Here is a 56,208-nt window from a genome sequence, read left to right as displayed (position 1 = left end):
CATAAAGTCAGGTGGCTCGTTATCCGGGGTGACGGATAGGGATCGGTGAGCCAACGCATTGCGATCGTCGTGTCGGGCAGCGAGGGAAGCAGACGGCACGTGGATGCGTCGGTGGGTTTATGCGCATAAAGCGTGTGATGGTCGAGTGAGGTACGCCGCGGATTCATCGTTCGCCAGCGCGCCGAGACCTCGGCATCGACGCGATCACTGCGCAGATAGGCTGCCTCGTCAGTGCATCGCTTCGTAGCAGATTCGAGGAGGTCGGCACGTGATCCGTCGTCCCTCGTGACCCATCGCCCCCGGTTTATGCGCATAAACGTAGCGTCCCGACAGCCTGTTGTGCTGAGACATCCGGGTTCGATGGCGCACCTCGAAGCTGCGTACATGGCCAGGGTGTGCAGCTCATAGCCGATGCTCGTGAATGCCAGACCGTCCCTCCACGCGATTGACCGCCTCGATCTCTGCCGAGTTTATGCGCACAAACTCACCGGCCCCGTGCCCAAACAGCCCACCTCCGCCGACAGGGCAGAGCACGCCGAGATCGCAGCAACCCGCTGCGCGTGCCGACGATGCACCTCGTGATGGCCCAACGATCGAGTGGCGCATCGACGTCTCCAGGCATCAGCAACGCGATTCGATCGCGCCACCGACCACCGCCGGTTCGTTTATGCGCATAAACCGATAGCCCGAATGGCTAACGCGTAGTTGCCGAACGACAATTTCATTGAAATATAAATATCGTCCTGTAGAATTCCAACGACCAAAATAGGAGTGAAAATTGGCCGCGGAAATCATTGCAGTCACTCAACAAAAAGGTGGCGTCGGCAAAAGCACGATTGCCATGCACCTCGGTGCCGCGTTCCATGAAAAAGGGAAGCGCGTCCTCGTCATCGACGCAGACCGTCAAAACACGCTGGTTCACTGGTCGAGCGCATCCGGTGACAGCGAAAACGGCATTCCGTTTCCGGTCGTCAACCTTGCCGAAGCCGACGGCCAGATCCATCGCGAGATCAAGAAGTTCATCAACGACTACGACATCATCGTCGTGGACTGCCCGCCGTCGATCACCGAGAAGGTATCCGGCGTCGTCCTGCTGGCCGCATCGATTGCCGTGATCCCGACTTCGTCGTCGCCGGCCGATTACTGGTCGAGCGTCGGGCTGGTCAAGCTGATCCAGCAGGCGCAGGTCATGAACGAAGACCTCCGCGCCGTCTTCCTGCTGAACAAGACCGAAGAGAAGCGCATGCTGACCCGCGAGCTCAAGCGCGCGCTCGAGGAGCTCGGTTTCCCGTTGCTGAAAACGCAGATCCCGACCCGGGAAGCGTACAAGCAGGCGATGGCGCTCGGTCAGACCGTCCTGCAGATGAACGATCGCGGCGGCAAGCTGGCCGCCACCGAAATTCGCGCATGTGCCGACGAAATCGTCGCCATGCTGCCCTGACTTTATGCGCACAAAGGAGTCACATGAAACCTTCCCAATTTGCAAAAGGATTCCAAGCGCGCCCGGATATCACGACGAGCGAGAAGCGCACGGCACTCGATCGGCTCAATGCGATTGACGGCATCGTCAAATCCGAGACGCCCACTCCGGCTCCGACCAAGTCCGCAAAGAAAGACATCGCGCCGCCGCCCGCTCCGGAACTCACGTTCGATCCGTCGATCGACGAATCGCCGCAATATCGCGCGTGGCGCCTCGAGAACCGCTATGCGCCGGGGCAGGTCATCGAGCTGGCGCTGAAGGCGATCAAACACAGCCCGTTCAACCCGCGGCACTTCTATCTGAAGTCGTCGATTGCCGAACTCGCGGTCAACCTCGCGAAGCAAGGACAACAGCAGGCGATCCACGTGATCCCGGATTACGACAACCCGGGCACGTATTTCGTCAGCGACGGCGGCCGCCGCGTGCGGGCGCTGAAAGAGGCGAACAAGGAATCGGTCAAGGCGATCGTGATCGACGTGCCGATCGGCATCCAGAGCTACAAGCTCGGTTACGACCTCAACGTCCAGCGCGATTCGCAGACGGTGTTCGACAACGCCGTCGTGTGGCGCCGCTTCCTCGACGACAAGCATTTCCAGAGCCAGAAGGAGCTCTCCGAGCATCTCGGCCTCGACGAGTCGACGGTGGCGGTCGCGCTGTCGATCGGCAAGTTGCCGGAAGCGATCATGCAGGAAATGGTCTCGCGTCCCGATCGCTTCGGCTCGAACATGGCGTATCAGGTCGGCCGCTATCACAATGCGCGCGGCACCGAGGCCACGCTGCGGCTGATCAACAAGATCGTGTCGGACGATCTCAGCACGCGCCAGGTATCGGACATCGTCAAGGGCCGCGTCGCGGCACAGGAAACGCCGAAGGTCGCGGGGCGTCAGCGCTACGCGCAGCGTCTCGAGATCAAGCTCGGCGGCAAGTCGGTCGGCGACCTGAAGTCGTATGGGGAAGATCGCATCGAATTGCGCCTGCGCGGGCTCCCGAAGGACAAGCGCGACGCGATCCTCGAGCAGCTCGAGCGGATGCTGTTGTCGGAGTGATGGAAACGGCCGGCGGGGCTTGGTGAGACGCCGGGCCCGCCCGATCGAACGGGCGGCCGGCGGCGGCCCGTCAGCGGGCCTGAGCGGGCGTCAGGCGGCCCGCGACTGGTTCAGCGTGAACGACAGCAGGTCGCCGTCCGTCGGCTCGCCCCAGGTCTTCTGGGCCAGCCAGTCGAAAAAGGCCGTCTCGGCCAGCTTGGAATCGAGGCCGCGCTTGCGCCAGTCGTCGCGCAGATGCGTGCCCATCGTCGGCAGCGCCTCCGATTCGAACGACTCGCGCGCCACATCGCGCTCGGCGTCGCCCTGCTCCTCGTACAGCACCTTCGCTTCCTTGCGGCGGAACGCCGCGAATTCGCTCAGCAGGCGTGCCTTCAGATCGTCCGGCTGGGCCGCCGCGACCTTCGCGGACGGCGTGCCGGCAGGCAGCGCGTCGACGGACTCGACCGGCGGCGCATAACCCTTCTTCAGCGCGTCCTTGAACAACGCCGGCGCGCTGCGCACCGGCGGCAGCGTCGTGCTGCGCATCCGCTGCTCGGTCATCTGCAGCGCGGCGCGAATGCGGTTTTCCTCGCTGTCCGCGTACAGCGTCTGCGCTTCCTTCAGCGGGATCCCGAGCTTCACCATCCGGTCGACCAGCGTGCTGTCGAACACGTTCGGGTGTTCGTCGAGCGCGAGCATCGGCTGCTTGCGCTCGGTCACGCGGAACTGGATCTCCGCGACCCGGCGCCCTTCACGGTGCTCGATCAGCTCGACGAAGATATTGGTGACTGCGTTGACTTCCGCGATCGCGGGACGCAGATAGTCGCGCTTGAAGTACTTGTACTCACGCTTCGCCTCGTCGCCGGCTTCGGTATCGGGCGTGCCCGACAGGATCGGCCGCCACCATTCCCACTGCTCGCGCATCGTCAGGTGGCTCGGGTTCGTCAGATAACGCACACAGATTTCGTACAGCGCGAGACCGGCGCTGCTGCGCAGCTGGCTCTGGAACTGCAGGCTCAGGCGCGCGTACTGGACCGGGTCGAGCAGCTTCTTCTTGATCTTCGGCGCGAACGAGAATTCGACCCACACGCGGCGGGTCGTCGGATCCTCGAGAATTTCCGCGTCGGCGATCAGCGTCGAGATCCCCCACTTGCGGCCCGGCTTCTGGCTCGACGTGCCCGTGCTCCATTCGACCTGGACCGACACCATGCGGCGCAAGTGTTCCTTCACCAGCGCGGTGTCGTTCGAATCGAAGGCGGAGTTGGCGACGATATCCGACAGCAGCGCGCGATACGTATCGCCCGAGTCGTCGGCCTGCTGCGCGACAGCCAGCAGGACGTTGAACAGCTTGCGGGTCAGGAGCGTGATCTTGCCGCTCTTCGGCTGAATTGCGATCGCCTCGACGGCCTTGCGCAATTCGGCTGAGCTGGCACTCACCACATCCACATCAGTTTTCTTGGCGCGCTTCGTCGTGGCCATGCGTCGGGTCGGAGAGGAAGTTTTCCGGAAGGATAGCGCCTGTGGTGATGTGCGTCCAGAACGACATGCTCACCATAGCCGGTGAAGCGCACATGCAAAACGGCACTCACCCCAAGCGCTCCCGAAAACGCTCACCGGTCCGGAATTGCAGCGTTCCGGACTCGTCCAGACGTGCTGCGGGATGCACCGATTCACAGAATTTCACCTGTGCGCGACACGTGCGGAACACGCTCCCGTATCGGCTCACCTTTCTATTTGTCGTAATTTTGCGACTGCCCGGCAGTGAGTTCGGCACAGGGTTGCGATTGCACCTCACTGTGCGTCCCCGATCGCCCCGCATCGGGCTGTATGCATGTACAGGCACGGCTTGCCGGGAGATCGTCATCCGCTCCGGCATCCGGAAAGACGCTTTCGAAACCGGCCTGTGCCGGTCTCCCACGCATGCTTTGCCAGCCCGGGCGCGCATTGTACAGCGCACCAATCGTATCGGGTCCCGAAAATACTCACCTTGAGCACAGCTTGTTGTTTTGGTCGGATGGCGACAAACGCCCGACACGCGTGGGATTCGCTACCAGCGCCTCCCGAAAAACCTCACCTTATTGAAAAAATGCCGCACAGCAACGGCCACGAGAACGGCTCCCGAAAAACCTCACCGTAACCGTCGCGGTATCAAAAACCCCAATGCCTTCCGATACTTATGCACAGCAGGCATTTGGCTGTGCATCGCAGAGGTCCCCCGAAAAGCCTCACCTTTCGACGGAAATCCTTCATACGACAACCGTGTGTCGCCCCCCGAAAAATCTCACCTGTGCCAAAAAGTGGCACAGCAAAAACGAGGATTCTTCCAGTCCTGGCGGGCTTTTCGGCGAATCCAGCCGTTCACAGCTCCCGAAAAGCCTCACCTTTGACCATTTTTCGAGCAAATACCGTTCCCGAAAATGCTCACCTGTGACCGGGATCTCAGCCTGTGATACATGCCCCGAAAAAGCTCACCTCAGCGGGATGGGGGCAGGAAAACCCGGATTTTCCTCCCGAAAAGTCTCACCTTTAGTGCATCACAGGCCCCTGAGAGCACTTTTGCTGTGCAAAATGGCGTTCGGTTCCCGGAAATCCTCACACCAAATTCCCGTGGAGTCCCGTGAAACCTCACCTTTCGTAAAAACTGCCCAAAAGATGGGCAGAATCGGGGCACAAAGAGGGTCCCGCAAATTCTCACCTATGTCTGCACAGGCAGAAAACTGTGCAGCCCGGCACAGCGCGGGTTCTGTGGCTGTGCGGCCCCGAAAAACCTCACCTTTGGGAAATCTCGTGTTTCACTGTGATCCCGAATCCGCTCACGACCTTTCCTGCAACGGCTCACGCAGCTCCCCGAACCCAATCACTTCAGCTCCCGCAGAAGATCACCTTGGCTCCCGTAAAACTTCACCTTGCCGGCCGGAAACCCTTGCTACGTAAGGCTGTGCCGTGGCGTTAACGTTTTTAACTAAGGGTTCAAGGGTGTTTACTTCTAATACTCTCAAGACATGGGCCGACGAGTTTTCCACAGATACCCCAAACCCTGAACACCCACAGGCAATCGGTTCCGCTGTCATGTGAAACAAATGCCGGATTTCGGGGTCTGCTGGAAAATGCTTGTACTACAAGGACTTGGCTAACTTTCTTCGCTTTGTTTCACGGAATTCCGGACCACGTTCGTCCGGATTGGCTCACAGCTCCGATTTCTGTGCACAGCGACGTAAATTCACAACGTCGACCCGAAACAGGTATCAAAGAATACGTATTTCGTTATGATTGCCACACTTCAATGTCTGTGAGCTCTGCCATGACCCTGGACGAAATGCGCCAAGTCATTCGGGACGAACTGGAATCGCTGCGTGCAAGCGGTGCGCGGCGCCAGGAATTGTCGCTGCACGCATGCAAGCGTCTGTTCTTCGATCTCGGTATCCGGCCGTCGGCCGCCAACGTCCGCGATCTCACCCAAACCGGCAGCGCCAGCGACATCCCGAAAGACATCGATCATTTCTGGGAGCGCATCCGTTCCGCGTCCAAGATCAGGCTCGACGGTGCGGCAATCCCGAAGGCCGTCGAGGAAAAAGCCGGCGCGTTGCTCGGCGCACTATATGAAGAAGCGTTGAAAGCGGCCCGCGACAGTCTCGACGGCGATCGCGAGCTGGTTCGCGCCGGCGTTGCCGACGCGGAACAACGCTTGCGTGACGCGATCGTGCGCCAGGAGACGCTCGAAGGCGCGCTCGCCCGCGGCGAAACCCGCAACGAGCAATTGCAGGCACGCGTGACCGAACTCGAGGTTCAACTCGCGTCGCAGACGACGCACGGTTCGGCAAACGAAGCGACGTTGCTCACCACAGTCGCCCGACTGGAGAAGGAGCTGACCGCGGCCGCCGGCCGTATCGACGCCGAGCAGGCGCAGAACGCCACGCTGCGCGACCGTATCGATGCGCTGCAAGCCGAATTGCAGCAACGTACCGAGCACTACGCACAGCAAATCAAGGACGCGGTGGCCGAAGCCGAACGCCGCGTGAAGCCGATGCTGGTCGAACTGGACTCGCTGCGCAGCATGGCGTCGACCTACCAGAGCGGTTTGCGCGACGTTCAGCGCAAGGAATTCGATTTCCTGCAGCAATTGAGCTCGGCCAAGGCTCGCGCCGATCGGCTCGAAGAACAGTTGCGCACCCAGGGCGATGAACTGGAACGGGCGACGCGCGACGTGAGTTCGTTGCGCGCGAGCCGTGAAATGAATCCGGAAATCGCCGTGCTGATCCGGCGCCTGGCCGATGCGGGGCAACTGGATGCGGACGCGTTTTCCGCGATCGGGACCTCACTGGATTCCGAGATCACGGTACCGACTCAGTGCCCGCATTGCGATGGCGAGCCGGAACTGTCGCATGGTGAAGAGGGTTTTGAAGTGGCGTGCCCTGAGTGCGAACACGCTTCGGGCGCGTGGCCGTCCCGATTCGAAGCCATCACTCGCTTTGCACACACCTGATCCGCGGACGGCGACACCGCACAGGCAAGACGGTCCGGCGCGCTTGAGGTGAGGTTTTTCGGGAGAGGTGGAACGGTGAGGCTGCGTCACGCAAGGCTGCTCACGGATCGCTTCGCGTGAGCAGCCGTTTCCGGATCAGTGAGTTTCGTCGCTGTCGGACGCGTCACCGTCAACCAGCCCGTCGCGCCAGTTTTTCCACGCGCGATGCAGGCGGTTCGACGAGATCGGCCGCATGAAGCCCAGCCATTTGCCGACCCGTTCGGGCGGCACGTCGTTTTCGAACAGTTCGGCCGCGTAGGTATTGCGCAGCGTCTGCGGGCTCGCGCGAGCGGTGCGTGACGACGTGAGCCCGGCCGATTCGACGATCGCGTCGATGGCGCGCAGCATCGTCGCCTTGTGCATCGGCCGCCCGGCATGCGATGCCGGGAACACGAGTTCCCCCGGAATTTCCTGGCGCTTGCGTTCGGTGAGCCATGCCTCGAGCAGTGCGATCGCGAACGAGGCCAGATGGGTTTCGCGCGCGAAATCCGGATGCGTCGCCTGGATCTGCAGCGACGTGTTGCTCGTATTGATGCAACTAATCGTAAGTGCGCGCGCTTCGCCGGTTTTAATGCCGGCGCCAAGAAATGCCGCCACGAGCGCGCGATCGCGGCGCTCCTTCCAATATGCGGAACCGGATACGCCGATTGGCGAAAACAGATACGCGAGTAACTTCGCGCGTTCGGCCGGCGTCAGGAAACCGGTCGGCTCGTTGTCGCGCGCCTTGCGCCAGCTCGCTTCGCCATCCTGAGCGATGAAGCGGGCTGGGTTGGTCGATGCGTACTCGGTGCGGCGGATGTGATCGAGCACCCGTTCGATCAGCCGCAGATAGCGCATTTTCTGGGTTTTCCGGATCGGCAACTCGCCGACGAAGTTCGCGATCGTTGCCGTATCGACCGTGGCCAGATTCTTTTGATGCGTGCGCATCCACGTGAGAAATGCGCCCCATTGGGTGCGATAGACGTCGGCCGACGAGCGGCGATAGTCCTGCATGGCCAGCCACGCGTCGAATGCGGCTTCGGGCGACACGATCCAGTCGGACGCGCCGCGATCGAACAGATCCTTTTCTTCCGGGCGTGCCGGGGTGTCGGGAGAGGCGGGAAGGGACATGTGATTTATTCCGTTAGTTGCGTATATGGTAGCCCTTTCCGCAACGTCTCGGGCAGCAAGAGGCTGGACAAGCCGCCATGCGCGGCGGCCCGGGTTGGCAGTCAGTCGCCCCACGCCTTGGACGGACGGTGAGCGCGTGCGCGAGATGCGGTGTCGTGCGACGTTGCCGCCGCTTCGTACGCGAGCACCGCGAACGAAAAGACAGCGGGCAGCGCATTCGAGCGCCCGAAGTCGATCGGATCGTCCGTTTCGGGAAACGTCATGTCCGACGGCCGTTCGAACAATTGACGCATGCCGGCCTCGTGGCGGCTGGCAAAGCCGAGATCGGCGAGCGCCTCGGCTTCGATGGCGTGCAGCAGGCGCCACGTCAGCGGCACGCGCTGGCGGATGTAGCGCCCGGCAATATGGCGGACGATCAGCTCGAGGTCGTGCGCGGCAGCCTTGAAGCTGAGCGCGGCCAAATCTTGTTCTTCTGTCATTGCAGGCTCCTGTCGACCGGGGCGGGCGCCTCGGTGCGCCAGCTCCGGCCCATGCATGGCGGAATGTCCGTATACTGTACAAATATACAGTCTTTTCCGCAACTGGCCCTTTGGCCAGCTATACGCGCCGTCAGCGGTGTATCACGATCAACAGTGCCCGCGCCTCGGCCTTGCCGGGGTTGCGGATCGCGTGCGGCTCGTCGGCCGGGTAGCGCGCGGTGTCGCCGACCTTCAGGCGCCGGCTTGCCGCGGCGGCCTCGATCTCCATCGCGCCTTGCAGCACGGTGAGGTGCTCGCGCGTGCCGGGTTCGTGTGCGTTCGATACCAGCGCGCCGCCGCCCGGCAGCGTCAGTTCGTACCACTCGAACTTGCCGGCGAGGTCGATCGGGCCCCACACGCGCAACTGGTACCGGCCGTCGTGGCCGGCGAGCGTCGGAATGTCGTGCGGGCCGTCCACGCGGATCGTCTCGGGCGCCTTCGGCTGCGAGAACAGCTCGTCGAGCGTGATGCCGAGCGCGTTCGTCAGCCGCCAGGCCACGGCGATGGTCGGATTGGCCTTGTCGCGTTCGATTTCGGAGAGCATCGATTTCGATACGCCGGCCGCGCGCGACAGGTCGTCGAGGGTCAGCTTGCGCTCGTTGCGCAGCCGCTGGATCTGCTCGCCGACACGCGGCGGCGTGACGGCCGGCGGCTGCGGTGCGGCGCTGGCAGGCGTGCGCCGCGATCCGGAGGAACTTGCCATTTGGATTCCGTTCGCTTAGAGTTGTTCGGTATCTCGAATTCTAGTTCGGAATATCGGATAAATGCGGTCAACCGAACGACCGACTATAACAGTAGCAGGCCGTTGCGCCGCCGCCACGAGCGGCGCGCCGCGGAATGCGAATCCCTGTCAGGAGCTTTGCGATGCGTGATGCTTTTCTCGCCCAGGTGCGCGGGACGCTCGACCAGATCCGCGCGGACGGTTTTTACAAGACCGAGCGCGAGATCGCGAGTCCCCAGGCGGCGGCCGTGCGGCTCGCCGGCGGCGCCGGCGTGCTCAATTTCTGCGCGAACAACTATCTGGGGCTGGCGAACGATCCGCGCCTGATCGGTGCGGCGAAGGCCGGCCTCGACCAGGACGGCTTCGGCATGGCATCGGTGCGCTTCATTTGCGGCACGCAATCCGTGCACAAGCAACTGGAAAGCGCGCTGGCCGCGTTTCTCGGCACCGAGGACAGCATCCTCTATTCGAGCTGCTTCGATGCGAACGGCGGGCTGTTCGAGACGCTGCTCGACGAGAACGATGCGGTGATCAGCGATGAACTGAACCACGCGAGCATCATCGACGGCATCCGCCTGTGCAAGGCGAAGCGCTTTCGCTACAAGAACAACGACCTGTCCGATCTCGAGGCGAAGCTCAAGGAAGCCGATGCGGCGGGCGCGCGCCACAAGCTGATCGCGACCGACGGCGTGTTCTCGATGGACGGCATCATCGCCGACCTGAAAGGCATCTGCGATCTCGCCGATCGCTACGGCGCGCTCGTGATGGTCGACGATTCGCACGCGGTCGGCTTCATCGGCGCGAACGGTCGCGGCACGCCCGAGCACTGCGGCGTCGAAGGCCGCGTCGACATCATCACGGGCACGCTCGGCAAGGCGCTCGGCGGCGCATCGGGCGGTTATGTCGCCGCGCGCCGCGAGGTCGTCGAACTGCTGCGCCAGCGCTCGCGTCCGTATCTGTTCTCGAACACGCTCACGCCGAGCATCGCCGCGGCATCGCTGAAGGTGCTGGAACTGCTCGGCAGCGACGAAGGCGCGAAGCTGCGCGAGCGCGTGCGCGAGAACGGCGCGCGTTTCCGCGAGCAGATGACCGAAGCCGGCTTCACGCTCGTGCCCGGCGCGCATCCGATCATCCCGGTGATGCTCGGCGACGCGCAGCTCGCGACGAACATGGCCGACCAGCTGCTCGGCGAAGGCGTCTACGTGATCGGCTTCTCGTTCCCCGTCGTGCCGCGCGGCCGCGCGCGCATCCGTACGCAGATGAGCGCCGCGCATACGCCCGAACAGATCGACCAGACGGTCGCCGCGTTCGTGCGCGTCGGCAAGTCGCTCGGCATCATTTGACGGAGGCGCGACCATGAAAGCACTGGCAAAGCTCGAGCGCGGCCCCGGCCTTACGCTCACCCGCGTGAAGCGTCCCGAAGTCGGCCACAACGACGTGCTGATCAAGATCCGCCGTACGGCGATCTGCGGCACCGACATCCATATCTGGAAGTGGGACGACTGGGCGCAGAAGACGATTCCCGTGCCGATGCACGTCGGTCACGAATATGTCGGCGAGATCGTCGAGATGGGGCAGGAAGTGCGCGGCTTCGCGATCGGCGATCGCGTGTCCGGCGAAGGCCACATCACGTGCGGTTTCTGCCGCAACTGTCGCGCGGGGCGCCGGCATCTGTGCCGCAACACGGTCGGCGTCGGCGTGAACCGCGAAGGCGCGTTCGCCGAGTATCTGGCGATCCCGGCGTTCAACGCGTTCAAGATTCCGCCCGAGATCTCCGATGATCTCGCGTCGATCTTCGATCCGTTCGGCAACGCGACGCACACGGCGCTGTCGTTCAACCTCGTCGGCGAAGACGTGCTGATCACCGGCGCGGGCCCGATCGGCATCATGGCCGTCGCGATCGCGAAGCACGTCGGTGCGCGCAACGTCGTCATCACCGACATCAACGACTACCGGCTGGAGCTCGCGCGCAAGATGGGCGCGACGCGCGCAGTCAACGTCGCACGCGAGTCGCTGCGCGACGTGATGACCGACCTGCACATGACCGAAGGCTTCGACGTCGGTCTCGAGATGTCGGGCGTGCCGAGCGCGTTCACGAGCATGCTCGAGGCGATGAACCACGGCGGCAAGGTTGCGCTGCTTGGCATTCCGCCCGCGCAGACGGCGATCGACTGGAACCAGGTGATCTTCAAGGGGCTCGAGATCAAGGGTATCTACGGCCGGGAGATGTTCGAGACCTGGTACAAGATGGTCGCGATGCTGCAGAGCGGCCTCGACCTGTCGCCGATCATCACGCATCGCTTTGCGGCCGACGATTACGAGAAAGGCTTCGCCGCAATGCTGTCCGGCGAAAGCGGCAAGGTGATTCTCGACTGGACGGCCTGAGTGCCGAAGGGGCAGCGCGGCTCGTTCGCCGCCTGCCCCGCTTTCGTTTGCCGCTGCGTTTTCGAAGCCGGAACGCACGCATCCGGGCTTGAGGTGAGATTTTTCGGGAGCTGTGTTTGCGTGCCGAATCGCGACGCGATCGTGCATCGGTGACCTGCAATCGCACGTTCGCTTCACCTGTCGGCGCCGGCCTGCCGCTTCCGCATCGCTTCCCCCATTACGCCATCCGGCGCCTGCTCTTCCTCTTCCGCGCACTCCCCTGCTTCGCTTGCGTGGCGAACGTTCGCTGCGCACCGTATGCGATGCCGAGCCGAGCCGTGCCGAACCGCGACGCCAACCGTGAGCCCGCGAGCCTCGTTGCAACTCACTCATGCGCGATGCGATCGGCATCGTGCGGTGCGCGGACCGCTACTTGATCCGTTCACCATTCGACCCGCGCGGGTCGAGCTGAAGGCTCAACACGACGAGCCAGCGTTTCGGGCACTGCGGCGCCACGTCGATCAGATCGCCGTGCGTGCCGGGAGCCGTGACGAACCCGTGTTGCGCCGCGAACTGATAGGCGCGTAGCGCATCCGCCTGCAGCCAGAAGCTGACGAGCGCGCAGGTCACGAAGCGGAACAGCAGCAAGGTCGCCGCTTCCGGCGCGAAGCCGGCCGCAACCAGCAGGCTCTCGAACGCGAGCGTCAGCACCTGCGCAACCGCGATCGTGATGAGCGTCAGCTTCATCACGCCGCGCAGCCGCAGCGCCGCACGCACGCGTGCTTGCTTCACGTCGAGGTGCGCGCGATCGTCGCCGCCGTCGTGCTTCGGCATCTCGTGTTTCATGAGGCCGCACCGGCTTGCCGCGCGACATCGATCTGCGTCGTGTCGCAGGCAGGCATGCGGTCGTACGTGACGCCGACGGATTTGCACAGGATCGTGCTGTCGTAGTTGTGTCCCGGGAAGCGCATCACGTCGACCGGTTGAAAGCCTTCGCGACGATAGAAATCGATGAGCCGGACCGCCGCGTACGGCGCGTCGAGCGCGAGGTGCGTCGCGCCGCGCGCGGCGGCCCGCCGCTGTGCGAACGCGAGCAGCGAACGGCCGATGCCGCGATCCTGCCAGACAGGATCGACGGCCAGTTGGCCGAGCGTCGCGACGTGCCGGCTGCGATACGGATCGCAGCGGGAATCGGGATCGTGCGAATGCATCGTCATCGTCGCAACCAGATGCGCGTTGCCGAGCGCGACGAAGCACTCGCTGGTAAGCACGCGTTCGCGCGTCGCCGATGCCGGCTGATCGACGCACGGGCAATTGAAGCCCAATGCGCCGAGCGGTGCGAACGCGCGATGCAGCAGCGCGGTCAGCGCGTCGTACGAATCGCTGCGCGGGTCGAAGCGCCGCACGACGACGCGGCCGTCGAGCCGCTTCGCATAAGCCGCATAGGCGCGCGCGGGGCGCGCGGATTCCGGTCGCTGCATGATGTCCTTTCGCCCAGACAGGGTGACCGAAGTGTAGTGAGCGTCACGTATCCGCTTCAAGAAAAAATGTCGTAAACGCGGCGGGCCTCGTCGCGCGCTCACGGCGCGGATCAGCCCTCTCGACGGCAGGGCTTTTTCACATGGGTGTTGACGATGTAGAACGATCGTTCTACCGTAAACCCATGAACACACATCACGACCCCTCCGGCGAACCAGGCGTTCGCGACCGGCTGCTCGATGCGGCCGAAGCGCTGATTTATTCGGGCGGCATCCACGCGACCGGCGTCGATGCGATCGTGAAGCGCTCCGGTGCCGCACGGAAAAGCTTTTATTCGCATTTCGAATCGAAAGAGGCACTGGTGGTGGCCGCACTCGAACGCCGCGACGAGCGCTGGATGCGCTGGTTCGTCGACGCAACCCGTGCGCGCGGCAAGACGCCGCGCGCGCAGCTGCTCGGCATGTTCGAGGTGCTGCGCGACTGGTTCGGGCAGCCCGACTTTCACGGCTGCGCGTTCCTGAACGCGTCCGGCGAGATGCCCGACGCCGACGATCCCGTGCGCGTCGTCGCGCGGGCACACAAGGCACGCCTGCTGGCGTTCGTACGCGAGCGGTTCGATGCGTATGCGGACGAAACGGGCATCGAGCGCCGCGGGCTCGCGCGCATCGCGCGTCAGTGGCTCGTGCTGATCGACGGCGCGATCGGCGTGGCGCTCGTCAGCGGCGATGCAAACGCGGCGCGCGATGCGCGCGCGACGGCCGAACTGCTGCTCGACACCGTGTCACGGTAGCCGATGCAGCGAATCCCAACCGGCCGCGGTCGTCCGCGGCCAGAACCCTGAACAGGAGCAACTCATGTCAGCTTCCCCCGAAGTCCGTCCGCCCGTTCCGCCTTTTACGCTCGAATCGGCGCGCCAGAAGGTGCGCGCCGCCGAGGATGGGTGGAATACGCGCGACCCGCAGCGCGTGTCGCTCGCTTATACGCCGCAAAGCCAATGGCGCAATCGCGCGGAATTCGTGACCGGCCGCGACGAGATCGTCGGGCTGCTGCAGCGGAAATGGACGCGCGAACTCGACTACCGGCTGATCAAGGAGCTGTGGGCGTTCGGCGGCAATCGCATCGCGGTGCGCTTTGCGTATGAATGGCATGACGACGCCGGCAACTGGTTTCGATCGTACGGCAACGAAAACTGGGAGTTCGACGAAAACGGCCTGATGGCGCATCGTTACGCGTGCATCAACGACCTGCCGATTCGCGAGGAAGATCGTCTTTATCACTGGCCGCTCGGCCGCCGTCCGGACGATCATCCGGGGCTGTCCGATCTCGGGCTGTGAGGTTCGCGTCCGGTCAACGGATCGCCGGACGCATCACCCGGGTTCGATGGTGAGGAAATTCGGGAGCTGTGTGCCAAAGGTGAGGTTTTTCGGGACGAGGTGAAATGTCGCGTCGGACTGTGTGTTTCGAACAGATCGACGTGGCATTGCACCGTGCATGCGGGACCTGTCGTGCACATCGATATCGCGTGATGCACGTGTCGACGTGCAACGGTGTGCTTCACCGCGCGGTGCATCTCACCCATCGAGCGGATTCGACGCTGTGTTGACGATCGGTGTGCGTGCACGTGCTGTGCCACTCACCGATCGAATCGATTGCGACGAGAGACAGCGCAAGCAGTGCGCGTTGCGGTGTGTCGTTGCTCACCGCTCGACTTCACCGCGCGTATCGGAACCTGCACGGGTGCGCAAACACATCGCGTGTTGCTCACCGCCGCCTGATTCGTGAAGTGGTTTTCCGGCGCGATCGCTCGCGCCGGGCCTGATCGTCAGCCCGCAATCCGCGCGGCGATCGCCTCGCCCACTTCCTGCGTCCCTGCATGGCCGCCGAGATCGCGCGTATGCGGCCCGGTGCGCAGCACGTCCTCGATCGCGGCGACGATCGCATCGTGCGCTTCGCGTTCGGGGCCCGCGCCATTGCCGAGGAAGTCGAGCATCATCGCCGCCGACCAGATCATCGCGACCGGATTCGCAATGTATTGCCCCGCGATGTCGGGCGCGGAGCCATGCACGGGTTCGAACAGCGACGGAAACGTGCGGTCGGGGTTGAGGTTCGCCGACGGCGCGATGCCGATCGTACCGGTACAGGCCGGCCCGAGATCCGACAGGATGTCGCCGAACAGGTTCGATGCGACGACGACGTCGAAGCGGTCCGGCTGCAGCACGAAGCGCGCGCACAGGATGTCGATGTGCTGCTTGTCGACGGTGATCTCCGGATAGCGTTCGGCCATCTCGGCCGCGCGCGCGTCCCACCACGGCATGCTGATCGCGATGCCGTTGCTCTTCGTCGCGACGGTGAGGCGCTTCGCGCGCCGCTGCGCGAGTTCGAACGCGAATTTCAGCACGCGCTCGGTACCGTGACGCGTGAAGATCGACTGCTGCATCACGACTTCGCGCTCGGTGCCTTCGAACATCGTGCCGCCGACCGACGAGTATTCGCCCTCGGTGTTCTCGCGCACGATCATGAAGTCGATGTCGCCCGCACGGCGGCCGGCAAGCGGCGACGGCACGCCGTCGAACAGGCGCGCGGGCCGCAGGTTGATGTACTGGTCGAACTCGCGGCGGAATTTCAGCAGCGAGCCCCACAGCGAAATGTGATCGGGCACCGTCGCGGGCCAGCCGACCGCGCCGAACAGGATCGCGTCCATGCCCGACAACTGCGCCTTCCAGTCGTCCGGCATCATCTTGCCGTGCTGCGCGTAGTAGTCGCAGCTGGCCCAGTCGATCTGCACGAAATCGAAACGAATGCCGAAACGCGCGGTCACGGCGGTGAGTGCGCGCAGGCCCTCTGGCATCACTTCACGGCCGATGCCGTCGCCGGGGATCACGGCAATTCTGTAGGTCCTGTCGGTCATGCAAAGCTCCTTGGCGGGTCGGCCGGCTGCCGGGGGAGGCAGCGGCGCGTCACGTCATTCTATTTATTTCCATCTGGATTAAAATCGCACGAAAGGTTAATCGACTTTCCACGAATCGTGAACAAATCGCCGAACCTCGACGACCTGCGCGTGTTCAGCCTGGTCGTCCGCCTGACGAGCTTCAGCGCGGCTGCCGAGCAGCTCGCGGTGTCGCCCGCCTATGTCAGCAAGCGCATCGCGTTGCTCGAGGCGCAGCTCGGCACGCGCCTGCTGCATCGCTCGACGCGCCGCGTGACGGTCACGGAAGCCGGCGAACGCGTGTTCGCGCGCGCTGAAAAGATTCTCGACGACGTCGATCATCTCGTCGAGGACGTGTCGACGACGCGCACGGTGCCGCGCGGCACGCTGCGCATGTCGAGCAGCTTCGGCTTCGGCCGGCACGTCGTCGCGCCGGCGCTGCTCGACTTCACGGTGCGCTATCCGCAACTGAACGTGCGCCTCGATCTGTTCGACCGGCTCGTCGACGTCGCGGGCGAAGGTTACGACCTCGACGTGCGCATCGGCGACGACATCTCCGATCATCTGATCGCGCGCCGCCTCGCCGCGAACTACCGCGTGCTGTGCGCAGCGCCCGACTATCTCGCAAGGCGCGGCACGCCGCGCTCGCTCGCGGATCTCGCTTCGCACGATTGCCTTGCCATCAAGGAGCGCGATCACCCGTTCGGCGTGTGGCGGCTGAACGTGCGAGGAGAAACGGCGACGGTGAAGGTCGGCGGCGCGCTGTCGACGAACCACGGCGAGGTCGCCGTGCAATGGGCGCTGGCCGGACGCGGGATCGTGTTGCGTTCGATCTGGGAAGCGGGGCCGCTGATTGAACGCGGCGCGTTGTGTCGCGTGCTGCCCGACGCAACCCAGCCCGCGAACATCTGGGCCGTTTATCCGGAACGTGTCGCGGCGTCGGCGAAAGTACGCGTATGCGTGGATTTTCTGGCGGAGACGCTGGCCGGTCTGAATGCCGCAGCGAGTGACGATACGGCCTGAGAACGGCCAAAGGTGAGCTTTTACGGGAAGTTGAACCGTGCGTGCGCGGCGGCGCGTTTTACGTCGAAACGTGAGCGGCGCGACGCCGTGCTAATCACCGTTGAACCTGCGTGATAACGGCGCCGCACGATTCGCGCGTCACAGCCGGTTGTCCTTCGCGAGCATCAGCACGCGCGCCCAGCGCTGCGCATCGCGCTTGTCCGTCATCGGCAGTTTCCATTCGCTGCGCACGGCGTCGCGCACGCGCACGACGAGATGCCAGCGGCCGCCAATCGGTGCGGCCTGGCAGCCGTCGAGCTGCGACAGCGTATAGCGGCCGTCCGCGCCGTCATGCGACATCCACAGCAGCCCCTGCGTCGCGGATACGCGCAACTCGCCCCACGCGCGGTGCACGACGTGGGTCCAGCCTTCTTCCCTCGTGTTCGGTGCGATGTCGCGGCGGCGCTTGATCCACCAGGCGACCAGCGCGATCAGGATCGCGGCGGCGAGCACGGCGGCCGCGATCGCGACCGGCTGGCCGAACTGCGCGGCGATGACGTGAAACAGGTGAACCGCGCCCCATCCAGCAGCGATGAGCGCGAACAGTGCAATGAAAATCGGCATGTCTGATTGGAGAAGAGGACGGACCGGCGCATGCATCGCGCCGATCCGTCGCGCAGCGCATTACCGGCGGCGGTGAATGTCGTGCGTCACGAAACCCGCGTCGTTGTTGGGCAGCGCGAGGCCGTCCTTCACTGCGAGCGTCTTGCGGATGTCGTCGAGACCCGCGGACCAGTGGTCGCGCATCGTCGACAGACCGAACTGATAGTCCTTGTAGTGATGCTCGTACGCCTTCTGCTGGTAGATCAGGTGCTGGATGTTGTACTTCTTGCTGCACGACATCGCATCGGCCTCGACGCACCACGGATCCGCCTTGCGCTGCGCTTCAGGCACCTGGTCGAGCACGTGGCGCAGCACGTTGCGGTAACGCTGTTCGCGCTGCAGCGTGTCGGTGACGAAACGCGTGCGGCTCGAATACTGCACGTCCTTCGTGCGTTCGGCGACGTCGGCCATCGTGCGCGGCAGCGGCCCGCGCGCGCTCCACAAATCGACCTGGAACGCGAGCGTGTCGCGGCGCGGCCGGGCGCGGAGCACTTCCATCAGCGGCGTGTTCGACACGACGCCACCGTCCCAGTAATACTCGCCGTCGATCTCGACGGGCGGGAACGCGGGCGGCAGCGCGCCGGACGCCATGAAGTGCTCGGGCGCGAGGCGGATGCGCGAGTTGTCGAAGTACACGAAGTTGCCGGTGCCGACGTTGACCGCGCCGACCGACACGCGCGTCTCGCCCGAATTGATCCGGTCGAAGTCGCACAGCTTCAGCAGCGTTGCGCGCAGCGCCGACGTGTCGTACCAGCTGATCTTTTCGGGATGGTCGGACACGCCCGGCAGCGGCGGCGGGAAGCGCGGCACGAAGAATCCCTGCTGGCCCTGCATCATCGCGCTGGCAGCCTGCGACGCGGTGAAGAACGTGCGGATCTGGTCGATGCTGTTGAACAGCGCGAATTCGAACGCGGCCGGAATCGTGGGAAAGAACGCCGGCTGGCAGATCGTTTCCCAGAATTCGCGCAGGCGCTCGACGCGATGCTCGGGCGCATTGCCGGCGATCAGCGCGGTGTTGAGCGCGCCGATCGAGATGCCCGCGATCCAGTCGAGCGGAACGTCCGCCTCGTGCAGCCCTTCGAACACGCCGGCCTGATACGCGCCGAGCGCGCCGCCGCCCTGCAGGACGAGCGCGATCGTCTCGTACGGCAGCGACCGTGCAGGGGCCGGCGCGCCGGCTTCGTGTTGCAGGTCCGCCGCGTCGACGGCCTGCTTTTCTGTTCGGGCGTGCGGCTTCATCAATTGCTCCGGGAAATCCCGCCATGGATGGCGGAGAGGAAAGGCAAGGTGCGGGAATTGCCTCCCGTCAGGGAGGCGAGGACGTTACTGCATGAACCAGCCGTGGCTGACGACGAACGACTGGCCCGTGAGCGCGGCGCTCGGGAATGCCGACAGGAACAGCACCGTCTGCGCGACGTCCTGCACCGTCGTGAACACGCCGTCGACCGTGTTGCCGAGCATCACCTTCTTGATCACTTCTTCCTCGCTGATGCCGAGCTCCTTCGCCTGCTCCGGAATCTGCTTGTCGACCAGCGGCGTGCGCACGAAGCCCGGACACACGACGTGCGAGCGCACGTTGTGCTTCGCGCCTTCCTTCGCGAGCACGCGGGCGAGGCCGAGCAGACCGTGCTTGGCCGTCACGTACGCCGACTTCAGCGGCGACGCTTCGTGCGAGTGCACCGAACCCATGTAGATCACGACGCCGCCGCGATCGTCCTTGTACATGTGCTTGAGCGCGGCCTTCGTCGTCAGGAACGCGCCGTCGACGTGGATCGCCTGCATCTTCTTCCAGTCGGCGAACGAGTAGTTCTCGATCGGGTTGACGATCTGGATGCCGGCGTTCGACACGAGGATGTCGACCGAGCCGAACGCTTCGGCCACCTTGTCGATGCCGCTGTTCACGGCTTCCTCGTTCGTCACGTCCATCGCGACGCCGATCGCCTTGCCGCCCGCCTTGATGATCTCGTCGGCGACCGCATTCGCGCCGTCCTGGTTCAGGTCGGCGATCGCGACGGCCGCGCCTGCTTTGGCGAGCTCGAGTGCGATTTCCTTGCCGATGCCGCTTGCGGCGCCCGTGACGACTGCGGTCTTGCCATTCAGGTTGCTCATTTCGAATTCCCGTGGTGAAAGGTTTGACAGGGAGAAAGGACTGCGGACGTGTTACTGAGCCAGGTAATCGTAGACGACTTCGCCAAGGCCCAGTGTCAAATCTGCGACGAGGTGCCGGGCCTCGACGATCTCGAGCACCGGCAGGTCGGCCACGGGCGCGAGCGCGTGCGGCGCCAGCTCGAGCGATGCGGGGCCCGTCCACGCGCCCTTCATCTTGATGTCCTGCAGGTAGTAGCGCACCAGTTCGCACACGCGCGCGGTGCCGTCGACGTGCGGAATGATCTTCAGCAGGAAATTGGGGCCGGCGAGACGCTTCGTCTGCTCGTCGATATCCAGTTCCTTGTGCTTGTAGCCCATCGTGCCGGTCGCGACGCGCACCTTGCCGTAGTCGAGCGTGCCGAGGAGGTGGTCGGTGTTCACGTGCAGGGTGGGCGAGGCGAGCTTCTTCGGGAAGCCCCACAGCTCGCGGCCGCCGGCGATCGGCGGGTGATCGTCGAGATACATCGCGAGCGTGTAGCCGCCCGGCTGGCCGTTGTATTCGACGGGAATTACCTGGCCGCTTTCGGTGTAGTCGCCGAAGCCGGTCGAATCGGCCATGCGAATGAATTCGTAATGCACGAGCGGCTCGGTGACCTGCAGCGGCTCGGGGACAATTTCACGGAGACGGTCCGGATCGGTGCGATACGTGATGATCAGGAACTCACGGTTGACGAAACGGTAGGGGCCCATCGGGAAGGCGGGGCTGGTCAACGGCATCGCAAACGCTTTCGATCGGACATCGCTGGTTTTCATGCGGACTCCTTGTTGTTGATCGCTTCGTGGATGAGTGCTCGTAATCGTATGCCTGTGCGTTGCCGTTGTGCGATGCCGCATTTGGAATTAATTGTTGCCGATTTCAAAGTATTTGCGGCGTAAATATTGAGATGAACGATGCAAACGGCTCGGATGGCGCCCGGCGGTCCGATCTTCGCACACGTCGATGACGTCACGATGTGAAAAAGGTGAGTCTTTACGGGATGCTGGGTGAGCCTTTTCGGGAGACGGTCGCGCGGAAATATGACAATTGTGTGAACTTGTGCTGCGGTGCAGGCTCTAAGTGCGTTCGCCGCGGCGGGTGGGCCCTGTCCCGCATGCCCGCCGAATTAAGCATCGCTTAAGCGGGCGCCCGCTAGCATCGTTCCTGTCCGACCGGGCAACCGGTCGAATCTTTACGTCCCACGCAACCGGATTCATGCAGAACCTCAATCTCACCCTCTTTTCCGCCATCAACGCCGGGGTTGCGCCGCAGCCGGGCGTGGCCCGCCTCGCCATCTTCGCCGCCGACTGGCTCGTCTATGCGCTACCCGCGATGCTGTTGCTGACCTGGATATTCGGCGCGCGCCCGACGCGGCGCCAGGCGATCGAAGCCGGTGTCGGCGTATGCGTGGCGCTCGCGCTCGCGCAGGTGATCGGGCATGTCTGGTTCTCGCCGCGTCCGTTCATGGCCGGCGTCGGCACGCAATTGATTCCGCATTCGCCGGACAGCTCGTTTCCGAGCGATCACATGACGTTCGCATGGAGCCTGGCGGTCGGCCTGATGCTCGGCGGCACGACCCGGCTCACCGGGTTCGTGATGGCCGCGATGGCCGTGGCGATTGCGTGGGGGCGCGTCTATGCGGGCGTGCACTGGCCGTTCGACATGGCGGGCGGCGTGCTGGTCGGGACGGCCGGCGCGCTGGCCGCACACCTGTACGGGCAACGCGTGACCGCGCTGCTTGAGCGGCTCGGCGATTCGGTGCATGCGGTCGTGATGGGGCGCCGGCACGCGCCGTAAGCGGAAGGAAGTCGGGCAGGAGGCCGTCAGCCAGGCGTGCCGGGCGAGCGGGCCGGTTCGGCCGCCGCGGACGGGCCGCCGCCCGCATCATGCAGTTCGGGCGTATCGGCCGGGTGCTGCGCGGCGTCGCGATCAAGGGCGCTTTCCTTCAGGATCGCGCACATCGCGACGAACAGCGCGAGTACGACCGCGGCGAGGCCACAATAACCGGCGATCTTCAGGTTGCGAAGGAAAGGCGAAGCGTGGCTTTCTTTTGTCATGACCGGGCGCTCCTGGGCGGGCTGCGGCGGCTGTCGCCTGACAGCGGCGTCGCAGACATACATATATACCAGCCGCGATGCCGATGCCAAGCCCGTCGGTGCGCCGGCGCCACGGTCGCATCACCCGTCAAGCCGTCGGGTGCCCGTAAGCCGGGTGCCCGTACCCTTCAGTCTTCCAGCGTTTCGTGTACGGCCGCCGCGCCGCGCTTCCAGTAGGCTGCCGCGCGGATGCGCGACTTGTCGACCCCGCGCTCGCCGGTCAGGTGCTGCCGGACCGCGCGCATCGACAGCGCTTCGCCGGCCGCCCACACGTAGCCGTCGCCCGACGGCGGCAGCGGCAGGTCGCGGACCGCATCCAGCAGCACGTCGCCGTCCGCCGCGTCGGCTTCGGCGCGGAAGCGCCAGATTTCATGCACGTCGGCGTGCGTATCGAACGAGATCTGCGCGGTGCGATCCGCGACTTCCAGCACGACCGCCGCGCGCGCACCGGCCGGCAATTCCTCGAGACGCCGCGCGATCGCCGGCAGCGCCGTATCGTCGCCGATCAGCAGATGCCAGTCAAAACCGGTCGGGACGACGAACGAACCGCGCGGGCCGCCGATGCCGAGCCATTGGCCGACGCGCGCCTGCGTGGCCCACTGCGACGCGGGGCCCGGATGGTTCAGCACGAATTCCAGATCGAGCTCGCACGCGGCGCGGTCGAAGCGGCGCGGCGTGAAGTCGCGCGCGACGGGCTTCGGCTCGCCTTCCGGAAACTCGGGGCCGTTCGCGCCGAGCGTCGGCATCGCGGGCCGTTCGGCGCCGGGCGGCGGGAAAAACACTTTCACGTGGTCGTCGAACGACGCGGATTCGAAATCCGCGAGATCGGGGCCGCCGAGCGTGACGCGCAGCAGATGCGGCGTCACGGTGTGCACGCGCAGCACCTGCAGCAGGCGGAACTTGAGGGTGTGGCGCACGCGGGTCACGGTGCGTTCGGATGTGTTCTGCATCAATCCGTACTCCTTATATGTTGGCGGGCGGCGCGGATGACGCGTCGGTGCCGCCTTCGATTTCGGCCGTCGCGCGGCGCATGATTGCCGCGATGCGGCGCTGTTCGTCGGGGCCGGCTGCGCTCTTGTGCAGCAGCGCCCGCTTGAGCGCGACGCGCGCTTCGACGAACTCCGGCAGCCAGCCGGCTTGCGATTCGTCTTGCGCTTCGTTGCCGGCCGATTCCCCGGCGAAAGCGCGGCGCATGAACTCCATCTTGCGCGCGAGGTGCGTGAGGCGTGCGAACAGCGTGTCGACGCGTTCGCGTTGCGCGTCGAGATGCACGCGGCCGGCGTCGGTCAGCGCATAACGCTTGCGGTTGCCTTCCGCCTGCGACGCGACGAAGCCGCCTTCCTCGAGATACGTGAGCGCCGGATACACCATGCCGGGGCTCGGGCTGTAGAAACCGTTCGAACGTGTGTCGAGCGCCTTGATCAGCTCGTAGCCATGGCTCGGTTGCTCGGCAACCAGCGCGAGCAGCAGCAGCTGGAGATCGTCGGAGCTGAACTGGCGGCCGCGCGGCATGCCGTCGTCGCCGAAATCGCCAAAGCCGCCGCGCCCGCCCCGGCCGCCGAACGGGCCGCCACCGAACGAATCGTGGCCGCGGCGGTGGCGACCGATCGCGTGCCAGAGACCGGCGAACCAGTCAGGGCCTGCATGCGCACCTTGCCCGTCGCATCGGGCATGGCCGCGGAAGTGGTTGTGTCGCATGATCGTGTCCTGTATGTCGTAAAACATATCTAAAGATATATATCGAAAGATAGGGCGTCAAGGGGATTATTTGGGGTGGGATGGAGGGGCGGCCGCGATGTAGGTTGGCAAAAAAGGTGGTCTTTTTTGCAGTGTTTGATCAAAGCTATTAATTTGTAAGGCAAATAGTTAATGTGTTTGTTCGCGGTTGTCGTGAACTTCCGCGGAAAAGGCGCGCGGCGCCTCGGGGCGGGAGATCGTCGCTGTAGCTTTGAGGATCCCGGTGATGGCCTTTCTCGGCGATGTTGTCTGAGCCATCATCGAGGGGTATTAGATTGGTGTTTTCAATGTGCTGCCAAAGGGCGCTCGACGACCGCGAGTAATTCGGACTACACATCAAAACCGGGGCAGGTATGCGCCAAGTAATGGCGCTATCTCAGATCCGCACATTGATCAACTGAGCGTAGCGGTCACTGTGTCAGTCGGTAGTTCAGAGAATCGAGGCCGGTTGCGGAAAGTCTGACGATATTTGCGGGTGCGGTAGAAGGGCGCGGTCGTTTGCATACGGCAACGAACCGCCGCCCCTGGATCAATCACATTAGAAGTCGTCGGAAGTATCGATCTCTACGTTAATCGGCACCAGAGATCTTGAGCGATCGGCTGATAAATATCCGTTTCAACGTCGACTGGCAATTCGAGTGATACCACGAGGGAATAGCCGTCGGCACGCAACGCCTAGCTCGAGCACAACGGAACGATGATAACGTTGCGGGTGCCGCAAAAAACTCAGCTTCACGACGCAATAGGGCAATCGCATCGCGCTTCATGCACACACGCAGCCGGGGCAGGCGTCTCATACCCTAAGTGACGTAGCGACTTCATCAGACGGCGAAGATCCGGCGCTGGTAGTCGAGAACCAAGCGATCGATGTCCTGATCGGCCCGCCGCGGCCGGCTTTTCGGTTCGAGCCACAGCCATCGCATCATCCGGTAGCGGGCTTCGGTGCACATCAGCCACGAGTCCCAGTCCGACCAGTGGCGTAGCAACGGGATGTTGCGAATGTCCCGCAGCCCATCGCGAACTTCGTATACATGGAAGTACTGGCCGGCACGCTGACTCAATTCGTCGAACGCATGCGCGGCCCGCGTCGGGTCGGACAGCAGAAAATCGTGGATTTCGATGATCACGTGGCTGCCCGAGAGTTGTTCCAGCAGCGTGTCGTTGAACAGGTCGAATTCCGCGCCCTCGATATCGCACAAGATCACCCGCTCGGCCGGATTGCCGCCGTGCTCCGACAGGATCGCCGGCAGGTTACGATCGGCCTGCCCGTAGACCGCGACGCGGTCCGCCAGTCCCATCTCCGCAGCTCGGTGCTCGATGGCCCGGCGACGCTGCTCGTCCATTTCAAAACACAGGCTGCGACCAAAGACGTTGTTACTGACTAGTCCGATGCCAAAATTTCCGTCAGCGGCTCCTAGATCGACCAGCACCTTTTGGGGGGACCCAAGGGCATCGAGAATTGCGCAGACAGCGATTTCGTAGGTGCCGAGCAGGAAGCCGCCGACTGTGACTTCCGCCCAGTGGCTGACGCCGATCGGAAACCCACGAAGGATGCCGTATTGGACAATCGAGCCCGTCTGCTCGCGCAGCAACTGTGTCAGATAGTGCAGACGAAGATTCGCAGCTTGAATCGAGCTTTGGCTGAAGTACTGAGAGTGGTCCATTTTTCCTGTTCTTCCCGGGTGATGAAGTACGTCGAGAAATATAGCGTCGACAAATTGTCTTCTGCGGATCAGGCAGTGAGTCTCGCGTCGATCCTATCGGAATCCAGCCACACTCGACGAACTTTGGCGAGAGGTTGATAGTGTTGGAGCGAGTGCAATGTTCATGTGGATGGACGTGTATGAGCTCCGTTCGAGGGCAGATAGTGGCAGCTCGGAACTGGCCAGTGTGCCCAGTACGCGTAGGCCTTCGTGCGTCAGTGACGAGATGTGCTCGGATTGTGCGACACCGCCCTCATGTCGAGCTGCTCCGCGAATATCTGCAACTCGCGGCCGGTAGTCATGTCACCAGTCGGATTCGGGTAAACATCGATGAGTTCATGTGGGCGCATAAGTTGTCACGTTCGGCGATTCTCGACCCTTATGCGTTGCTCTCTTGGCGGCAAAGCATGACTGACCGATTGTTTATGAAACTCTGCCGCTGGGAAATAGGCTGGGCAATATTGTGTCAGCTTCAAATGAAGCGGAGCGGTGTTCATTATCAACAAATAGCGCACAAGAAACGATTTTATCTGTGATTGGCTGACAAGTTGATTTCATTTTTACGATCTTATTTCGAGTTCCTGAAAATTTCCCAATACAATCTTTCTATTTGGAAGAAAAATTGTCAAATTTTGTCATATCTTAACTAATCCGTGGTTGCCTCAATGATCTGCAGTTACATTCTGAAACAACTGCCGATGAGTACGGCTTGCTCAATGGTTGATTTAAATAAAAGAAATTAAATTGTAAGAATTTAGTATTACGAAATATATGGATTGCGCTGTCATAAGAATCTCGCATATATCGCATGGGGGCTTTAGTGAATCCGGATATTGCTTTGCATATGCTCGGGGAGACATTCTGGACCGGGTTGCTAGTTTGCGCACCGGTACTGGGTAGCGTATTGCTGGTGGGTCTGATCGTCAGCGTTTTTCAAGTCGTTACGCAAATCCAAGACATGTCTTTGACATTCATCCCGAAACTCGTGACGGCGATCCTGGTACTCACGACGATTGGGGCATGGATGCTGCGGGAGATGGCTCAATTTTCGTCACGTCTCTGGACAAGTATTCCCAGCCTTTTTTGACCGCGGACGAAGATAATGCCGAATACCCTATCCGCTTGGGGGCTGAGTAGCGATTGGCTTGTCACAGCGACATTGCTGTCGATTCGCGTCGGCGCCGCATTCCTGTTTACGCCGTTGTTGACCGTAGTCAACGTACCGGGGCCGGTGCGCTTGTTGATTGTGATTGGGCTGGCCGTGGGGCTGACTCCCGCCACACCCGGTGCTGGTGCACTCACGTCAAACGGATCTTCGACTGCTGATGCCTTACGCGGTGACGTTGTATTCGGCTGGATTCTTTCGGAAATGGCATTTGGCGTGGCATTGGCTGTTGCCGTCCACTTGGCGTTCGCCGTCTTTTCTCTTGCGGGCCGGATACTGGACATTCAGATCGGTTTCGGCCTAGCACAGGTCTTTGATCCAAGCACCAATGCAGTCGTGCCGGTGCTGACGACGATATTCAATCAAGCTGCCGTCATCGTTTTTTTTCTCGTCGACGGCCATCACATGTTGCTGCGGGGCATCGCGTACAGCCTTCATCGATTTCCTCTCGGGGCGCCATGGCCGCTGGATGCGGCGGTGGCTCCGATTCTGGCCCAAGCAGCCGAAATGCTCGACCTCGCATTCTCGCTGGTTTCTCCGATCGTGTTTTGCATTCTGATCGTTGAGTTCGCGCTTGCGTTGTTGTCGCGCAGCGTTCCGCAGATGCACATGCTGTCGATGGGGCTGCCCGTGAAGATCCTGATCGGGCTGGCTGTACTGTCGTTCTGGATCGTGGGAAATGGGGCGGCGATGTTACGTATTTACGGAACGCTCTATCACGCATGGGACGGGTGGTTTGGCGCTGCGAGCGTTGACGGGGGCTCGCATGGCCGACGCTGAACAAAATCGCAGCGAAGCGGCGACGCCTCATAAGCTGAAGAAGGCACGCGAGCAAGGACAGGTTGCGAAAAGTCGTGACCTGCCGCTGGCGATCGTGTTGATTGCGACGATGCTGTACGCATCATCGCAGGCTTGGCCAGTCTGGCGTCAGGTGTTCACCTTTGCCCGAGGATTGATGGTCGAGGCAAGTTCCGGTGCGCTAGATCCGGCACTGCTCGTGACACTCCTGGAGCGGATGATTCACATGTGCGTGGTCGCCGCGACACCGTTCCTGGCGGTCGTGGTGATTGCCGCGATCATCGGCAACCTGCTGCAGGTCGGGCCGCTGATTGCACCGGCGACCATCGAACCGAATTTCGAGCGGTTGAATCCGGTCGAGGGATTTAGGCGCCTGTTCTCCCTTCAGTCGATTTACCAGGCACTCAGACTGCTGCTGAAGCTCGTATTGTTGGTGATCGCCGTCTATTTCGCGATCAAGAAGTTGCTGCCACAGTTTTATTTGCTGACGGGACAAGGTGCCCTGCGCCAGACGAAGACACTGCTCGACGACATTTCTTCACTTGGCCTGAAGGTCGGCGCGGTGTTTTTCCTGCTTGCTATGTTCGACTGGCTGCTGGCACGTCGGCGTTTCGCAAAGCGAATGAGAATGAGCCGCCGCGAGGTCAAGGACGAAGTGAAGCAACGCGAAGGCGATCCGCGTATCCGTGGACGCTTGCGCGAACTTCGACGCGACGTGCTGAAGCGCAGCCTTGCAGTCAGCCATACGCGCAATGCCGACGTGGTGATCACGAATCCCATCCACGTGGCTGTTGCGCTGCGTTATGTCGAAGGCGAAATGTCGGCGCCGCAATTGGTCGCGAAGGGGCGTGGACTGATGGCGGCGGTGATGCGAAGCATCGCGGCCCGTCACGGTATCCCGATCGTCCAGAATCCCCCGCTTGCCCGCGCGCTCTATCGTGAAACGGAGACCGACCAACACATTCCTCCGGCGATGTACGCAACCGTAGCCCGGATCATTGTTTGGGTTTTCGCGCGGCGACGAGCCGCGCACGAAACGGGCGTCGCGCCGGCGCCGCAGCGGAGCAGCCGATGAACGCGTTGAAGCGCATCCTCGGTCGACACGCCGATATCGTGATGGTCCTGCTTGTTCTCGGCGTGCTGGTGGTGTTGTTCGCTCCGATTCCAGCGGGCGTGCTGGATTTTCTGATCCTCACGAACGTCAGCTTTGCGCTACTGGTTTTGCTTCTGACGTTTTATATGGAGCGGCCGGTCGAGTTTTCGACGTTCCCGTCGCTGTTGCTGATAGCAACGCTGTTCCGTTTGTCGCTCAACGTGGCGGCGACCCGTCTGATTCTTTCGTCCGGAAACGCGGGCAAGGTGATATCGGCGATCGGCGCGTTTGTCGTGGGCGGCAACTATGTCATTGGGTTGATTGTCTTTCTGATCCTTATCGTCGTGCAGTACGTGGTAGTGACCAACGGTGCACAGCGTGTTTCCGAAGTTGCGGCGCGCTTCACGCTGGACAGCATGCCCGGACAGCAAATGAGCATCGACGCGGACCTGAACATGGGGTTCATCGATCAGGCGGAAGCGCAGCGGCGACGCAAAAATCTCGAGAAGGAAGCCGCCTTCTATGGCGCGATGGACGGGGCGAGCAAGTTCGTGAAGGGTGATGCGATTGCCGGCATTCTCATCATGCTGATCAACATTGTTGGTGGTCTCGTGATTGGCGTGATGCAGCAGGGCATGCAATGGGGTGATGCATTGCAGACATATACGCTACTCACGATCGGAGACGGCATCGTTACGCAGGTTCCGGCGCTGGTGATTGCCGTGGGGACTGGCATTATCGTGACGCGTTCCGCAAGTGACGCGAATTTGAGCGCTGAAGTCGCGCGACAAATCACGTCGTTTCCGAAGACGCTATTACTCGTGGCGGGTGCGTTGGGCGGGCTGATCCTGTTGCCCGGCATCCCGTCGTTTCCGGCCGCGGTGCTCGCCTGCCTCGCGTTGACCGTGGCGGTGATGCTCTATCGAGCGGCGCGCCGGCGCGACGAGTCATTGTCGCTCGAATCCGGAGACCAGCCGGGCGATGTGCGCGAGGGTCGCGGCACCGAAGCCGATCCCTATGCCCAGCTCGCCGTCGAACCGATCGAGGTTCATCTTGGCTCGTACTGGGCCGGACAGGCGGATCAGGCGGATGGCTTTCTGAACGAGCGAATCGCGGCTTTCCGCAATCAACATGCGTTCGAACTGGGACAGGTATTGCCGCCCGTGCGATTCAAGGCGAACGGCAAGCTCGCTCCTGATCGTTACGAAATCCTGGTAGACGGTGTCCCCCGCGCGAGGGGAGAGGCGCGTGTCGAGCGATTGCTTGCCATTCATCCGTCCGGCGACGTGCGATCGATCCCCGGCGAGCCGACGCGGGATCCGACATATGGTTTGCCGGCGATCTGGATCGAGGAGATGCAGCGCGAAGCCGCGCTTGCCGCGAAGTTCACGCTTGTGGACGGCGGCACGGTTCTGATTACCCACCTTTGCGAAATATTGCGTCGCGAATCCGCGACTTTGCTTACCCGGGGAGAGACCGAACGTCTGCTTTCACGCGTCCGCAGTGCGCAGCCTGGCCTTGTCGAAGAACTGGTGCCGACGGTCTTGTCGCTGAGCGATATTCAGAAAGTACTGCAGAGCTTGCTACGCGAAAAGGTGCCGATTCGAAATATCGAAGCGATCGTCGAGACTCTCGCCGATGCTGCACGCTACAGCAAGGATGTTGGTCAACTGACAGAACTGGTGCGACGCAGGCTGAGTCACGCGATTTGTCATGGATTGATCGGTGACACCAACGCACTTCATGTGTTGACACTCGATCCTGCAGTCGAGGGCGAGATCCTGAGCGGCTTTCAGGCAGTGCGCGAGGCGCCGGACGGTACACCGCAAGCGTTCGCGATCGATCCGCGCCTCTCGGAACAACTCATGACGCGTCTCGTGCAGCAGGCGGAACGCATGATGAAAGGAAACCTGCAACCGGTGCTGCTTTGCGCACCGGATCTGCGACGCCATCTTCGCGCGCTATCCGAACGCGTCGTGCCGCATTTGCGAGTGCTGTCGATGGCCGAGATTCCGCAGACCGTCGAGCTGAAATCGTGGGGAATCGTGAAGCTGTAGTGCTATAGCGGAAAAGACCTGGAAAACGTCGCAGTACCCCTTGTTTTGACAACAGGCCAAGCACGGAAATGGACGACATATTTGCAATTGGATTGATCGGCATGCAGCAGGATCTGGCCAAGGTGGATCGAGTCGCGGCGAATATCGCGAACGTATCGACACCAGGCTATCGGCGCGAAGTGCTTGGCGCGGCCCCATTTGCCGACGTCGCTCGACTGGCGGCCGGTAATGGCCAGGGATCGACACCTTCAGCGGTAGAGCCTGCATTCGAGCAGGCAAGCATGCGCGTCCTGCTCGATACGCGTCCCGGCACGCTCAAGGTGACGGGCGAACCGCTAGATGTCGCGCTCACTTCCGATGGCTTCTTCGAGGTGGAAACGGCGAACGGAATGGCTTATACGCGACAAGGAAACTTCAGCGTGGATAGCCGCGGCAGGCTCGTCACCGCTCAGGGTGATCCCGTGATGGGGCGTGGCGGGGAGATCCATCTGAACACAACGACGCCCGTGATCGATCGACAGGGCAATGTGACCGAGCCGGCGTCATCCGGTGCGTCTGCGGGGGCATCGCGTTCGCCGGTTGCGCAGTTGAAGGTCGTCACGTTTGACGATCCGCAGTCGTTGACGAAGGTCGGCGACGGTCTGTATGCCGCCGGGACCGGTTTGAAAGTGATTGCGGACGGAACGGAGGTGCGCCAGGGCGCACTCGAGAATTCGAACGTAAATGCGATGCGGGAAATGATGCAACTGATGCAAACGACTCGTCATTTCGAGTCGATGCAGAAAATCGTCCAGAACTACGACGGGTTACTGGACACCGCCATTCACAAGCTCGGCGATCTGTCGTAACGCCGTGACCGGAACAGGGGACAGCACATCATGCTAGACGCTCTTTATGTCGCGGCAACCGGCATGCAGGCACAGCAGCTCGACGTCGACACGATTGCGAACAACCTCGCGAATCTCAACACGACAGCATTCAAGAAATCGAGGATCAGCTTTACCGACCTCGTCACGCTTGAGCGCGTTCGGCAAACGCACGTGGCGGGAAGCGGGCGCGGCGGCGGCATCGACGAAACCGGGCCGCTGGCCGCCGTGCCTCGCATGGGGGCGGGGGTCGGTATCGCCAGTGTTGCCAAGCTGTTCGATGCGGGGGTGATTTCACAGACCAATTCGCAGTGGGACGTCGCGATCAACGGTGACGGCTTTCTGTCCGTGTCGATGCCGGACGGGTCGACGGCGTATACCCGGGGCGGCACGCTGATCGTCAACGGTGACGGGCTGCTTGCGACTCAAAGCGGGCAACCGCTCAAACCTGGCCTCGCCGTACCGGCGAATGCAACCGGGATGACGATCGGCAGCGATGGCAGCGTGTCGGTTACGGTTTCGGGTCAAAGCGGGCCGGTGAAACTCGGCCAATTGCAACTCGTGCGGTTCTCCAATCCGGCTGCTTTGCTTGCGCAAGGCGACGGGCTCTACAGCGAAAGCGACGGTTCGGGCGAGCCGATCTCAGGCAACGCCGGACAGGATGGTATCGGAACCATGCAGCAAGGTGCACTGGAAGGATCCAATGTGCAAATGGTCGACGAGATGGTCAACCTGATGGTCGCGCAGCGTGCCTACGAAGCGAGCGTGAAAGTCGCTCAGGCGTCCGACGAACTGCTTGGCCTAGTCAACAATCTGCGTAAGTGAATCGACATGATGCTTGACAGGGTCCGGGGGAGTCGGGAAGCGTCAAAGGTCGTGCACGGCAGTGCGCTGGCGCTCCTGGCGATGCTGTCGTTCAGTGCTTACGCGGGACTGGACGATGTTGTTCGGATCGACTTGCGCGGCGATGTCGAAGTGACTCACCGTAAGGTCGTACTGGGTGATGTAGCTGTCATTCGCGATGGCGACGATACGAGAAATCGTCGTCTTGTCGCGTTGCCAATCGGATCCGTGCCGCAGTCAGGCGTACCTGTCGTTGTGAGCCGTGCCGTACTGAGCGCGTGGATCGAGAAGCGCGTTGGTCTTCGTGCCGAACAGATCGAATGGAGCGGCGATACGTCGAGTCGTGTGCATCTTGCCATGTCACGGGTGCGAGGCGATCTGATCGGCCAGAGGGCAGAGGCCGCGCTACGTACCGAACTGGAAGAAGGCGGAATGCATTGCACGATTTCGCTCGCGCATGTACCAGCCGACGTTGACGTTCCGGCGGGCACGCTCACCATGGAAGTTCGTCAGATCGCGGCCCCGGCGATTCAGGATACGGCAGGAGACCGATTCGTTTCGAAGCATCAATCCGCCTGGGTGGATCTTCACGTGGATGGTGTTTTCGTGCGGACGGTTCCGGTGGATTTCGACGTGAGCGTTTCTGCGCCGACCTATGTTGCTGCAAGGGATCTCCGCGTCGGCCAAGTCCTCGATCCGACGCGGCCCGATCCGACACAAGTGAAGATCGAGGAACGGGAGTGGAGCGGCCGGCCGACTCCGCCCCTTCGTGTGGCGACGGCGCTTGATCAGGCACGGAAAGTCGAACCGGTCAACGCCGAGGACAGTCCGATGATGCGCGTGCGTCGCCCGGTCCAGGCGGGCCGCGTCTTGTCGAAGGCTGATGTCGAGCCGCTGCCGAAGGTGACTCGAGGCGACTATGCGACGTTGCGCGAAGTTGCCGGTCCGATCGCGCTGGAAAGCCGCGTCGAGGTGATGGAGGACGGTCAGGTGGGCGATACCGTGCGCGTCAGGCAGACCGGTGCGTCGGATACGGTCGTGGCGCGCGTGACCGGGCCGCATGCGGTAGAGGTGCATCAATGAAATTGCTCCGCCTGCCTGCTTTCGCCGTGCTCGGGATGCTGATCGCTGTCGCATCCCGGTGCGCTTCGGCCGAAAGCCTGTATCGCGAAGATACCTATCGCGCTTTAACGAGTGACCAGAAGGCCTATCGAACCGGCGACCTGCTGACAGTCAAGGTCTACGAACAATCGTCGGCCACGACGAGCACCGACACTTCGACGCAGCGGACGAACGGCCTCAATGGCTCGATTTCCATTTTGCCGAGTGGGCGGCAACTCGGCGGATCGCTTGCGCAGGGCGGCACGTTCGATGGAGGCGGTACGACCCAGCGTGCCAACAAGCTGCTCGCGACGCTTAGCGTGAACGTCAAGGACGTGCTGCCGAACGGTGATCTCGTGGTGGCGGGAGAGCAGACCCTGACCGTCAACAACGAGCAGCACAAGGTCAATCTGACGGGGCGGGTCAGACCGCAAGACATATCGAGCGACAACGTCGTCCTTTCGACGCGTCTTGCCGATGCGCATATCGATTATCTCGGTGAGGGCGATCTGTCAGATCGCCAGAAGCGCGGTTGGTGGCGCAAGGTGCTGGATTGGCTGGGGCTATGATGAATCGAGCATCGCATTTAAGCGCGGGAACGGTATGTGCAATCGTACGTGGCGCCCGCATCCTGGTTGCCGTTGCATTGGGCGTTGCACTTGCCGCGACTGCATGCGCAGCCGAAGGCACGACGCGTGTGAAGGATCTGGGCAAATTGCGTGGCTGGCGCGACAACGCGCTGGTCGGCTACGGCATCGTCACGGGCCTGGCGGGAACAGGCGATTCGCCGACGAATGCAACGACGCGGCAGGCGCTGTCGAACGTGTTTGCGCAATTCAATCTGACCGTCCCCGCGTCGCAGGTTCAGAGCCGCAACGTCGCGGTCGTGATGGTGTCGGCCGAGATGCCGCCGTTCGCGCGCGCTGGCGATGCGCTGGACGCAACGGTGTCCTCGGCCGGCGACGCCCGGAGCCTGGTCGGCGGCACACTGCTTGTCGCGCCGCTCAAGGCGGCTAACGGCCGAACGTATGCGCTGGCAGAGGGCGCGGTCGACGTCGGTGGATATCGCTACGACGCCAACGGCAACGTCGTGCAGAAAAATCACCCGACTGTCGGCTCGATTCCGAACGGCGCGAAAGTCGAAGTGGGCGTGACGGCGCAGATGGTGGCTCCCGATCAGACCATCACATTCGATCTCACCTATCCCGACTACACGACGGCGAGCCGGATCGCGGCGGCCATCAACGCGAAACTCGGTGCGGGTGTCGCGCGCGCGCGCGATGCCGAGGGCGTCGAAATCCTGGTGCCGAACGATCAACGTGATCAGCTCGTATCGTTCGTGTCGCGCATCGAGGCGGTTGGTGTCGAGCCGGACCGCCGCGCGCGAGTGGTGGTCAATGAACGCACGGGCACGGTCGTATCGGGCGGGGATGTCCGCATCTCGCCGGTGGCGATTTCGCAAGGCGATCTGAAGATCTCGATCTCCAGCTACAACAGCGTATCGCAACCGATCGGCATTTGGGGCGGCCATTCTGGTGTGCGCACGGCGCTTGTCACGAATTCGACGATCGACGTGGACGAGCAACTCGGTCCCGGCTATGTCGCGCCGAGGAGCAATACGGTTGCCGATCTCGTGCAGTCGCTGGCGCGACTCAAGACGAATACCCGCGATGTGATCTCGATTTTGCAGGCAATCAAGGCGGCAGGCGCACTGCACGCCGAGCTCGTGGTGCAGTGAACGATCAACCGGAGAACGCAGTGACGGAAGGAACGGAGGCGATTACAAGCGCAACACTGGGGTTGGCGCTGGATGCCGCGAGCCTGCGGCAGCAGGCAATTGCCGCGAACATCGCGAATGCGCAGACCGATGGATACGTCCCGCTGGGTGTCGATTTCGAGCGGCAATTGATTGACGCACGACAGACGTGGGCAAGTTCCGGCAGTGTCGATGCCGAGTCGTTGCGCGGCGTGGCGCCGCGTCTCGTGCGTGTTGCGTCGCAGGACGGCATGCAGTCTGGACTCGACATGCAGGTTGCGGCACTGGCGCAGAACGGCGTGCATTTTCAGACGTTGTTGAAAGCATTGTCGAAACACTATGCGTTGCTGGAAGAAGCGGTCAGCGACGGCAAGAAGTGATTCCTTGAGGAGATGTCCGATGGACTATCAGCAGGTATTCGCGATCAGCTCGGCCGGCATGACAGTCGAGCGTACGCGCGTGGACGTTGCGGCGCTGAACCTCGCCAACGCCAACACGATGCAGGGCGGCGGCGGTGTTCGTTATCAGCCGTTGCGGGTCGTCGCTACGAGCGTGCCAGCATCGGGGGCAACCGGTACGTTTTCAGCACGATTCGACGCCGAGATGGCACGAGCGCAAATCAACGGCATGCCGGCCTTTAGTACGCCGGTCGCGGTCATCGTGCCAGGCGAATCGTCGCCCCGTCGCGTCTACGAGCCCGACAATCCGTTCGCCAACGACAAGGGATTCATCGAGTATCCCGGCGTCAATCCGGCGCAAGAGATGGTCGGAATGATGGGGGCGATGCGCGCGTATGAGGCCAATGTCGCGGCGATGAATATGGAAAAGACGCTGGTATTGCGCACGCTCGATATCGGTGGAGGGCAATCATGACCGGCATCGATGCGATTACGGCCGCCGCGACTGCTTCCGCGTCCCAGGTATCGGTCCCCAGTATGGAGGCAGGCACTATCCAGACCGCCGGTGCGCAGCCGTCTGCATCGTTTGGCCAGTTCGTTGGCGACGGGGTGGAACAGGTGAATCAGGCGCTCCTCGCATCGCAAAGCGATTTGCAGTCCCTCGCGCTGGGGAATGCACAAAACCTCCACCAGATCATGATGCGCCTTGAGGAAACCCGCCTTTCGTTCGAGCTGATGATGCAGGTTCGTTCACGCGTGCTCGAAGCGTATCAGGATGTGATGAAGATGCAGATCTAGCCGAGGATTCGATGCGCGGATATAAAGCGGCGGCCCGGTATGGCCGTGACGTACGAGATACCGGTGGGAGTGCGACTTGATGCAGCAATGGTGGAACAAACTGGGTGAATCGGTCGGCGGCGCGGCGCGTGCTGGCCTGATGGCGGCTGTCGTTGTCGTTGCCCTGTTGATGGGCGGTAGCGCCTATTGGCTGCTGCGGCCGACACCGCAGGTTCTGTTCGGCGATCTTTCACCGCAGGATACGGCTGCGATGACGGCGGAGCTGGACAGAATGAAAGTGCCGTATACGCTCGCGGAGTCTGGCGGTGACGGCGGCACCAAAATACTCGTCGACGGGGCGGACGTTTATAAAACCCGCATCAAGCTGATGGGGAAGGATATTCCGCTTCACGGCGCAGTAGGCTTCGAGTTGTTCAACGGCAGCGACTTCGGCATGACCGAGTTTGCGCAGAAGATCAACTATCAGCGCGCATTGCAAGGCGAACTGACGCGCACCATTCTTTCGCTGGCGGAGGTGCGCGACGCGCGTGTGTTGCTCGCATTTCCCGAGCAGAGCGTGTTTCGTCAGCCGACCGGTAGCGCAAAGGCGTCGGTGACGCTGACGCTCAAGCAGGGCCGGGAACTCGGCGCCGATCAGGTGGCAGGTATCCAGCGGCTCGTTGCCGCTTCGGTTCCGGGCATCGTCGCGCAGAACGTGACGATTGTCGACCAGAGCGGGGTTGCGTTGACGAGGTCACCGGTCGATGCCGACGCAGGCTCTTCCGGATCAGCCGTGCTCGAACTGAAGAAGGACGCCGATCGCTATTTTTCCCGAAAGGTCAACGACGTACTTACCCAGGCGCTCGGCGCGGGGCGCGCGCTCGCAAGCGTCGACGTGACGCTAGATATGGAGCGCATGCAGAGCAGTCTCGACGAACCCGTGTCGCCCGTCGGCCGCACGGGCGTGCCGACGGGGGTGGTCGTGCGTGAACATGAGACGAATAGGGGGGTGCCGCTGCCTGAAAGTAATCGTGCTGGTGGAGATAGTGCGGATACTGGCGGAAGCGATCAACGCGACGTCGAATATGCGATCGGGCATCGCATCGAACAAGTTGTCAGTCAGCCAGGATCGATTCGGCGCATCCAGGTCGCGGTGGTGGTCAACTCGCCGCTTGCTGCGGATCAGATCGATCACTTGCAGAAAGTGATCGCGGCGAGCGTCGGTGCGTCCACCGAGCGCGGAGATGTCGTCGTCATTCAGACACTGGACGCATCTTTGTCACCGGCGTCTTCGGCGGGAATTGCGACACCAAGCGGACTCGAGGCCGTCCCGGTTACCAATCGCCGCGCGACGGATCCTGCGCGTGCGCCACGCGGCATGGAGAGTGCGTCGATTATCGAAGCGGTCGTTGCGGGTCTCGCGGTCGCCATTGTCGCTGCTTTGCTGTTCGGGATCGCACGTCGACGCGGAGCACGCGCCGAGCACCCCCGATATGGCAAGCCCCTGACCGATGAACAGCGCGCGGCTGCGCTTGCGCAATTGCACGACTGGTTGCGCAGCGGCGGACCGGATCTTCAGCCCGCGGGCGCGTTGCCGGGCCAAAGTAGCGTGGCGGGCAACATGCAGCAATCTCACGCGAAAGGAGATGGCGGTGCGGGAGTCCGGCATGGATGATGGCCTGCTGATCGGAGCGCTTCCTGCGGCCGGCGACGATGTCCGGAAAGCGGCGTTGTTGCTGCACACGCTGTCAGGAGTGGATCGTGACTGGATGCTCGCCAGACTTCCGGCGGAGCATCGTCGGCTGTTGCTCGATCTTGTCGAAGAGCTGCGTGAACTGGGTATCCCCCCTGCCCGTTCGCTGTTTGATGCGGTGAAAGACGATACTGCAGCCAGCCGTTCATCAGCTTCCAGACCGGCCGACGGCAGTTGGGAGGGATGGTGCGCCGAAATCGATCGGGCCAGCCCGTCCGCGGTATGGCCGATCTTGCGTGCGGAGCCGGAGCAATTGATTGCGCGTGTGCTGTCATTGCATGACTGGAGCTGGGCGACCGGAATGACGCAATGGCTTGATCCTATGCGGCGTACCACAGTACGGGTGCTGCTCGAGCGTATCAATGCGTCGGAATATGAGGACGCACAGGCGCTTAACGTGTATCTGCTGTCAAGGTTAGGCGCACGCATCCGTGCGTTGCCGGCCGAGGTTCGCCCGTCTGACCGGGTGGCCGTGGCGGGCAAACCGGTATCGCAGCGAGCGGCTTGGCAGTGGTCGATCTTCGGCCGTCATCGGGAGCCAGGTCGATGAACCGGACCAGACGTGGTGTGTTGCGGGGCGTCTCCGTTGTGCACGACGCCCATGTGCTGCTTCGACCGGGCGCAGCAACGCAGCTGCGCGGCGAGACGATGCCGACCGGAGAGGTCACGGGTCGTTCATCTCCGAATTCGTCGGATAGCGTTGGGATGCCGTACGCGCGCGAGCGGGAGGACGAACGGGCAAGCGGTATCGCGGACGGTTACCGGGAAGGATTCCAGCAGGGTCATGACGAAGGAAGAGCGACTGGTCTGCTGCAGGGGATGGAAGAAGGCCGGGCGGAAGCATTGACCCGAGCCAGGCAGGAGGCGGAGACGCGTGAACAGGTCGAACGCGTCGCACATGCCGAGCAGGTCGATCGTTTCGGGATGTGGCTGGGAGAGATCACCGCCGGCCTGACGCACCGATTGAGCGAATATGCGCGCCGGTCCGAGGACGACATGATCGTGCTATGTCATCGCGCGTTGTGCCGTGTATTCGGTGAAACCGTGGCCCATCGGGACAGTGCGGCGTTGATCGTCAGACAGGCAGTCGCGGAGTATTGCGCTGTCGATGTGGCCAGTACGCTGACAACGCTATTGACGGTGCGGGTGCATCCTGCAGACGTCGAGCACCTGGAGTCGGACGTCGAGCTGGCATTGGCGATTGAGCGCCATGGTGTGCAGCGTGTGACATGGGTCGGCGATGAACAGGTCGCCCTGGGGGGCTGCATGGTCGACGCCGATCACGGCAGGCTCGATGCGCGACTCGAAACGCAACTGACCGCGCTGACTGCATTGCTGTCGCGCAGTGTGCCTCCCGCCGCCGCGGAGGACGCATGAATCGCGATCGCATGGATCGGATCATGGAAAACGGAGAGAGCGCCGGCTCGGCCGTCGCGCGCGCGATCGCTGGGCTTCGCACCGCACCGCTCACGATGCGTATGGGTATCGTGCGAGGCATTCAGGGTCTCGCGGTTGAAGCTTCCGGGCCGCGTGTGCGGATCGGTGAGCTGTGCGCGATTGTGCCGCCCGGCGCCGCGCTGACTCCCGATGTCCGGGCGTTACTGGTCGATCAGTCCGAGGAGGCTGGCCCCAGTGTCGCCTCCCGTATGCCGATACTTGCTGAAGTCATCGGCATTCAGCCGTCGCATGTCATGTTGATGCCGTATTGCGATATACGCGCCGTGATGGTTGGCAGCACCGTTGTCGCTCTCGGAGATCGTTCGGAGATCGGTGTCGGTGACGAACTGCTGGGCCGCGTGATCGACGGTTTCGGTCTCCCGTTGGACGGCCTCCCGGCACCCGCCACGCGAGCTTCCCGTGCGGTGCAGGGAGCGCCGATCAATCCGATGGAGCGCCCTGGCATCGACACCGTGCTGGAGACTGGGGTGCGCGTGATCGACGGTCTGCTGACGATGGGTCGCGGCCAGCGCGTCGGCATCTTTGCCGGGAGCGGCGTTGGCAAGAGCACGTTGCTCGGCATGATTGCCCGTCATGTGCGTGCCGACGTCAACGTAATCGCCCTGATCGGTGAGCGAGGCCGTGAGGTGCGGGATTTTATAGAACGGCAACTGGGAGAAGAGGGCTTACGCCGGTCGGTCGTCGTGGTTGCGACGGCTGATCAGCCCGCGCTCGGCCGGATTCGAGCCGCACACGCTGCATTTGCGATTGCCGAATCGTTTCGAGACGCTGGCCGGCAGGTCGTGCTGACGGTCGATTCGATCACGCGTCTCGCGATGGCGCGCCGCGAGGTTGGGTTGTCCGCCGGTGAGCCGCCGACGGCGCGAGGCTATCCGCCGTCGGTATTCGCGGAACTGCCGCGGCTGTGCGAGCGGTGCGGAACCGCATCGTCCGGCGGGGCGATTACCGCGTTGCTGACCGTGCTGGTCGAGGGCGACGACTTCAACGAACCGATCGCGGATACCTTGCGCGCGGTACTCGACGGCCATATCGTCTTGTCCCGCGATCTCGCGAATGCAGGCCGTTATCCGGCCATCGACGTGCTCAAGAGTGCGAGCCGGCTGCTGACCGAGTTGACTGGTCCTGCCGAGCGCGAACTGATCCGTGAAGCCGTGCGCTTGCTGGAACTGCTCGAACGCAATCGCCAAATGGTGGAGCTGGGCGCCTACGAGCGGGGTACGAATCCGGTGCTCGACGCGGCGCTTGGCGTGCAGACGGAACTTGAAGGCTGGCTGCGCCAGCACGACGGAGGAGAGCCGAGACGACAGGCGCTTGATGCCTTGCGCGCGATTCTGAGGTCGCGAGATACCGATGCAACAGATTCGGACAAAAGCAGTCGCGCGTTTTCGATACGTGGCGCGGCGTCTCACGCGAGGATCGTGTCATGACTGTCGATCTCAGAGGGTTCCGATATCGACTGGAGCCTGCCCGCCGGCTGGCCGACTGGCGACTTGCGTCGACAATTACCCGCCTCGGCGAACTGCAGCGGGCCATCGACGATGTGACGCGGCGAATCGTCGATTTCGACGCTGCTTGCGAGGCACAGGCTCAGCGACTCGCAAGCTGGCTCGTGGCCGGATGTGATCCATCGGGCTATGCATCGGGCCTGCAATGGATGGCCAGACTTCATGGTGAACGGAATGCTGCCCGGGCTGCAAAGGATGAACTGCTGGAACGTCGCCGTCGTGTTCGAAACGAACTTGCGGTGCAGCAGGCGAGGGTAGATGCATTCGGTGCGCATCGGGACGCATGCGAGACGGCCTATGCGAGTGAGGAAGCATCGCGCGAGGCCGCGGAGGCCGACAAGGACTGGCTCGCGCGTGTGGCGTTGCGGGCGCAGAACGTCGCTCGAGGAAGGTCGTATGGAAAATGATCGCGTGCTGCTGTCGATTCCGCTGGGCGCCGCGCAGGCGGGAAGTGCCGGCGCGCGTCGGCAGACGTCTGCCCCGACCGGCGATCAAGCGTTGGCATGGCAACGTGAGTTGGCGCAAGCGCAGGCTGGCGGATTCGCGTCGTGGTTTTCGCCGGTCGTCCCGCCATCGCATGATGTACCGGATACCGGAACACCGGCCGATCATGCGTTGAGCATGAAATACGCCGGATCGTCAGGACACGCGCCGATTGCGGAATCCGGCCGGGATGTCCGGTCCGTGCAAGCGTCTGCGGGGCGCGTCGATCTCGACGACTACCCCGCACCTCGGCTCGACACGTCTGCGGCGTTGCCGATCACGGGAAATGTGCCGGCACCGCTTGCCCCGGTCGCCATATCAACCGCTGGTACGCCATCGACACCCTCTTCGTTGCAGACGTGGTTGACGACGTCCCTCGGGACACCCGTCGCGCATGCCGGTTCTCCGTCCGAAACGCTACGCACGGCAGTACGTGCGACACCTGACGACGATGGCGCGGAACCAGAACCACTCCAGTCATCAGAGCCGCAGCGCGGCGTGCCGAGGTCTCCGGATCCGATGCGCGTTTATGCCGAATGGAGCGAGGACGGCGTACGCGTATGGCTTGGCGCCGATACCGAGCGACTGGCGGACGTTGCCCGGGTCGCGCGCGTCTTGCGCGATCAACTCAGGCAGCAGGGAGTCCGTCTGCACGCCGTCGTCTGCAATGGCACAGAAATTCCGCTATGCGACGGAACTGCGGCAGAGGCGACCGCCGGATTTTCCCCATCGACCGATTCGTCTCGTTTTTGAACAGGAGGAGCTATGACGATCACCGCAACGAGTGGCGTGAGCAGCGCAGGCTCGAACAGCACGCTGTCCTTGCAGGACTTTCTGCAGGTCCTGATGACGCAACTCACGTATCAGGATCCGCTCAATCCGATGAACAACGAGCAGTTCATGGCGCAAATTGCTCAGTTTACGTCGCTTGAGGAGACGCAGCAGATGAACACGAGCATCCAGACGCTCGTCAGCAACCAGGCTGCACAGCAGTCGGTCGGGCTCATCGGCCATACCGTCAACTTCACCACGCAGTCCGGACCGCTGTCGGGCACGGTGCAGAGCATCGATTTGTCGGGATCGACGCCGCAACTCAGCATCAAGACGAGCACCGGAGTCGTGAGCGGCGTGAGCATCGGTCAATTGACTTCCATCCAGTGAGGTCGATGCGATGATCGATTCCATCACGATTGCCGAATCCGGGCTGCTCGGTTTCGAGGCAGGACTTCGCACCATCTCGAACAATACGGCGAACCTGAATACCCCGGGCTTCAAGGGTTCGTCGACCCAGTTCGCAGATCTGTTCTATTCGGACAGCAGTCTTGAAAGCGACGGGTCGCCGGGCGTCGGGGAATTCGGGTACGGGCTGAATACGTTGGGTACTACGCTGAACTTCAAGCCCGGACAACAGACGAGCACGGGAAATCCGCTCGACGTTGCGGAAAACGGGCAGGGCTACTTCGTGCTGAAGAACGCCGACGGCGAGCTGCACTACACGAAGGATGGCGAGTTCAAGTTCGATTCGAGCGGCACGCTCGTATCGGCGACGACGGGCGAGACGGTCATGGGCGTCGATGCCAACGGCAATCTCGTTCCCATTACGCTGACGAACCTGGGGACCAATGCGCCGAAAGCGACGACGACCGTGACGTTCAGCGGCAATCTGTCGTCGACTACCACGTCCGATACGGTTAATAACGTAACGGTGATTGATGCCGCCGGGACGACGCATACGTTGAGCGTCGCGTTGACGGCGGTAAGCGGTCAGACCGGCACGTGGAACGTGGCATTGATGGACGGAACGACACAGGTCGGTAAGGGCACGATCTCGTTCAACGGCGGCAACGTCGTGTCGGGCAGCAGCAAGGTTGCGCTGACCTACACGCCGACGGGGGGGCAATCCATGCCGTTGACCCTCGATTTCTCCAGCAACGTGACGTCGTTCGACTCGGGCACGAGTTCGACGCTGGCGTTTGCCACGCAGGACGGCTACGCGTCGAGCAGTTTGACCGGTGAGTCGTTCGATTCGACCGGAACACTCGTTCTCGCGTACGCGAACGGCCAGACGGCCAAGGGCCCTCAGCTCGCGCTGGCGCAGTTCAGCTCGCCGGATCAGGTGCAGTCGATCGGCAGCAACGAATTCGCCGCACAGGGTTCGAGCGGCTGGACGATCGGCACTGCGGGAACCGGCCAGTTCGGCACGGTGGCGGACAGCGAGGTCGAGGGCTCGAACGTCGATCTGTCGACGGAATTCAGCAACCTTGTCGTGATGCAACGCGGCTATCAGGCATGTTCGCAGGTCATATCGACAGCGAGCGACATGCTGAGCACGTTGTTCGGCATCTGGGGGAAGTAGGGTGAACGATACCGATACGCAAACGCCGGGCCGGAAAAGCGGCACCGCGCCCCATCGCGGAGAACTCGTGCCAGCCGAACGTGCACGACGCGACGCGCATCCGGTGCGGGCCCTGCGAGATGCTGCGCGCATGAGCCTTGCAACGACCGCCGACGCATTGCTGGCCTGCTGGTGTCGCGACTGGGGCGTGGCTGCGGATACGCAGCCCGTTTCCGCCCTATGTGTTCCAGCCTGGGATGCACCTTCGGATTCTGCGATGCGGGATGCCGTGTGGCGCCGGCTTGTCGTCGAAGAGTCCACCGTGTCGATCTGGTGGAGCTGGCAGGCCGGCAATTCGAGGCAGGCGGTGCCGGTGGATTCGACCGGCCCGTTCGGCGTTGTGCAGGAGCTGCTGTTCGGTGGTTGCGGTGCCGCGGGCGGTTTGGCGGCAGACACGGCGACTGCCGCATGGACCGACTGGTGTCAGCGAGTCGCACGGCAATGTGGTGCGACTCACGTCACGCAACGGGAGGTTTCCGCGTCCGATGGAGCGCAGGCGCTACCGGGATTCTTCTCAAGGCGCTGGACGGGTGCGGTGTTGCTGCGACTGACCGTCGGCGGGCAGATCCTGTGGCTCGCTCTCAACGCGACGGCTGCCGAAAGCTGGCTGCGCACTGGTGGTTTCGAAACGGCCGCCCCCGTTACTAGCGGCGCTGCACCGCTTACTACGCTGTCAGTGGCGCTCCGCGACGCGAGGGTCAATGTGCATATCGAGCTGCGGCCGGTCGAGATTGCCCTCGGCGATTTGATGACGCTCGCACCAGGCGACGTCATTCATACGCAACATGCGATCGATGTGCCACTGCAGATCCTGGTGAGCACGGTCGACGGTGCGTCGACCGTGCCGCTTTGTCACGCATATCTCGGGATGCGCGACGGGGCGCGTGCGGTCGTGCTTGCGAAGCCCGCTGGTTGAGCCGACACCGCCCTCGAGTTTTTCCGTCACCTTTTCGATTCAGATGAAACATGCTTAACCAGCCAACCAGTTTGATGAACGAACCGTCGCTTGACGTGACCGATTCGACCGATCAACCCGCTCACGCAAATCTCGTGCAACTCGTGGAATTGCCGAAAGGCGGCCACGATGGCGCGCCGTTGCCTTTCGATACCAGTAAGGGGGGCGCGACCGCCAATCCGCTGATGCAGGTCAGGGCGGCAGTGACGGTACGCGTCGGAACCGCGGAGTTGACCGTTGGCGAATTGATGAGTGCGCGCGAGGAACAGGTGCTGCGCCTCGACCAGTCGGTCGAAAGTCCAGTCGACCTGCTTGTCGGCGGCGAGGTCATTGCGCGCGGCACGCTGGTCATCATAGACGGCTGCTTCGGGGTACGTCTGACTGAATTGCCGCGCCCGCTGAAACCATGACCCAGCACGATCTTGCATCGCGTGGCCGACGAGCGGCATGCATTGTGTGGCTAGTCGCGTGGATGGTGGTCGCACCGGGAGCAAAGGCGGCCGAGTGCGCCACACCAGCCGGTGGAGCGTGGCGGCAAGACACTGATCTGCCGGACCGGTCGCACACTATCCGTGCGGCGGCCGCCGTCGTACTCACGCTCGCGGTCGGAACCGTCTGGCTCGTCTCGAGAAAACGCCGTGGCCAGACGGCAGGTTTACGCTGGGTACGCTTCGCGTCGCGCATGACCCGCGTCGGTGGCGGTGGGAATGACGGTGCGGTCGTCAGGCAGTCGTTCAGACTGGGCGGAGCGGCGACCATGCATGTGGTCGCCTGGGGTGAGCGCGAATGGTTGATCGGTTGCTCGGCGGCAGGGCTGACGGTAGTTGCCGAACAGCCCGCGCGAACAGCCGGCGGCGCGGTGCTCGCCGGGGAGGCGCAACGATGAGAGTCGTTTGCTATTCGGTTGCGCGCGAGTTGGTGTTAGCCCTGCTCGTCGTTCTGGCACTTGTCTTGATCGGTTCGCCGACTGCTCGAGCTGAATCGCAGCATGCGGGGCCCGTGGGGGCATGGAGCGTTATTGATGAAATGACCCGGCTGCCGGTCGCCGGTGCAACGAGCGCGCGCACCGGGACGCAGGCGCAGACGCCGGAAGCGACTGCCCAGCCGATTCGCATCGTGCTCGGCCTGACGATACTGGCAATCCTGCCGGCTCTGTTGATATGCACGACATCGTTTCTGCGTATCGTCATCGTGTTGTCGATGCTGCGCCATGCGCTCGGCATGCAGGAAACGCCGCCGAACAGTGCGCTGATCGGGCTGGCGCTCTTTCTGACGTTGTTCACGATGTCGCCCGTGGTGCAGGAGGTCGATCGTGCGGCGTTTCAGCCATTCATGCAGGGGACGCTGTCGATGGAGGGCGCGTACGAGAAGGGCGTGACTCCGATGCGGGCGTACATGATCCGTCAGACGCGCGAGCAGGATGTCGCACTGATGATCGAGTTGTCGAAGGCGCCGTCGCCGTCATCGATCGACGACGTGAGCAACGTGCAGCTCGTGCCCGCGTACATGCTGTCCGAACTGCGCTCGGCTTTCCAGATCGGATTCGTCATATTTTTGCCGTTCGTGCTGATCGATCTCGTCGTCGCATGCATCCTGATGGCGCTTGGCATGATGATGATGCCACCGACGACGATCAGCCTGCCATTGAAGATCCTGATGTTCGTGCTGATAGACGGGTGGAGCTTGCTGTTGAAGGCCCTCATCGGGTCGTTTCATTGAGTGCCCCAAGATGAGTTCCCGTCAATTCGCTCCTTATGGCGCAACGGCGCTCGGCAACCTGGCCGCGAGAGCAGATCGGGGTGCGTCGCAGACGCACGGTCGGAACGAGTTGGCTGTCGCGGAATTGTGGCGACAGCACGTCGAGGCGCACGACGCCAACGCACGCGAAGCGTTGATCATGATGCACCTGCCCTATGCACGAGCGGTCGCAGCGGGGCTGTACGGCAAGCATGTCAATCACGAGGCCGAGTTCGACGAATACATGCAGTGGGCAACGCTCGGCCTGATCGAAGCACTGGATCGCTACGATCCGGGGCGCGGCGCACAGTTCACGACGTACGCGTTCGTGCGGATACAAGGGGCGATTCGTGATGGCCTCGAGCACATCAGCGACCGGCAGGAGCAGTTGGGCTTGCATCGCAGGCTCATGGCTGAGCGTGCGGCAGCGGTGGAGCGGAGCGTCGCTGCTGAACTCGGACGAGGAGGAGAGGTGTTCGATCGGCTCGCCAGGGTTAGCGTTGGATTGATGCTGACTTTCTTTCTCGATGGGACCGGCATGATCCATGACGAGGACAGTGCGTTGCCGGACGCCTGCTATGGCACGCTGGCGCTGAAGCAATCGCGCAAGCAGGTAAGAGAGCTGATCAGCTACCTCACGCCGCGCGAACAGTCGGTGGTGAAACTGCATTATCTCCAGGGGCTGACCTATACCGAGATCGGAGGCGTGCTGAACATCACGCGGGGACGGATTTCGCAGTTGCACGAGCAGGCCCTGACCAGACTGAGAAGGCTGTTTGCAGGGCGTGAGGCGACCGGCGCAGATGCGCTGAAGAGTTCGGATCCCTCTCCGGGTTCGGACAATCATGAATGACTTAACGACTGAAGAGGACAGTATGCTGCTTGATGTCGATGCCGAGCGACTGGCGCGGTTGATGTCTTACCTGTCGGACGATCCTGACAATGAAGCGCTGCGACGGGACGCATTTGATCTCGCATTGTCGTGCGGCTGCCTGGAAGAGGCCGAAGAACAGATTCTCTGGGCATCAACGCGTCACCCCTCCAGCGCGCCATGGCGTCATTGTCATGCGTTGCTGGACCTTGCCCGGGGCCGGTGGGTGGAGGCAGAGATACTGTTGAGTGAATTGATCGACGAAGGACATTCGGTTCCTGCGATCGTATTCAATCTCGCTGTCGCGCAGTTTCGACAAGACAGGTTCGATGCGGCGATCGAACAGACGCAGGAGCTTCTTGATCCCGCAGGTCCGTTGTTCGGTGATGCATTGCAACTGGCACTGAGATGCATGCATCGCCTGCATCTACTGGACGACGCGATCAAGTTGCTCACTTGTGCCGAATCGGGCGATGTCGGCGCAGGGAGCCTGGGCGTCGGCAGCCTCATTGCGCTGGATCACGGTGATCTAGGGCGGGTCGAGCGGTGGGCCGGCCGCGCGCTGGCTGTCGACTCCAGCCAGCACGAGGCTCTGGTCGCGCTTGGAAGCCTGCTTGTGGCACGTCGGCAGGTCGACGGTGCGCTGCAATATCTCGGGCTGGCGGCGCAATTGCATCCCGCCGACGGCCGGACGCTCTCCGCGTTGGGAATGGCACAGCTGTTGACAGAAAATCTCGGAGAGGCGCGCGATACGTTTGGGCATGCTGCGCACCGCATGCCTGGTCACATCGGAACCTGGCACGGACTCGCGTGGGCGTGTGTACTCCAACGGGATCTGAAGGGTGCGCGCAATGCATTCGAACGGGCGCTCGCGCTGAATCGCGGCTTCGGAGAGAGCCATGGCGGGTTGGCCGTTGTCGAGGCGCTGGCGGGCGAGCGTGACGCGGCGCAAATGTCGGTGGAACGGGCGCTTCGTCTTGATCCGCAGTGCCTGTCCGCGCGTTACGCCGAAGCCGTGTTGAATGGCGATGCAAGTGACCCGGAACGCTTTGCCAGGCTGGCGCGGCGTGTGCTGGGCGCGAGACGCGACATCGAGGGGCGTGTTTTGTCGGACGTGGTACTCGTTCGCGAGCCTGGTGGTTCGTCGGCGCCGTGACGAGCTTAGGCTGAGATCGGACGGGATTTGTAGATATAACCCCCTTCGTAATCTCTTGATTGTTAACGTCCATTCATGCAATTGTCCTAAGCAGTGCTCGATATTTAACAGTGATTTACAGTCCTCAAGAAATCGAGCGATATCATCTTATTTACTACGAGATACGCACACCGGAGAACCGCCCATGAGTTCGGCACGATCACTCAACATCGGCATCACAATCGGCCTTCACCACGCGGCAGAGAGTCTTTGGGTCAACGGCATCAAGCAGAACGCCTTGTATCTAATGAAGCTCTTCCAACACTCGCCGCTCAATCATCAGGTGACTCTCGTCAACACGACGAATGTCAAGATCACGCTGGATCTTCCATGGGATATCAAGCAGTTCCCAGTATGCTCCTTCGACGACGCGAAAGACTCGCTTGATGTTCTGATCGAGCTCGGAGGGCAAATCGATTCACAGCAAACCGCGTATCTGCAGGCGCACGGCGCAAAAGTTGTGAGCTACTGCTGTGGCCCAGAATACGTACACATGATGCAAGCCATGATTTTTGGCAGAAGGCATGCGGAAACGGTATTCATCAACCAACATTACGACCAAGTGTGGATCATCCCGCAAGTTGTCGATACCAGCGCGAGCTTCTTCAGCGTATTGCGACGTCAGCCGGTTCGTGAGGTGCCGTTCGTTTGGGATCCGATGTGCGTTGAAGAGCGATCGGCTGCTCTCCCGCATCGTGGGGAGTATCGTCCAACTGGGCAATCAAAGCGGTTATCCATTATGGAACCGAATCTCGACATTACCAAGTTTTGCCTCTATCCGCTTTTGATTGCAGAATTAGGCTATCGGAAATGTGGCTCAAAGATATCCTACGTGCATGCGACAAACACAGAGCACCTTGCAAATAGCAGCCCCGAATTTATCGGCATCGCGCATCATCTGGATCTTGTGCGAGATTCAAAAATAAGCTTTGTTGGTTATTACAACACCCCTCAATTTCTTTCAGAATACACCGACGTTGTAATATCCCATCAATGGGGGCTTGCATTGAATTATTTTTATTTTGATGTTTGCTGGAGTGGTTACGCGTTGGTCCATAACGCCATCTACTGTCGTGATCTAGGTTATTTTTATAACAAAAACGACGTGGACGAAGGTTGCCGGCAACTCGAGCGAGCAATTGAATTTCACGATGAAAATTGGCAAGATTATCGAAATCGGCAACGAGAAACAATCGGACTATTTTTGTCAACGAACCCGAGGCAAATCGAAGCATACGACAAGCTGCTTATTGATCTATTTGAATGAGATGGATATTAGTATTGCAAAAATTTGACCAATCGCTGCTTAACCAGTTGGCCTCCGCGAATTTCGTCCGCCCTCATCTGTCAGGCACGCTGGAATGCATCGAGCAACGTTCCGAGGGATTTGCCGTCCGAGGCGTGCTTGAGCAACATGTCCACAGCGGTATCCACGTCCGACTGAATCGACGGCATCTGCTCGATGCCTCGGATAATCCGGTCGATCAATGTAGGGAAGTTCGCGTCGTTTCCTGCTTCTTCTCCAAGGCGGCTGATCAGGCCGTACTCGATGTAGAGGCGGAACGCCTGACGCCGCCTTTGCGGATGATCGGCATCGATTGCCTGAATGCGCTGGGCGAGGCGCATCGCGAGTCCGTCACGTTTTTGAGCCGCGCCTTTGTCGACCGGTTCTTTGCGTGAACCTGCGGCAACGGCCTTCGATTGGCCGGCCAGAACGGATTGACTTTGTATCGTCTGAAAGAGGCGGTCAAGAGGCGAGATGGGACTCATTACCTAGCGCTGTGTGTATGACGCAATTAAAAGGTGCGTCGAAGAATCCGGCTTGGCGGGCGTGTCTTCGCGCGCCGGGTCGAATTTTGTGTTCGGTTGATCAGTGGTCGTATGGTGGCTGTCGAGCTGGGAGAGCTTCGACAGCAATGCGGCCATGTCGACGTTCAGCGGGGCGTTTTCATGGTTGGCATGCAGGCCTTGCCGAATCCAGGCTTCGGCGTCGGCGCGATCGCCGTGCAGGATCGCAAGCATTGCTCGTGCGAACCACGAGAACGGATGGCGCGTCGCCAGCAGCGGCTTCCACACTGAACGCGCTGCATCCGGACGTCCGGTCGTCATGTATAGCAGACCGAACTGGAAACGCGCGATGGCGAGGTGCGGTGCGAGCGCGAGGCAGGCCGAGAATTCAGCTTCGGCCGCCGCAGAATCACCCGTTGCGGCGAAATTCGCAGCACGCAGATAATGTGGCTCGGGCGCTTCCGGACGGAGTTCGGCTGCTGCAGCCAGAAATGTCGATGCCTCCGACCATCGCGCCTCTTGGCTTGCCGCTACGGCTTGCTCGAGCAGGGCATCAAAAGTCGTGTTCATGTCGGGCGTATCTCCAGATCCGTCAAGGCTGTTGTTGGGCACGGAATCCCCAATGCTCGAGAAAGTCGGATACGACTGGCTCCCGGACGGTGATACCGTGCGCAAGCAGTATGTGCCCGTTTTTCTCGAATTGTGGGAGCAATCGATAGTCCGCGTTTCCACCTGCATGGACGCATGCATCGTCTCATGCGCTGCTGTATGTCGGGTTGAAGTACCGATCGTTCTCGGTACAGATCCAAAGCATCGGGACACGAGTCGTTTTTCCGCCTCGCATATACCTGTCTTCCAGCTGTTCGCCTTGGCCCGGTACGCCGGGATGTTTGACTGCATCACCGCCTGTACCGTCGGCAAAGTTGATTGCTGCGACTGCGTCGTCCGGATTCTCTATCGCCATGGCGATGGTGACGAAGCCGCCAACTGACTGGCTTGATCCGTCGGCGAATGCCGTCCATTGCCTGTTGGAAAGGTAAGCGCTTCGGTTGTCGGCCAATCGCGCCGTGCGACTTATACATATGTTGGACCCGTCCCGCGCATTGGTTTTGTGCGAGTGACATCCCACCATCACGTCGACTCTCTCGTCTCGTCTGTCCGATCGGAGCACTCCGATTGCCGAGCTTGGCAAGCAAAGCCTAGTTCCTCGCGATTCCATGTCAATTCGCAGGTGGAGCACACCAGTTCCGTAGATGAAGATTTGCCGACTAACAAGTGATCGCGTGCTTGCCTCGAAGTGTTTAGAGGGGACGAGAAATATTTTCCTGGTGTCGATCTCCTGTAGCCGAGTAGGAACTTGAGCGCCTTAGGTGACTGCGATGGCTGTACTTCGCTCCATCAGACAGAAGGATATTTCGCCCCCGCCCTAAACAATTGGCGCCGCAGACGAGATGACTTGAGCAACTACGCAACGATTCCAGGCTAGGGAGTGTCTCCCGCTGGGAAGTTGGTGACGGACAACACATCCAAACGGAACACGACATGGTCGCGATCGTCAGCGGAAATAATCTGGGCCTCAATCTTGGATCGTTCGCGGTTCTGGGCTCGAACGGCAAGTTCGGCAACGCCGTGCAAGGGCGAAGCGGCGAAAGCGCGTACGTGAATGTCGCGAACGGCAATCTCGTGCTCCAGGACAACGATGCGCTGCTGATGGGGCTGGGTCTCAACATCAGTGACCTGCGAACCTACAACAGCCAGGGGACAGCCAACTTCACGAATGGTGATGGCTGGCAAACTGGACTCTACAAGTCGGTTGTCCGCCAGAGCGATGGTACGTTTGAGCGCACCGACAGTGATGGCTCGACATCAATCTATGCATGGGATGCGACTAGTCAGGGTTACGTCGAAACGACCAGTGCCGGCTCCGCCCTGAGTACGATCCGCGTCAACGCGGATGGCACTCTGACGTGGACAAACGGTAGCACCGGTACGACTGAAACTTATGAGGGCGGTGGCTCGGGCCTGTTGCTGTCGTCGACGGATACTGACGGCAATACTCTCGCCTACAGCTACGACCGCAACAACCTGCTCACGCGTGTGACCGATGCGAGCGGGGAGACCCTGAATTTCACGTACTCCGGACAAAACCTGATCCAGTTGAGCACGACGCTCGCGTCGGGTCAGAGGATCAACGAGATTTCCTATAGCTATGACACACAGAACCGGCTCACGTCGGTTGCGGTGAATCTCAACCCGACCGGCGCAGTCCCTGCTGGCGCCGACGCGCTGGCGAGCTACGTCACCACATACACCTATGATGGTACGAGTGACCGTATTGCGGGTGTCCAGCAAAGCGACGGGACGAACCTTGCATTTACCTACGTTCTCTCGGATGGGCAATACAAGATTGCCACAGTAACGGACGGGCTCGGCAACACGACATCGTTTGCCTACGATAGCAACTCCGACACGACAAGCGTTACCGATCCGCTTGATTGCACGTCGGTTTATCGTTACGACGCTAATGGGCGACTGATTCAGGCGAGCAGCGGGGTGACGGCGGCCAATGCCGCGGGCCTGACGCAGGCTTACTATGCGTACAACGGCCTGGGTGATGTGACCAGCATCACGGACGGTGCGGGTCACACGGTGAGTATGCAATATGACAGCCGCGGCAACCTGATGAGCCAGGTCGATGCTGCGGGTGACACTCGGACGCTTACCTACAATGCCGCCAACCAGATCCTGACGAATACCGCATATGCAAACGCGGCATCGGGTCTGGAGGCTGCGAGCGATCCCCAGACGACGCGCTACGTCTACTCGGCAGCGCAACCTACCCAGTTGCGATTCGTGATCACGCCACAGGGCGATGTCACTGAATACCGCTACAGCGCAAACGGTCTGCGAACCGCAACGATTGTATATACCGGTTCCGCTTACGATGTCAGCCAGTTGGGGCAGACGCAGGTTCCCACCGAAGGCCAACTGGAACAGTGGCAGGCGGCCCAGGATCTGACTCAGACGGGGCGTACCGACTACACGTACGATTTCAGGGGACAACTGCAGGCCAGCACAACATACGCGGATATTGGATCGGACGGCACGGGCATTGCGAGTGGCGAACAGACCACGCAGTATGTTTATGACCAGTCCGGGCACCTGTTGCAGACCGTTTCGTCCACTGGAAGCATCACCCGATATATCTATGACGGGCTGGGACGGATCGTATGCACGAGCGCGCCGTCACTTGACGGTACGACACCGAACGTTACGTTGACCAGCTACAACGATGCCAGCGGGACAACTACGGTGACCCTTGCCAATGGGCTGTCGACTGTCTCGAGCTATGATCGTGCGGGTCATCTTGTGAGCGTCGCTCAACTCTCGGCGGCCTCATCCTCGCTAGGGACGACCCGCTATTGGTATGACGCCGATGGACGGCTCGTCATGACGCAGGATCCGACGGGCGCGCGTCAATGGGCGATGTACGACGAAGCGGGTCGCAAGATTGCCGACATTGACCCGACTGGAGCACTGACCGAGTACGCCTACAACGCTAGCGGACTGCTTGCCCAGAGCATTGCGTACGATACGCCGGTGGATACGTCAGCTCTTGTCGACGCGAGCGGTGCACCGCTTACCGCCTGGACCACGGATGCGCGATGGCCGACCAGCGGACCGGCAGCTGAACTTGCTGCGATTCGCCCGGCTTCGACGTCGCAGGATCAGCATACCTGGTACTTCTACGACGACGCTGACCGGCTGACTTGGCAGGTGGACGCGCAGGGGCGTGTTACGCAGACCACCTACGACGGTGAATCGCACGTGTTGTCGGTCACTCAGCTGGCCAATCCCATCGACGTCTCGCAGCTGGCCAGCGGTACCGACGTGTCCTTTGCCTCGCAGACCGTGCAGTGGCTGACAGTCACGACGAATGGTTCGTCGGCACTGGGTACGCCGATGACGCTGCAGGCGAACGTGAACGGCGGCAACGGCGGGGAGGTGACGTTCTTCAACGGCAGCACGATCCTGGGCAGTACCGTGATGACGAACGGCACGGCCAGCTTCACGACGAGCGCACTGCCGGCGGGCGTGAGCGACATCCATGCGGTCTATTCGGGCGATGCGTCACATCCGAGCGGGGTGTCGGCAGTCACGCAGGCAACCGTTACCGGCGCGGCGACGAACGTTGCCGTGAGTTGGCAAAGCCCGGGCGTGAACTGGGGCAATGCCCCGACCTGGAGCAGCCCGGTCACGCTGTCGGCGGCAGTGACGGATCAAGTGCAAGGGCTGCCGTTGGCGAGCGGGCAGGTGACGTTCTACAACGGCACGACGGTGCTGGGCACGGCCACGCTCGTCAATGGTCTCGCACTGCTGACGCTCACGGATCTGCCAGTAGGGCAGATGAACTTCCAGGCGGTCTACGCAGGCGACGCAACGCATGCGGGGGCGAACGCCCAGGGATGGGCGTCGGCCGTTGCACGGTCGACGACGACCACGCTGCAGGTGTCCGGCACGGCCAGCACGCTGAACCTGCAGGCTTCGGTGAGTGCACTTACCGGCTTGCCCGCGGCGCCGACCGGGACGGTGACGTTCTATAACGGAAGCACGGCGCTGGGCACGACCACGCTGGTCAACGGCACGGCGAGCTTCGTGTACAACGGCACGTTGTCGGCAGCGCCCCTGAGCGCAGTCTACAGCGGGGATACCGACAATGTGACGAGCACCAGCGTCACCATGGGTCGGTACGAAGGCAATTCCGTCCCGCTGTCGCCGACCGAGACGACACTGTCGGCCTCGGCTTCGAGCATCACGCAGGGCACGGCAGTGACGCTGACGGCGAACGTGGCGGGGGCAGTCCCCAGCGGACTGGTGACGTTCTTCAGCGGGATGACGCTGCTGGGCACGGCAGAGGTGACCAACGGCGTGGCGACGCTGGTGACGGACTGCCTGCCGGCGGGCACGGATGTGCTGACGGCAACCTACACGGGAGACGCGAACAACGCGGGCAGTGTGGTGGAGGTGGGGCCGACGGTGCAGGTGACGGCTGCTGCCGGCGCGCCCCAGCCGCCGACGGTTTCCAGCAACAGCAGTCTCGCGATGTGGTGGTCGGCCGACAACACGACTGGCAGCGCGGCCTTGGGCATCATGGAGGTTCCGACCGGACAGTCCACGGGTACGCTTAGCGTGTTCGACGGGCAGACGCTGATTGCTAGCCTCGCGGGCTCTTCCAATCAGCACTACGTGTACCTGCCGTCGATGTCGCCGGGCACGCACAACCTGACGCTGGTGTATTCGGGCGATGCGGACACTGCGGCGCAAATCAATACGCAGCAGGTGGTGGTGGGTGTAATGACGCCGCCGGTAACGCTCGGCTCGTCCTGTTCACCGGCGACCGCGGGTGCGCCGGTAACGCTCACGGCAGCAGTCCAGCCCCCTTCGTACTATGGTGGGCCGTTGGCGACGGGGACGATAACGTTCTACAGCAACGGCACGGCGATCGGTACGGCGAGCGTGGTCGATGGTGTGGCGACGCTGGAGACCAGCAGCCTGACGCTGGGCACGAACAGTGTGACGGCGAGTTACTCGGGTGACGCGTTGCTGCAGGCAGCCACCTCGGCCACGCTCTGGCAGGCGATCGATGCGTCGACTCAGGTGACATCGACGTCGACGACCTTGACGACGTCACAGTCTTCCGCCAATTACGGTGCGGGCCTGACGCTGACGGCTTCCGTGAAGT

The 56,208-nt window shown here is 62.1% G+C and carries 55 protein-coding genes (1 of these 55 only partly in view); 38 read left to right on the top strand and 17 right to left on the bottom strand.

What is annotated here, in order from left to right:
- Positions 1-778 precede the first annotated feature (778 nt).
- Positions 779-1,441 (top strand): ParA family partition ATPase, encoded by a 663-nt coding sequence (parA, locus tag ACN22W_RS30315; RefSeq protein ID WP_027790199.1) that lies wholly within the window; start codon positions 779-781, stop codon positions 1,439-1,441.
- Positions 1,442-1,464: 23 nt separating this feature from the next.
- Complete coding sequence (locus ACN22W_RS30310; protein ID WP_129516111.1) at positions 1,465-2,526, top strand: ParB/RepB/Spo0J family partition protein; 1,062 nt, start codon at positions 1,465-1,467, stop codon at positions 2,524-2,526.
- Between the two features lie 90 nt (positions 2,527-2,616).
- Here ACN22W_RS30310 and ACN22W_RS30305 read toward each other — a convergent pair whose 3' ends face one another.
- Positions 2,617-3,984, bottom strand: coding sequence for a replication initiation protein (locus ACN22W_RS30305; RefSeq protein WP_048250666.1), 1,368 nt, complete (start codon positions 3,982-3,984; stop codon positions 2,617-2,619).
- A 1,822-nt stretch (positions 3,985-5,806) separates the two neighbouring features.
- Between ACN22W_RS30305 and ACN22W_RS30300 the strand changes: the two genes are divergently transcribed.
- Positions 5,807-6,988: a DNA-binding protein gene (locus ACN22W_RS30300; RefSeq protein ID WP_419688268.1), complete on the top strand. Its 1,182-nt coding sequence runs from the start codon at positions 5,807-5,809 to the stop codon at positions 6,986-6,988.
- 135 nt (positions 6,989-7,123) lie between these two features.
- On the opposite strand, the gene ACN22W_RS30295 is transcribed toward ACN22W_RS30300, so the two are convergent.
- The 3 genes from ACN22W_RS30295 to ACN22W_RS30285 all read right to left on the bottom strand — a co-directional run bounded on the left by ACN22W_RS30295 (position 7,124) and on the right by ACN22W_RS30285 (position 9,358).
- A complete protein-coding gene (locus ACN22W_RS30295; protein ID WP_419688267.1) occupies positions 7,124-8,137 on the bottom strand; it encodes a tyrosine-type recombinase/integrase in 1,014 nt (337 codons plus the stop codon).
- A gap of 101 nt (positions 8,138-8,238) precedes the next feature.
- Positions 8,239-8,616, bottom strand: a complete 378-nt coding sequence (locus ACN22W_RS30290) for a DUF2471 family protein (RefSeq protein WP_129516113.1) — start codon at positions 8,614-8,616, stop codon at positions 8,239-8,241.
- A gap of 130 nt (positions 8,617-8,746) precedes the next feature.
- Positions 8,747-9,358 carry a helix-turn-helix domain-containing protein gene (locus ACN22W_RS30285; RefSeq protein ID WP_193102032.1) on the bottom strand — a complete coding sequence of 204 codons (612 nt, stop codon included), beginning with the start codon at positions 9,356-9,358 and terminating at the stop codon, positions 8,747-8,749.
- A gap of 161 nt (positions 9,359-9,519) precedes the next feature.
- On the opposite strand from ACN22W_RS30285, the gene ACN22W_RS30280 reads away from it, so the two are divergent.
- Positions 9,520-10,719 (top strand): glycine C-acetyltransferase, encoded by a 1,200-nt coding sequence (locus ACN22W_RS30280; protein ID WP_129516114.1) that lies wholly within the window; start codon positions 9,520-9,522, stop codon positions 10,717-10,719.
- 13 nt (positions 10,720-10,732) lie between these two features.
- Positions 10,733-11,761 carry an L-threonine 3-dehydrogenase gene (gene tdh, locus ACN22W_RS30275; RefSeq protein ID WP_021163717.1) on the top strand — a complete coding sequence of 343 codons (1,029 nt, stop codon included), beginning with the start codon at positions 10,733-10,735 and terminating at the stop codon, positions 11,759-11,761.
- Positions 11,762-12,169: 408 nt separating this feature from the next.
- Here tdh and ACN22W_RS30270 read toward each other — a convergent pair whose 3' ends face one another.
- Both ACN22W_RS30270 and ACN22W_RS30265 read right to left on the bottom strand, forming a co-directional pair.
- A complete protein-coding gene (locus ACN22W_RS30270; RefSeq protein ID WP_412023510.1) occupies positions 12,170-12,586 on the bottom strand; it encodes a hypothetical protein in 417 nt (138 codons plus the stop codon).
- Positions 12,583-13,221, bottom strand: a complete 639-nt coding sequence (locus ACN22W_RS30265) for a GNAT family N-acetyltransferase (RefSeq protein ID WP_419688266.1) — start codon at positions 13,219-13,221, stop codon at positions 12,583-12,585. The genes ACN22W_RS30270 and ACN22W_RS30265 overlap by 4 nt, the downstream gene beginning before the upstream one ends.
- A gap of 182 nt (positions 13,222-13,403) precedes the next feature.
- Here ACN22W_RS30265 and ACN22W_RS30260 point away from each other — a divergent pair, with 182 nt between their 5' ends.
- Together ACN22W_RS30260 and ACN22W_RS30255 are read left to right on the top strand one after the other, a co-directional pair.
- Positions 13,404-14,009: a TetR/AcrR family transcriptional regulator gene (locus tag ACN22W_RS30260; protein WP_419688265.1), complete on the top strand. Its 606-nt coding sequence runs from the start codon at positions 13,404-13,406 to the stop codon at positions 14,007-14,009.
- 64 nt (positions 14,010-14,073) lie between these two features.
- Positions 14,074-14,553, top strand: coding sequence for a DUF1348 family protein (locus tag ACN22W_RS30255; RefSeq protein WP_047902089.1), 480 nt, complete (start codon positions 14,074-14,076; stop codon positions 14,551-14,553).
- A 488-nt stretch (positions 14,554-15,041) separates the two neighbouring features.
- On the opposite strand, the gene ACN22W_RS30250 is transcribed toward ACN22W_RS30255, so the two are convergent.
- Positions 15,042-16,127, bottom strand: a complete 1,086-nt coding sequence (locus ACN22W_RS30250) for a tartrate dehydrogenase (protein WP_419688264.1) — start codon at positions 16,125-16,127, stop codon at positions 15,042-15,044.
- Positions 16,128-16,244: 117 nt separating this feature from the next.
- On the opposite strand from ACN22W_RS30250, the gene ACN22W_RS30245 reads away from it, so the two are divergent.
- Positions 16,245-17,168 carry a LysR substrate-binding domain-containing protein gene (locus tag ACN22W_RS30245; RefSeq protein ID WP_419688263.1) on the top strand — a complete coding sequence of 308 codons (924 nt, stop codon included), beginning with the start codon at positions 16,245-16,247 and terminating at the stop codon, positions 17,166-17,168.
- A 138-nt stretch (positions 17,169-17,306) separates the two neighbouring features.
- Here ACN22W_RS30245 and ACN22W_RS30240 read toward each other — a convergent pair whose 3' ends face one another.
- The 4 genes from ACN22W_RS30240 to ACN22W_RS30225 all read right to left on the bottom strand — a co-directional run bounded on the left by ACN22W_RS30240 (position 17,307) and on the right by ACN22W_RS30225 (position 20,711).
- Positions 17,307-17,771 carry a signal peptide protein gene (locus ACN22W_RS30240; protein WP_419688262.1) on the bottom strand — a complete coding sequence of 155 codons (465 nt, stop codon included), beginning with the start codon at positions 17,769-17,771 and terminating at the stop codon, positions 17,307-17,309.
- 60 nt (positions 17,772-17,831) lie between these two features.
- Complete coding sequence (locus ACN22W_RS30235; protein ID WP_048250647.1) at positions 17,832-19,049, bottom strand: patatin-like phospholipase family protein; 1,218 nt, start codon at positions 19,047-19,049, stop codon at positions 17,832-17,834.
- Between the two features lie 84 nt (positions 19,050-19,133).
- The gene (locus ACN22W_RS30230; RefSeq protein WP_048250646.1) at positions 19,134-19,919 is read right to left on the bottom strand and encodes a 3-hydroxybutyrate dehydrogenase; all 786 of its coding nucleotides are present in this window, start codon (positions 19,917-19,919) and stop codon (positions 19,134-19,136) included.
- Positions 19,920-19,970: 51 nt separating this feature from the next.
- Positions 19,971-20,711 (bottom strand): acetoacetate decarboxylase, encoded by a 741-nt coding sequence (locus ACN22W_RS30225; protein ID WP_419688261.1) that lies wholly within the window; start codon positions 20,709-20,711, stop codon positions 19,971-19,973.
- Between the two features lie 439 nt (positions 20,712-21,150).
- On the opposite strand from ACN22W_RS30225, the gene ACN22W_RS30220 reads away from it, so the two are divergent.
- Positions 21,151-21,732 carry a phosphatase PAP2 family protein gene (locus ACN22W_RS30220; RefSeq protein WP_412023505.1) on the top strand — a complete coding sequence of 194 codons (582 nt, stop codon included), beginning with the start codon at positions 21,151-21,153 and terminating at the stop codon, positions 21,730-21,732.
- Positions 21,733-21,758: 26 nt separating this feature from the next.
- Here the strand turns inward: ACN22W_RS30220 and ACN22W_RS30215 are convergent, their stop codons facing one another.
- From ACN22W_RS30215 to ACN22W_RS30200, 4 genes are all read right to left on the bottom strand, one after another.
- Positions 21,759-21,992 (bottom strand): hypothetical protein, encoded by a 234-nt coding sequence (locus ACN22W_RS30215; RefSeq protein WP_419688260.1) that lies wholly within the window; start codon positions 21,990-21,992, stop codon positions 21,759-21,761.
- Positions 21,993-22,159: 167 nt separating this feature from the next.
- On the bottom strand, positions 22,160-22,981 hold the full coding sequence (locus ACN22W_RS30210) for a siderophore-interacting protein (RefSeq protein ID WP_419688259.1): 822 nt from the start codon (positions 22,979-22,981) through the stop codon (positions 22,160-22,162).
- 13 nt (positions 22,982-22,994) lie between these two features.
- Positions 22,995-23,729: a PadR family transcriptional regulator gene (locus ACN22W_RS30205; RefSeq protein WP_193102011.1), complete on the bottom strand. Its 735-nt coding sequence runs from the start codon at positions 23,727-23,729 to the stop codon at positions 22,995-22,997.
- An 860-nt stretch (positions 23,730-24,589) separates the two neighbouring features.
- The gene (locus ACN22W_RS30200) at positions 24,590-25,432 is read right to left on the bottom strand and encodes a hypothetical protein (protein WP_419688258.1); all 843 of its coding nucleotides are present in this window, start codon (positions 25,430-25,432) and stop codon (positions 24,590-24,592) included.
- Between the two features lie 847 nt (positions 25,433-26,279).
- Between ACN22W_RS30200 and ACN22W_RS30195 the strand changes: the two genes are divergently transcribed.
- The 27 genes from ACN22W_RS30195 to ACN22W_RS30065 all read left to right on the top strand — a co-directional run bounded on the left by ACN22W_RS30195 (position 26,280) and on the right by ACN22W_RS30065 (position 49,944).
- Positions 26,280-26,558, top strand: coding sequence for a flagellar biosynthetic protein FliQ (locus ACN22W_RS30195; RefSeq protein WP_419688257.1), 279 nt, complete (start codon positions 26,280-26,282; stop codon positions 26,556-26,558).
- Positions 26,559-26,573: 15 nt separating this feature from the next.
- Entirely contained in the window at positions 26,574-27,416 is an 843-nt protein-coding gene (locus tag ACN22W_RS30190) for a flagellar biosynthetic protein FliR (RefSeq protein WP_419688256.1), read from the top strand.
- On the top strand, positions 27,403-28,509 hold the full coding sequence (locus tag ACN22W_RS30185; RefSeq protein WP_419688255.1) for an EscU/YscU/HrcU family type III secretion system export apparatus switch protein: 1,107 nt from the start codon (positions 27,403-27,405) through the stop codon (positions 28,507-28,509). The genes ACN22W_RS30190 and ACN22W_RS30185 overlap by 14 nt, the downstream gene beginning before the upstream one ends.
- Positions 28,506-30,584 carry a flagellar biosynthesis protein FlhA gene (locus ACN22W_RS30180; protein WP_419688254.1) on the top strand — a complete coding sequence of 693 codons (2,079 nt, stop codon included), beginning with the start codon at positions 28,506-28,508 and terminating at the stop codon, positions 30,582-30,584. The genes ACN22W_RS30185 and ACN22W_RS30180 overlap by 4 nt, the downstream gene beginning before the upstream one ends.
- Positions 30,585-30,685: 101 nt before the next feature.
- On the top strand, positions 30,686-31,432 hold the full coding sequence (locus ACN22W_RS30175; protein ID WP_419688253.1) for a flagellar hook-basal body protein: 747 nt from the start codon (positions 30,686-30,688) through the stop codon (positions 31,430-31,432).
- Between the two features lie 30 nt (positions 31,433-31,462).
- Entirely contained in the window at positions 31,463-32,275 is an 813-nt protein-coding gene (flgG, locus tag ACN22W_RS30170; RefSeq protein WP_419688252.1) for a flagellar basal-body rod protein FlgG, read from the top strand.
- A gap of 6 nt (positions 32,276-32,281) precedes the next feature.
- Positions 32,282-33,376 (top strand): flagella basal body P-ring formation protein FlgA, encoded by a 1,095-nt coding sequence (locus tag ACN22W_RS30165; protein WP_419688251.1) that lies wholly within the window; start codon positions 32,282-32,284, stop codon positions 33,374-33,376.
- Positions 33,373-33,963, top strand: a complete 591-nt coding sequence (locus ACN22W_RS30160; protein WP_419688250.1) for a flagellar basal body L-ring protein FlgH — start codon at positions 33,373-33,375, stop codon at positions 33,961-33,963. Before ACN22W_RS30165 ends, ACN22W_RS30160 begins: the two co-directional genes overlap by 4 nt.
- A 128-nt stretch (positions 33,964-34,091) precedes the next feature.
- Positions 34,092-35,132 carry a flagellar basal body P-ring protein FlgI gene (locus ACN22W_RS30155; RefSeq protein WP_419688249.1) on the top strand — a complete coding sequence of 347 codons (1,041 nt, stop codon included), beginning with the start codon at positions 34,092-34,094 and terminating at the stop codon, positions 35,130-35,132.
- On the top strand, positions 35,129-35,530 hold the full coding sequence (locus ACN22W_RS30150) for a flagellar basal body protein (protein WP_419688248.1): 402 nt from the start codon (positions 35,129-35,131) through the stop codon (positions 35,528-35,530). Before ACN22W_RS30155 ends, ACN22W_RS30150 begins: the two co-directional genes overlap by 4 nt.
- 19 nt (positions 35,531-35,549) lie before the next feature.
- Positions 35,550-36,023, top strand: coding sequence for a flagellar basal body rod protein FlgC (flgC, locus tag ACN22W_RS30145; RefSeq protein WP_419688247.1), 474 nt, complete (start codon positions 35,550-35,552; stop codon positions 36,021-36,023).
- A complete protein-coding gene (gene fliE, locus ACN22W_RS30140) occupies positions 36,020-36,346 on the top strand; it encodes a flagellar hook-basal body complex protein FliE (protein WP_419688246.1) in 327 nt (108 codons plus the stop codon). The genes flgC and fliE overlap by 4 nt, the downstream gene beginning before the upstream one ends.
- Before the next feature lie 79 nt (positions 36,347-36,425).
- Positions 36,426-38,000, top strand: a complete 1,575-nt coding sequence (gene fliF, locus ACN22W_RS30135) for a flagellar basal-body MS-ring/collar protein FliF (RefSeq protein WP_419689856.1) — start codon at positions 36,426-36,428, stop codon at positions 37,998-38,000.
- Complete coding sequence (locus ACN22W_RS30130; protein WP_419688245.1) at positions 37,993-38,628, top strand: hypothetical protein; 636 nt, start codon at positions 37,993-37,995, stop codon at positions 38,626-38,628. Before fliF ends, ACN22W_RS30130 begins: the two co-directional genes overlap by 8 nt.
- Positions 38,625-39,455 carry a FliH/SctL family protein gene (locus ACN22W_RS30125; protein ID WP_419688244.1) on the top strand — a complete coding sequence of 277 codons (831 nt, stop codon included), beginning with the start codon at positions 38,625-38,627 and terminating at the stop codon, positions 39,453-39,455. Before ACN22W_RS30130 ends, ACN22W_RS30125 begins: the two co-directional genes overlap by 4 nt.
- Positions 39,452-40,963, top strand: a complete 1,512-nt coding sequence (locus ACN22W_RS30120; protein ID WP_419688243.1) for a FliI/YscN family ATPase — start codon at positions 39,452-39,454, stop codon at positions 40,961-40,963. The genes ACN22W_RS30125 and ACN22W_RS30120 overlap by 4 nt, the downstream gene beginning before the upstream one ends.
- Positions 40,960-41,448 carry a hypothetical protein gene (locus ACN22W_RS30115; RefSeq protein WP_419688242.1) on the top strand — a complete coding sequence of 163 codons (489 nt, stop codon included), beginning with the start codon at positions 40,960-40,962 and terminating at the stop codon, positions 41,446-41,448. The genes ACN22W_RS30120 and ACN22W_RS30115 overlap by 4 nt, the downstream gene beginning before the upstream one ends.
- Entirely contained in the window at positions 41,438-42,277 is an 840-nt protein-coding gene (locus ACN22W_RS30110; protein WP_419688241.1) for a hypothetical protein, read from the top strand. The genes ACN22W_RS30115 and ACN22W_RS30110 overlap by 11 nt, the downstream gene beginning before the upstream one ends.
- A gap of 12 nt (positions 42,278-42,289) precedes the next feature.
- The gene (locus ACN22W_RS30105) at positions 42,290-42,685 is read left to right on the top strand and encodes a flagellar hook capping FlgD N-terminal domain-containing protein (RefSeq protein ID WP_419688240.1); all 396 of its coding nucleotides are present in this window, start codon (positions 42,290-42,292) and stop codon (positions 42,683-42,685) included.
- Between the two features lie 10 nt (positions 42,686-42,695).
- Positions 42,696-43,880 carry a flagellar hook protein FlgE gene (locus ACN22W_RS30100; RefSeq protein ID WP_419688239.1) on the top strand — a complete coding sequence of 395 codons (1,185 nt, stop codon included), beginning with the start codon at positions 42,696-42,698 and terminating at the stop codon, positions 43,878-43,880.
- Position 43,881: 1 nt separating this feature from the next.
- Positions 43,882-44,835 carry a FliM/FliN family flagellar motor switch protein gene (locus ACN22W_RS30095; protein ID WP_419688238.1) on the top strand — a complete coding sequence of 318 codons (954 nt, stop codon included), beginning with the start codon at positions 43,882-43,884 and terminating at the stop codon, positions 44,833-44,835.
- A gap of 50 nt (positions 44,836-44,885) precedes the next feature.
- On the top strand, positions 44,886-45,284 hold the full coding sequence (locus ACN22W_RS30090) for a FliM/FliN family flagellar motor switch protein (protein ID WP_419688237.1): 399 nt from the start codon (positions 44,886-44,888) through the stop codon (positions 45,282-45,284).
- Positions 45,281-45,760, top strand: a complete 480-nt coding sequence (locus tag ACN22W_RS30085; RefSeq protein ID WP_419688236.1) for a hypothetical protein — start codon at positions 45,281-45,283, stop codon at positions 45,758-45,760. The genes ACN22W_RS30090 and ACN22W_RS30085 overlap by 4 nt, the downstream gene beginning before the upstream one ends.
- Positions 45,757-46,593, top strand: a complete 837-nt coding sequence (gene fliP, locus ACN22W_RS30080; protein WP_419688235.1) for a flagellar type III secretion system pore protein FliP — start codon at positions 45,757-45,759, stop codon at positions 46,591-46,593. Before ACN22W_RS30085 ends, fliP begins: the two co-directional genes overlap by 4 nt.
- A gap of 10 nt (positions 46,594-46,603) precedes the next feature.
- Positions 46,604-47,464, top strand: a complete 861-nt coding sequence (locus tag ACN22W_RS30075) for a sigma-70 family RNA polymerase sigma factor (protein ID WP_419688234.1) — start codon at positions 46,604-46,606, stop codon at positions 47,462-47,464.
- A gap of 22 nt (positions 47,465-47,486) precedes the next feature.
- Positions 47,487-48,638, top strand: a complete 1,152-nt coding sequence (locus ACN22W_RS30070) for a tetratricopeptide repeat protein (RefSeq protein WP_419688233.1) — start codon at positions 47,487-47,489, stop codon at positions 48,636-48,638.
- 184 nt (positions 48,639-48,822) lie between these two features.
- The gene (locus tag ACN22W_RS30065; RefSeq protein ID WP_419688232.1) at positions 48,823-49,944 is read left to right on the top strand and encodes a DUF2827 domain-containing protein; all 1,122 of its coding nucleotides are present in this window, start codon (positions 48,823-48,825) and stop codon (positions 49,942-49,944) included.
- Between the two features lie 80 nt (positions 49,945-50,024).
- On the opposite strand, the gene ACN22W_RS30060 is transcribed toward ACN22W_RS30065, so the two are convergent.
- Positions 50,025-50,447 carry a hypothetical protein gene (locus tag ACN22W_RS30060; protein ID WP_419688231.1) on the bottom strand — a complete coding sequence of 141 codons (423 nt, stop codon included), beginning with the start codon at positions 50,445-50,447 and terminating at the stop codon, positions 50,025-50,027.
- A gap of 3 nt (positions 50,448-50,450) precedes the next feature.
- Positions 50,451-51,035 (bottom strand): tetratricopeptide repeat protein, encoded by a 585-nt coding sequence (locus ACN22W_RS30055; protein WP_419688230.1) that lies wholly within the window; start codon positions 51,033-51,035, stop codon positions 50,451-50,453.
- 52 nt (positions 51,036-51,087) lie between these two features.
- On the opposite strand from ACN22W_RS30055, the gene ACN22W_RS30050 reads away from it, so the two are divergent.
- Positions 51,088-51,456, top strand: coding sequence for a hypothetical protein (locus ACN22W_RS30050; RefSeq protein ID WP_419688229.1), 369 nt, complete (start codon positions 51,088-51,090; stop codon positions 51,454-51,456).
- 551 nt (positions 51,457-52,007) lie between these two features.
- Positions 52,008-56,208, top strand: partial view of an Ig-like domain repeat protein gene (locus ACN22W_RS30045; RefSeq protein WP_419688228.1) — the 5' portion only. The gene runs 15,224 nt beyond the window's last position; only the first 4,201 of its 19,425 coding nucleotides appear in the window; it begins with the start codon at positions 52,008-52,010; its stop codon lies off the right edge, out of view.

The organism is Burkholderia theae (assembly GCF_048565265.1).
Lineage (GTDB): Bacteria > Pseudomonadota > Gammaproteobacteria > Burkholderiales > Burkholderiaceae > Burkholderia > Burkholderia theae.
This window is presented reverse-complemented; position numbering and strand designations above follow the sequence as displayed.

Coding starts and splice junctions, on each gene's coding strand:
- ACN22W_RS30310 (WP_129516111.1), top strand. CDS start 1,465: ATGAAACCTTCCCAATTTGCAAAAGGATTCCAAGCGCGCCCGGATATC.
- ACN22W_RS30305 (WP_048250666.1), bottom strand. CDS start 3,984: ATGGCCACGACGAAGCGCGCCAAGAAAACTGATGTGGATGTGGTGAGT.
- ACN22W_RS30300 (WP_419688268.1), top strand. CDS start 5,807: ATGACCCTGGACGAAATGCGCCAAGTCATTCGGGACGAACTGGAATCG.
- ACN22W_RS30295 (WP_419688267.1), bottom strand. CDS start 8,137: ATGTCCCTTCCCGCCTCTCCCGACACCCCGGCACGCCCGGAAGAAAAG.
- ACN22W_RS30290 (WP_129516113.1), bottom strand. CDS start 8,616: ATGACAGAAGAACAAGATTTGGCCGCGCTCAGCTTCAAGGCTGCCGCG.
- ACN22W_RS30285 (WP_193102032.1), bottom strand. CDS start 9,358: ATGGCAAGTTCCTCCGGATCGCGGCGCACGCCTGCCAGCGCCGCACCG.
- ACN22W_RS30280 (WP_129516114.1), top strand. CDS start 9,520: ATGCGTGATGCTTTTCTCGCCCAGGTGCGCGGGACGCTCGACCAGATC.
- tdh (WP_021163717.1), top strand. CDS start 10,733: ATGAAAGCACTGGCAAAGCTCGAGCGCGGCCCCGGCCTTACGCTCACC.
- ACN22W_RS30270 (WP_412023510.1), bottom strand. CDS start 12,586: ATGAAACACGAGATGCCGAAGCACGACGGCGGCGACGATCGCGCGCAC.
- ACN22W_RS30265 (WP_419688266.1), bottom strand. CDS start 13,221: ATGCAGCGACCGGAATCCGCGCGCCCCGCGCGCGCCTATGCGGCTTAT.
- ACN22W_RS30260 (WP_419688265.1), top strand. CDS start 13,404: ATGAACACACATCACGACCCCTCCGGCGAACCAGGCGTTCGCGACCGG.
- ACN22W_RS30255 (WP_047902089.1), top strand. CDS start 14,074: ATGTCAGCTTCCCCCGAAGTCCGTCCGCCCGTTCCGCCTTTTACGCTC.
- ACN22W_RS30250 (WP_419688264.1), bottom strand. CDS start 16,127: ATGACCGACAGGACCTACAGAATTGCCGTGATCCCCGGCGACGGCATC.
- ACN22W_RS30240 (WP_419688262.1), bottom strand. CDS start 17,771: ATGCCGATTTTCATTGCACTGTTCGCGCTCATCGCTGCTGGATGGGGC.
- ACN22W_RS30235 (WP_048250647.1), bottom strand. CDS start 19,049: ATGAAGCCGCACGCCCGAACAGAAAAGCAGGCCGTCGACGCGGCGGAC.
- ACN22W_RS30230 (WP_048250646.1), bottom strand. CDS start 19,919: ATGAGCAACCTGAATGGCAAGACCGCAGTCGTCACGGGCGCCGCAAGC.
- ACN22W_RS30225 (WP_419688261.1), bottom strand. CDS start 20,711: ATGAAAACCAGCGATGTCCGATCGAAAGCGTTTGCGATGCCGTTGACC.
- ACN22W_RS30220 (WP_412023505.1), top strand. CDS start 21,151: ATGCAGAACCTCAATCTCACCCTCTTTTCCGCCATCAACGCCGGGGTT.
- ACN22W_RS30215 (WP_419688260.1), bottom strand. CDS start 21,992: ATGACAAAAGAAAGCCACGCTTCGCCTTTCCTTCGCAACCTGAAGATC.
- ACN22W_RS30210 (WP_419688259.1), bottom strand. CDS start 22,981: ATGCAGAACACATCCGAACGCACCGTGACCCGCGTGCGCCACACCCTC.
- ACN22W_RS30205 (WP_193102011.1), bottom strand. CDS start 23,729: ATGCGACACAACCACTTCCGCGGCCATGCCCGATGCGACGGGCAAGGT.
- ACN22W_RS30200 (WP_419688258.1), bottom strand. CDS start 25,432: ATGGACCACTCTCAGTACTTCAGCCAAAGCTCGATTCAAGCTGCGAAT.
- ACN22W_RS30195 (WP_419688257.1), top strand. CDS start 26,280: ATGGGGGCTTTAGTGAATCCGGATATTGCTTTGCATATGCTCGGGGAG.
- ACN22W_RS30190 (WP_419688256.1), top strand. CDS start 26,574: ATGCCGAATACCCTATCCGCTTGGGGGCTGAGTAGCGATTGGCTTGTC.
- ACN22W_RS30185 (WP_419688255.1), top strand. CDS start 27,403: ATGGCCGACGCTGAACAAAATCGCAGCGAAGCGGCGACGCCTCATAAG.
- ACN22W_RS30180 (WP_419688254.1), top strand. CDS start 28,506: ATGAACGCGTTGAAGCGCATCCTCGGTCGACACGCCGATATCGTGATG.
- ACN22W_RS30175 (WP_419688253.1), top strand. CDS start 30,686: ATGCAGCAGGATCTGGCCAAGGTGGATCGAGTCGCGGCGAATATCGCG.
- flgG (WP_419688252.1), top strand. CDS start 31,463: ATGCTAGACGCTCTTTATGTCGCGGCAACCGGCATGCAGGCACAGCAG.
- ACN22W_RS30165 (WP_419688251.1), top strand. CDS start 32,282: ATGATGCTTGACAGGGTCCGGGGGAGTCGGGAAGCGTCAAAGGTCGTG.
- ACN22W_RS30160 (WP_419688250.1), top strand. CDS start 33,373: ATGAAATTGCTCCGCCTGCCTGCTTTCGCCGTGCTCGGGATGCTGATC.
- flgC (WP_419688247.1), top strand. CDS start 35,550: ATGGACTATCAGCAGGTATTCGCGATCAGCTCGGCCGGCATGACAGTC.
- fliE (WP_419688246.1), top strand. CDS start 36,020: ATGACCGGCATCGATGCGATTACGGCCGCCGCGACTGCTTCCGCGTCC.
- fliF (WP_419689856.1), top strand. CDS start 36,426: ATGCAGCAATGGTGGAACAAACTGGGTGAATCGGTCGGCGGCGCGGCG.
- ACN22W_RS30130 (WP_419688245.1), top strand. CDS start 37,993: ATGGATGATGGCCTGCTGATCGGAGCGCTTCCTGCGGCCGGCGACGAT.
- ACN22W_RS30125 (WP_419688244.1), top strand. CDS start 38,625: ATGAACCGGACCAGACGTGGTGTGTTGCGGGGCGTCTCCGTTGTGCAC.
- ACN22W_RS30120 (WP_419688243.1), top strand. CDS start 39,452: ATGAATCGCGATCGCATGGATCGGATCATGGAAAACGGAGAGAGCGCC.
- ACN22W_RS30115 (WP_419688242.1), top strand. CDS start 40,960: ATGACTGTCGATCTCAGAGGGTTCCGATATCGACTGGAGCCTGCCCGC.
- ACN22W_RS30110 (WP_419688241.1), top strand. CDS start 41,438: ATGGAAAATGATCGCGTGCTGCTGTCGATTCCGCTGGGCGCCGCGCAG.
- ACN22W_RS30105 (WP_419688240.1), top strand. CDS start 42,290: ATGACGATCACCGCAACGAGTGGCGTGAGCAGCGCAGGCTCGAACAGC.
- ACN22W_RS30100 (WP_419688239.1), top strand. CDS start 42,696: ATGATCGATTCCATCACGATTGCCGAATCCGGGCTGCTCGGTTTCGAG.
- ACN22W_RS30090 (WP_419688237.1), top strand. CDS start 44,886: ATGCTTAACCAGCCAACCAGTTTGATGAACGAACCGTCGCTTGACGTG.
- ACN22W_RS30085 (WP_419688236.1), top strand. CDS start 45,281: ATGACCCAGCACGATCTTGCATCGCGTGGCCGACGAGCGGCATGCATT.
- fliP (WP_419688235.1), top strand. CDS start 45,757: ATGAGAGTCGTTTGCTATTCGGTTGCGCGCGAGTTGGTGTTAGCCCTG.
- ACN22W_RS30075 (WP_419688234.1), top strand. CDS start 46,604: ATGAGTTCCCGTCAATTCGCTCCTTATGGCGCAACGGCGCTCGGCAAC.
- ACN22W_RS30070 (WP_419688233.1), top strand. CDS start 47,487: ATGCTGCTTGATGTCGATGCCGAGCGACTGGCGCGGTTGATGTCTTAC.
- ACN22W_RS30065 (WP_419688232.1), top strand. CDS start 48,823: ATGAGTTCGGCACGATCACTCAACATCGGCATCACAATCGGCCTTCAC.
- ACN22W_RS30060 (WP_419688231.1), bottom strand. CDS start 50,447: ATGAGTCCCATCTCGCCTCTTGACCGCCTCTTTCAGACGATACAAAGT.
- ACN22W_RS30055 (WP_419688230.1), bottom strand. CDS start 51,035: ATGAACACGACTTTTGATGCCCTGCTCGAGCAAGCCGTAGCGGCAAGC.
- ACN22W_RS30050 (WP_419688229.1), top strand. CDS start 51,088: ATGCTCGAGAAAGTCGGATACGACTGGCTCCCGGACGGTGATACCGTG.